General features: G+C 64.4%; 47 protein-coding genes and 1 tRNA gene. 17 read left to right on the forward strand and 31 right to left on the reverse strand.

Going from position 1 to position 56,957, the window contains the following annotated elements; translation table 11 throughout:
• Positions 1-728: 728 nt before the first annotated feature.
• Together ACLV74_RS15975 and ACLV74_RS15980 are read right to left on the reverse strand one after the other, a co-directional pair.
• Positions 729-2,891, reverse strand: a complete 2,163-nt coding sequence (locus ACLV74_RS15975; protein WP_411880384.1) for a response regulator — start codon at positions 2,889-2,891, stop codon at positions 729-731.
• Positions 2,888-8,920: a HAMP domain-containing protein gene (locus ACLV74_RS15980; RefSeq protein WP_411880385.1), complete on the reverse strand. Its 6,033-nt coding sequence runs from the start codon at positions 8,918-8,920 to the stop codon at positions 2,888-2,890. Before ACLV74_RS15980 ends, ACLV74_RS15975 begins: the two co-directional genes overlap by 4 nt.
• A gap of 267 nt (positions 8,921-9,187) precedes the next feature.
• Here ACLV74_RS15980 and ACLV74_RS15985 point away from each other — a divergent pair, with 267 nt between their 5' ends.
• Complete coding sequence (locus ACLV74_RS15985; protein ID WP_411880386.1) at positions 9,188-9,946, forward strand: hypothetical protein; 759 nt, start codon at positions 9,188-9,190, stop codon at positions 9,944-9,946.
• 111 nt (positions 9,947-10,057) lie between these two features.
• Complete coding sequence (locus tag ACLV74_RS15990; protein WP_411880387.1) at positions 10,058-10,969, forward strand: hypothetical protein; 912 nt, start codon at positions 10,058-10,060, stop codon at positions 10,967-10,969.
• Positions 10,970-10,978: 9 nt separating this feature from the next.
• Here the strand turns inward: ACLV74_RS15990 and ACLV74_RS15995 are convergent, their stop codons facing one another.
• Genes ACLV74_RS15995 through ACLV74_RS16005 form a run of 3 tightly spaced genes read right to left on the reverse strand, consistent with a single transcriptional unit; the run spans position 10,979 to position 12,056 of the window.
• A complete protein-coding gene (locus tag ACLV74_RS15995) occupies positions 10,979-11,197 on the reverse strand; it encodes a hypothetical protein (RefSeq protein WP_411880388.1) in 219 nt (72 codons plus the stop codon).
• Between the two features lie 25 nt (positions 11,198-11,222).
• A complete protein-coding gene (locus ACLV74_RS16000) occupies positions 11,223-11,600 on the reverse strand; it encodes a hypothetical protein (RefSeq protein WP_411880389.1) in 378 nt (125 codons plus the stop codon).
• A 24-nt stretch (positions 11,601-11,624) separates the two neighbouring features.
• Complete coding sequence (locus ACLV74_RS16005) at positions 11,625-12,056, reverse strand: response regulator transcription factor (RefSeq protein WP_411880390.1); 432 nt, start codon at positions 12,054-12,056, stop codon at positions 11,625-11,627.
• 373 nt (positions 12,057-12,429) lie between these two features.
• On the opposite strand from ACLV74_RS16005, the gene ACLV74_RS16010 reads away from it, so the two are divergent.
• Positions 12,430-12,699 carry a hypothetical protein gene (locus tag ACLV74_RS16010; RefSeq protein ID WP_411880391.1) on the forward strand — a complete coding sequence of 90 codons (270 nt, stop codon included), beginning with the start codon at positions 12,430-12,432 and terminating at the stop codon, positions 12,697-12,699.
• Positions 12,700-12,807: 108 nt separating this feature from the next.
• The gene (locus ACLV74_RS16015) at positions 12,808-14,982 is read left to right on the forward strand and encodes a catalase (protein ID WP_411880392.1); all 2,175 of its coding nucleotides are present in this window, start codon (positions 12,808-12,810) and stop codon (positions 14,980-14,982) included.
• 17 nt (positions 14,983-14,999) lie between these two features.
• On the opposite strand, the gene ACLV74_RS16020 is transcribed toward ACLV74_RS16015, so the two are convergent.
• From ACLV74_RS16020 to ACLV74_RS16030, 3 genes are all read right to left on the reverse strand, one after another.
• A complete protein-coding gene (locus tag ACLV74_RS16020) occupies positions 15,000-17,513 on the reverse strand; it encodes a penicillin acylase family protein (protein WP_411880393.1) in 2,514 nt (837 codons plus the stop codon).
• Positions 17,514-17,610: 97 nt separating this feature from the next.
• Complete coding sequence (locus ACLV74_RS16025) at positions 17,611-18,543, reverse strand: FHA domain-containing protein (protein ID WP_411880394.1); 933 nt, start codon at positions 18,541-18,543, stop codon at positions 17,611-17,613.
• A gap of 132 nt (positions 18,544-18,675) precedes the next feature.
• On the reverse strand, positions 18,676-20,100 hold the full coding sequence (locus ACLV74_RS16030; protein ID WP_411880467.1) for an aldehyde dehydrogenase family protein: 1,425 nt from the start codon (positions 20,098-20,100) through the stop codon (positions 18,676-18,678).
• Between the two features lie 336 nt (positions 20,101-20,436).
• Here ACLV74_RS16030 and ACLV74_RS16035 point away from each other — a divergent pair, with 336 nt between their 5' ends.
• On the forward strand, positions 20,437-20,778 hold the full coding sequence (locus ACLV74_RS16035; protein ID WP_411880395.1) for a hypothetical protein: 342 nt from the start codon (positions 20,437-20,439) through the stop codon (positions 20,776-20,778).
• A 149-nt stretch (positions 20,779-20,927) separates the two neighbouring features.
• Here ACLV74_RS16035 and ACLV74_RS16040 read toward each other — a convergent pair whose 3' ends face one another.
• Positions 20,928-21,869: an LD-carboxypeptidase gene (locus tag ACLV74_RS16040; RefSeq protein WP_411880396.1), complete on the reverse strand. Its 942-nt coding sequence runs from the start codon at positions 21,867-21,869 to the stop codon at positions 20,928-20,930.
• Positions 21,870-21,936: 67 nt separating this feature from the next.
• Between ACLV74_RS16040 and ACLV74_RS16045 the strand changes: the two genes are divergently transcribed.
• Positions 21,937-22,545, forward strand: a complete 609-nt coding sequence (locus ACLV74_RS16045) for a trimeric intracellular cation channel family protein (protein WP_411880397.1) — start codon at positions 21,937-21,939, stop codon at positions 22,543-22,545.
• Here ACLV74_RS16045 and tadA read toward each other — a convergent pair.
• From tadA to guaB, 6 genes are all read right to left on the reverse strand, one after another.
• Positions 22,529-23,920: a tRNA adenosine(34) deaminase TadA gene (gene tadA, locus ACLV74_RS16050; RefSeq protein WP_411880398.1), complete on the reverse strand. Its 1,392-nt coding sequence runs from the start codon at positions 23,918-23,920 to the stop codon at positions 22,529-22,531. The genes ACLV74_RS16045 and tadA overlap by 17 nt on opposite strands.
• Positions 23,921-23,945: 25 nt before the next feature.
• Positions 23,946-24,173, reverse strand: coding sequence for a hypothetical protein (locus ACLV74_RS16055; protein WP_411880399.1), 228 nt, complete (start codon positions 24,171-24,173; stop codon positions 23,946-23,948).
• A 1-nt stretch (position 24,174) separates the two neighbouring features.
• Positions 24,175-24,810: an FMN-binding negative transcriptional regulator gene (locus ACLV74_RS16060; RefSeq protein ID WP_411880400.1), complete on the reverse strand. Its 636-nt coding sequence runs from the start codon at positions 24,808-24,810 to the stop codon at positions 24,175-24,177.
• A gap of 74 nt (positions 24,811-24,884) precedes the next feature.
• Positions 24,885-25,469, reverse strand: a complete 585-nt coding sequence (locus ACLV74_RS16065; protein ID WP_411880401.1) for a 2'-5' RNA ligase family protein — start codon at positions 25,467-25,469, stop codon at positions 24,885-24,887.
• Between the two features lie 11 nt (positions 25,470-25,480).
• Positions 25,481-27,100 carry a glutamine-hydrolyzing GMP synthase gene (gene guaA / locus ACLV74_RS16070; RefSeq protein WP_411880402.1) on the reverse strand — a complete coding sequence of 540 codons (1,620 nt, stop codon included), beginning with the start codon at positions 27,098-27,100 and terminating at the stop codon, positions 25,481-25,483.
• A gap of 71 nt (positions 27,101-27,171) precedes the next feature.
• On the reverse strand, positions 27,172-28,641 hold the full coding sequence (guaB, locus tag ACLV74_RS16075) for an IMP dehydrogenase (protein ID WP_411880403.1): 1,470 nt from the start codon (positions 28,639-28,641) through the stop codon (positions 27,172-27,174).
• A gap of 188 nt (positions 28,642-28,829) precedes the next feature.
• Between guaB and ACLV74_RS16080 the strand changes: the two genes are divergently transcribed.
• The gene (locus ACLV74_RS16080; RefSeq protein WP_411880404.1) at positions 28,830-29,357 is read left to right on the forward strand and encodes a DUF4124 domain-containing protein; all 528 of its coding nucleotides are present in this window, start codon (positions 28,830-28,832) and stop codon (positions 29,355-29,357) included.
• Between the two features lie 33 nt (positions 29,358-29,390).
• Here the strand turns inward: ACLV74_RS16080 and ACLV74_RS16085 are convergent, their stop codons facing one another.
• Positions 29,391-29,747: an RnfH family protein gene (locus tag ACLV74_RS16085; protein ID WP_411880405.1), complete on the reverse strand. Its 357-nt coding sequence runs from the start codon at positions 29,745-29,747 to the stop codon at positions 29,391-29,393.
• Entirely contained in the window at positions 29,734-30,180 is a 447-nt protein-coding gene (locus ACLV74_RS16090) for a type II toxin-antitoxin system RatA family toxin (RefSeq protein WP_411880406.1), read from the reverse strand. The genes ACLV74_RS16085 and ACLV74_RS16090 overlap by 14 nt, the downstream gene beginning before the upstream one ends.
• A 67-nt stretch (positions 30,181-30,247) precedes the next feature.
• On the opposite strand from ACLV74_RS16090, the gene smpB reads away from it, so the two are divergent.
• The 4 genes from smpB to ACLV74_RS16110 all read left to right on the forward strand — a co-directional run bounded on the left by smpB (position 30,248) and on the right by ACLV74_RS16110 (position 32,777).
• Positions 30,248-30,781: an SsrA-binding protein SmpB gene (gene smpB, locus ACLV74_RS16095; protein ID WP_411880407.1), complete on the forward strand. Its 534-nt coding sequence runs from the start codon at positions 30,248-30,250 to the stop codon at positions 30,779-30,781.
• 127 nt (positions 30,782-30,908) lie between these two features.
• Positions 30,909-31,277 (forward strand): hypothetical protein, encoded by a 369-nt coding sequence (locus ACLV74_RS16100; protein ID WP_411880408.1) that lies wholly within the window; start codon positions 30,909-30,911, stop codon positions 31,275-31,277.
• A 92-nt stretch (positions 31,278-31,369) separates the two neighbouring features.
• Positions 31,370-31,897 (forward strand): RNA polymerase sigma factor, encoded by a 528-nt coding sequence (locus tag ACLV74_RS16105; protein WP_411880409.1) that lies wholly within the window; start codon positions 31,370-31,372, stop codon positions 31,895-31,897.
• Positions 31,898-31,910: 13 nt separating this feature from the next.
• The gene (locus tag ACLV74_RS16110) at positions 31,911-32,777 is read left to right on the forward strand and encodes an anti-sigma factor family protein (RefSeq protein ID WP_411880410.1); all 867 of its coding nucleotides are present in this window, start codon (positions 31,911-31,913) and stop codon (positions 32,775-32,777) included.
• Positions 32,778-32,784: 7 nt separating this feature from the next.
• Here ACLV74_RS16110 and ACLV74_RS16115 read toward each other — a convergent pair whose 3' ends face one another.
• The 12 genes from ACLV74_RS16115 to ACLV74_RS16170 all read right to left on the reverse strand — a co-directional run bounded on the left by ACLV74_RS16115 (position 32,785) and on the right by ACLV74_RS16170 (position 49,630).
• Positions 32,785-33,906: an enoyl-CoA hydratase/isomerase family protein gene (locus tag ACLV74_RS16115; protein WP_411880468.1), complete on the reverse strand. Its 1,122-nt coding sequence runs from the start codon at positions 33,904-33,906 to the stop codon at positions 32,785-32,787.
• Between the two features lie 5 nt (positions 33,907-33,911).
• The gene (locus ACLV74_RS16120; RefSeq protein WP_411880411.1) at positions 33,912-34,787 is read right to left on the reverse strand and encodes a DMT family transporter; all 876 of its coding nucleotides are present in this window, start codon (positions 34,785-34,787) and stop codon (positions 33,912-33,914) included.
• Positions 34,788-34,989: 202 nt separating this feature from the next.
• Positions 34,990-36,813, reverse strand: coding sequence for a translational GTPase TypA (gene typA, locus ACLV74_RS16125; protein WP_411880412.1), 1,824 nt, complete (start codon positions 36,811-36,813; stop codon positions 34,990-34,992).
• Between the two features lie 57 nt (positions 36,814-36,870).
• On the reverse strand, positions 36,871-37,917 hold the full coding sequence (gene truB / locus ACLV74_RS16130; RefSeq protein WP_411880413.1) for a tRNA pseudouridine(55) synthase TruB: 1,047 nt from the start codon (positions 37,915-37,917) through the stop codon (positions 36,871-36,873).
• Positions 37,918-38,007: 90 nt separating this feature from the next.
• Positions 38,008-38,376 (reverse strand): 30S ribosome-binding factor RbfA, encoded by a 369-nt coding sequence (gene rbfA, locus ACLV74_RS16135; RefSeq protein ID WP_411880414.1) that lies wholly within the window; start codon positions 38,374-38,376, stop codon positions 38,008-38,010.
• 66 nt (positions 38,377-38,442) lie between these two features.
• Positions 38,443-41,343 carry a translation initiation factor IF-2 gene (infB, locus tag ACLV74_RS16140; RefSeq protein ID WP_411880415.1) on the reverse strand — a complete coding sequence of 967 codons (2,901 nt, stop codon included), beginning with the start codon at positions 41,341-41,343 and terminating at the stop codon, positions 38,443-38,445.
• A 27-nt stretch (positions 41,344-41,370) separates the two neighbouring features.
• Positions 41,371-42,897, reverse strand: coding sequence for a transcription termination factor NusA (gene nusA / locus ACLV74_RS16145; protein ID WP_411880416.1), 1,527 nt, complete (start codon positions 42,895-42,897; stop codon positions 41,371-41,373).
• A 33-nt stretch (positions 42,898-42,930) separates the two neighbouring features.
• On the reverse strand, positions 42,931-43,518 hold the full coding sequence (gene rimP / locus ACLV74_RS16150) for a ribosome maturation factor RimP (protein ID WP_411880417.1): 588 nt from the start codon (positions 43,516-43,518) through the stop codon (positions 42,931-42,933).
• Positions 43,519-43,878: 360 nt separating this feature from the next.
• A complete protein-coding gene (locus tag ACLV74_RS16155) occupies positions 43,879-45,483 on the reverse strand; it encodes an ABC transporter ATP-binding protein (RefSeq protein ID WP_411880418.1) in 1,605 nt (534 codons plus the stop codon).
• Complete coding sequence (locus tag ACLV74_RS16160; RefSeq protein ID WP_411880419.1) at positions 45,480-46,643, reverse strand: ABC transporter permease; 1,164 nt, start codon at positions 46,641-46,643, stop codon at positions 45,480-45,482. The genes ACLV74_RS16155 and ACLV74_RS16160 overlap by 4 nt, the downstream gene beginning before the upstream one ends.
• On the reverse strand, positions 46,609-47,637 hold the full coding sequence (locus tag ACLV74_RS16165; RefSeq protein WP_411880420.1) for a microcin C ABC transporter permease YejB: 1,029 nt from the start codon (positions 47,635-47,637) through the stop codon (positions 46,609-46,611). The genes ACLV74_RS16160 and ACLV74_RS16165 overlap by 35 nt, the downstream gene beginning before the upstream one ends.
• A gap of 190 nt (positions 47,638-47,827) precedes the next feature.
• On the reverse strand, positions 47,828-49,630 hold the full coding sequence (locus ACLV74_RS16170; RefSeq protein WP_411880421.1) for an extracellular solute-binding protein: 1,803 nt from the start codon (positions 49,628-49,630) through the stop codon (positions 47,828-47,830).
• A gap of 95 nt (positions 49,631-49,725) precedes the next feature.
• Here ACLV74_RS16170 and fabI point away from each other — a divergent pair, with 95 nt between their 5' ends.
• Entirely contained in the window at positions 49,726-50,544 is an 819-nt protein-coding gene (gene fabI / locus ACLV74_RS16175; protein ID WP_411880422.1) for an enoyl-ACP reductase FabI, read from the forward strand.
• Here fabI and ACLV74_RS16180 read toward each other — a convergent pair.
• Positions 50,541-51,326: a GNAT family N-acetyltransferase gene (locus ACLV74_RS16180; RefSeq protein WP_411880423.1), complete on the reverse strand. Its 786-nt coding sequence runs from the start codon at positions 51,324-51,326 to the stop codon at positions 50,541-50,543. The two genes, fabI and ACLV74_RS16180, sit on opposite strands and share 4 nt — an antisense overlap.
• A gap of 125 nt (positions 51,327-51,451) precedes the next feature.
• On the opposite strand from ACLV74_RS16180, the gene ACLV74_RS16185 reads away from it, so the two are divergent.
• A complete protein-coding gene (locus ACLV74_RS16185; protein WP_411880424.1) occupies positions 51,452-52,396 on the forward strand; it encodes a DNA ligase in 945 nt (314 codons plus the stop codon).
• Between the two features lie 54 nt (positions 52,397-52,450).
• On the opposite strand, the gene ACLV74_RS16190 is transcribed toward ACLV74_RS16185, so the two are convergent.
• Positions 52,451-54,748, reverse strand: a complete 2,298-nt coding sequence (locus ACLV74_RS16190; RefSeq protein ID WP_411880425.1) for an Orn/Lys/Arg decarboxylase N-terminal domain-containing protein — start codon at positions 54,746-54,748, stop codon at positions 52,451-52,453.
• A 201-nt stretch (positions 54,749-54,949) separates the two neighbouring features.
• On the opposite strand from ACLV74_RS16190, the gene ACLV74_RS16195 reads away from it, so the two are divergent.
• From ACLV74_RS16195 to ACLV74_RS16210, 4 genes are all read left to right on the forward strand, one after another.
• Positions 54,950-55,375 carry an NfeD family protein gene (locus ACLV74_RS16195; protein ID WP_411880426.1) on the forward strand — a complete coding sequence of 142 codons (426 nt, stop codon included), beginning with the start codon at positions 54,950-54,952 and terminating at the stop codon, positions 55,373-55,375.
• A gap of 11 nt (positions 55,376-55,386) precedes the next feature.
• A complete protein-coding gene (locus ACLV74_RS16200; protein WP_411880427.1) occupies positions 55,387-56,304 on the forward strand; it encodes an SPFH domain-containing protein in 918 nt (305 codons plus the stop codon).
• A gap of 44 nt (positions 56,305-56,348) precedes the next feature.
• Positions 56,349-56,723 (forward strand): DUF2237 family protein, encoded by a 375-nt coding sequence (locus ACLV74_RS16205; protein WP_411880428.1) that lies wholly within the window; start codon positions 56,349-56,351, stop codon positions 56,721-56,723.
• Between the two features lie 62 nt (positions 56,724-56,785).
• Positions 56,786-56,875 (forward strand) — tRNA-Ser (locus ACLV74_RS16210).
• The last annotated feature ends 82 nt before the right edge of the window (positions 56,876-56,957 follow it).

Genomic DNA, 56,957 nt, shown 5'->3' on the forward strand with positions numbered 1-56,957 from the left:
AGGAACGCCATCCTCAACGCTGGTCTGCGCAACTGAGGAACTGGCACCTGGCAGACGCCGTGTATCTCAACCCGGAACGCGAACAAGTGGGAATGAAAAAACTCGCGGCATAAGTTCACGCGAGGCGACAACTACCTTGACACACGCCGTTCGCCAAAAGAAAAGTAAGCAAAAGAAAAGGCGACCCTGGTTGCTGCGTCCCTCCGCTTCGCTGCGGGCAACCTGCGGTGCTCGAGTCAAGCGGGGTCTGGCTAAACTCGCCTTCGGCTCAGACAACGCCAGCCCTGATCCGCTTGTCTCTGCGCTCCTCGGCGCATCCAAAAGGGGTGGGGAAGGAAGACCGAACAGCCAACAGCCGAAGACAAAACCCTGAATACCGAAAACCACAAGGACACGCCGTGGCGTGTCCTTGTTTGTATTTGGCTTCCTGGTATTTCTGTCTTCGTTTCCCGATCCCGCTCCCGATTTGCCCCTTGTGGATGCGCCGAGGAGCGGAGGTCCAGACGGATGAGGGCAAAAACTTGTTTGAGCGAAGCGAGTTGTTTTTGACCCCGGCTGGACCGAGCACCACAGGTTGCCCGCAGCGAAGCGGAGGGACGCAGCAACCAGGGTCGCCTTTTTTTGCTTACTTTTTTTGGCGAAGCAAAAAAAGTGAGTCGCATGCCGGGCGACCCCGGCCAGCAAGCCTATGCAAAAGGCAAGAGCGCGCAAGCCGGCGCAAGCCCCGGCTAACGCCCCTCCCCCGGCGGCTGACTGACGATAGACAGCAGAAAGTCGATATCGGCAGGCTTGACGACATGGTGGTCAAAACCCGCGCGCTGCGACTTCAGGCGGCTCTCCGCCTCGCCGTAGCCGGTCAGGGCGACCAGCACCGCGTTTTTGGATTCGGGGCGGCTGCGCAGCTGGCGAGCCACCTCGAAGCCGTCCATGCCCGGCAGGCCGATGTCGAGAACGACGACGTCGGGCACGAAGGCCTGCGCCAGCGCCAGGGCCGACGCGCCGTCGTGGGCGATGCTGACGACATAACCCTCCAGCTCCAGCAAGACCTTCAAGGTCTCCGCCGACGCGGCCAGGTCGTCCACCACCAGGATCCTGCGGGTGGCCGCCTGCGCGGGCCGGGCGGCCCTGGGCGCATCGGCGGCGGGAAGGGCCGCGCCCTGGGCGGGAAGGCTGGCCGGGAAATAGAGCTGGATGCGGCTTCCCTTGCCGCGCCCTTCGCTGTACGCCTCGACCTTGCCCTGGTGCAGTTCCACCAGGTGCTTGACCAGCGTGAGGCCTATGCCCAGGCCGCCCTGCGCGCGGTCCAGCGCCTGGTCGCCCTGCGCGAACAGGTCAAAAATGTGCGGCAGGAATTCGGCTTCTATGCCCTGCCCGCTGTCGGCCACGGCGATGCGCACGCCCTCGCCGTGCAGCGACGCGCTCAGCGTGATCTTTCCCTGCATGTCGGTGAACTTGGAGGCGTTGTTCAGCAGGTTGGAGAGCACCTGCGACAGGCGCACCAGGTCGCCCTGCAGGACGACCGCCTCGTCCGGGATGTCGACCGTCAACTGTTGCTGGCGCGCCTCCAGCAAGGGGCTGCTGGCCTCGACGGCGCGCTCGCACAGCGTGGAGAGCAGCAAGGGCGCCATGTGGACCATGACCTTGCCGCGCACGATGCGCGAGACGTCCAGCAGGTCGTCGACCATCCTGGACATGTGGTCCACCTGGCGGGCGATCACGTCGCGCGCCCACACCACCGTCGGGTCCGCCACCCTGGCGCCGTGGATGATGTGCACCGCGTTGCGGATGGGCGCCAGCGGGTTGCGCAGCTCGTGCGCCAGCATGGCGAGGAATTCGTTCTTGCGGCGGTCGGCCTCCTGCACCAGGCTGTAGAGCCTGGCGTTTTCCATGGCGATGGAGGCGCGCCCCACCACTTCGCTGACCAGCGCGGCATCGGCCTGCGCAAAGCCGCCGGCCTTGCCGAACAGGATGAGCGCGCCCAGCATCTGCTCGCCGGCGACCAGCGGGCAGACCGCCATCTCATCATGGTCGGCGGGCAGTTCGGGCCACGCCTGTTGCGCGGACGAAACCGCGGGCGCCGCGCACAGCTCGGCCGAAGGCAGGAACTCGATCTTGCGCGCGAGCATGGTGCCGCGCACCACCGCCGCCATGGCCGGGCTCAACTCGCGGTGGCATTCCAGCAATACCGGGCCCTGGGAGGGGTCGGCGCTGCCCGCGATCTTGAGGCAGCGGCAGTGCAGCTCGCCGTGGCCGTCCAGCAGCGCGACGGCCGCCATGGCGCCCAGGCCTGGCACGGCGATGTCCGCCAGCGCATGGGCGGTGGCATCGATGTTGAGCGACATGGACAGGCGCTGGCTGGCGTCCGACAGGTAGGCGGCGCGCCGCGTGGCGTCTTCGGCGGCCGTGCGCGCCGTCTCGGACCGCGCCAGCGCCTCGCGCTCGACGGCCTGCTGCTGCAGCTGCCGGTTCATGCGGTGCAGGTCGACGAAGACCTTGACCTTGGAGCGCAGCACGCCGGGCACGACGGGCGAGGAAATATAGTCCACCGCGCCCAGGGCATAGCCCTTGGCGGCCTGGTCCTCGTCGACATAGGCGGTGATGAAGACGATGGGCGTCTGCGCCGTCTTCTTGTATTGCCGGATCATGCCGGCGGTCTCCAGCCCGTCGATGTCGGGCATGTTGACGTCCAGCAGGATGACGGCGAACTCCATCTGCAGGATCAGGCGCAGGGCTTCGCGGCCCGAACGGGCGCTGACCAGGTTTTGCCCGAGCTCCTCCAGGATGCTGCTCATGACGACGTGCTTTTCGGGCAGGTCGTCGACGATCAGGATGTTGACCCGCTCCAGGCCTTGCATGTTTGCCGGCTCCTGCGGCATGAGAACGGCGCTCACCGCGGAAGCCAGGCGCGCAGCACGGCCAGCAGGTTTTCCGTGTTGACGGGCTTGGACAGGTAATCCCAGGCGCCGGCCTCTATGCATTTCTCGCGGTCGCCCTTCATGGCCTTGGCGGTGACGGCGATCATGGGCAGGCTCTTGCCGGCCGGCAGCTTGCGTATCTCCTGCATGGTGACCAGGCCGTCCATCACCGGCATCATGATGTCCATCAGCACCACGCTGAGCTGCGGGTCGGCGGCGACCTTGGCGATGGCGTCGTGGCCGTTGTCGGCCCAGACGATGTCCATGCCCTCCTCTTCCAGCACGGTGGCCAGGGCGAAGATGTTGCGCATGTCGTCGTCGACGATGAGCACCCTTTTGCCCGCGAGCGATTTGTTGGCGTCGTGCAGGTTCCTCAAGGTGGCGCGCTGGCGTTCCGTCATGCGGGCCTCGTTCAGGTGCAGCGCATGCATGGCCAGGTCCAGCACGCGGGGCATGGACCTGGCCTCGCGGAACTGGTAGCCGTCGCGCGACTGCCAGGCGGGCTGGTTCTGCGCGTCTATGGTCCCTTCGCGCCAGACCACCACCGGCAGCGGCCCGAGCGCCGGGCGCGCCGCCAGGGCGTCGCGCATGCGCTCGAAGCCTTCCGTCAGTGAGGGGTCGTCGGTGACGGCGCATTCAAAGCGGGCGAAGTCCCCGGGCTTGACGTCGGCCAGCGAGGCCACGGACAGGCACTGCACGTGGCTGTGCTGCAGCAGGCCGGCGACCTCGCCGCGCAAGGCCTCGTCCTTCAGGGCGACGAGCACGTGCCGCACCATGCGCGACACATAGCGGTGCAGCTTCTCCAGCATCCCGTCCAGCACTTCCTTGGACGGAATCGGTTTTTCGATGAAGGCCATGGCGCCCGAGCGGTAGGCGCGCTCCTTGGAGTCGTCGGTGGAGATGACGCAGACCGGGATGTGCCTGACGCTGGCGTCCTGCTTGATGCGATCCAACACGCGCCAGCCTTCCATGTCCGGCAGGTGCATGTCCAGCGTGATGGCCGAGGGCTTGAACTCGGCCGCGAGCGTGAGCGCGCGGGCGCCCAGCGAGGTCACCAGGCCCTTGAAGCCCTTGGCGCGGGCGGCGTCGAGCAGGAAGCTGGCAAAGGCCAGGTCGTTCTCCACGATCAGCAGCACGAAGTCGCCGGGCTGTATGGTGTGCCTGTCGTCGCCGGTTTCATCGACGGGCGAATGGGCGTCCAGGGGCGAAGCGGAATCGTCAAAGGCGGTTTCCGGCTTCTCAAAGCCCAGCCGGCTGACGGGCGCGCCCGGCTCGATGCGCTCCGCGGCGCTGCCGCCGGGCTTGCGCGCGCCGCGCTGCGAGGAGTAGGTCAGCGGCAGGTAGAGCACAAAGCTGCTGCCCTCGCCCGGCGCGCTGGACAGGCGGATCTCGCCGCCCAGCAGGCGCGAGAGTTCGCGGCTGATGGCCAGGCCCAGGCCGGTGCCGCCGTATTTGCGGGAGGTGGAGCCGTCGGCCTGCTGGAAGGCTTCAAAGATGATCTGCTGCTTGTCGCTGGAAATGCCGATGCCGGTGTCGGTGACGGAAAACGCCAGTACCTGCTGGGCGCGGTTGAGTTCCTCGTTGTCCGGGCTCCAGCCGGTGAAGACCTCCTCGATGGCCAGCGCCACGTGGCCCTGGTGCGTGAACTTGAAGGCGTTGGACAGCAGGTTCTTGAGGATCTGCTGCAGGCGCTTGACGTCGGTCACCATGGACACCGGCAGCTGCAGCCCGGTGCTGATCAGGAAGTCCACGTTCTTGGCCTCGGCCACGTGGCGGAAGGTGCGCTCCACATACAGCTGCAGGTCGGACAGGCGCAGCTCGTTGACGTCCACCACCACCGTGCCGGACTCGATCTTGGACAGGTCCAGGATGTCGTTGATCAGCATCAACAGGTCGTTGCCCGACGAGTGGATGGTCTTGGAAAATTCCACCTGCTTGCTGGTCAGGTTGCCTTCGGAGTTCTTGCACAGCTGGTCGGACAGGATCAGGAGGCTGTTGAGCGGCGTGCGCAGCTCGTGCGACATATTGGCCAGGAACTCCGACTTGTACTTGGAGGTCAGCGACAGCTGCTTGGCTTTTTCTTCCAGCGCCTGGCGGGCCTGCTCGACCTCCTGGTTCTTGCGTTCCACCTCGTCGTTCTGCTGGACCAGCAGGTGGGCTTTTTCCTGCAGTTCCTCATTGGTCTGCTGCAGTTCTTCCTGCCGGCTCTGCAGCTCCTGCGCCAGGGACTGCGACTGCGTCAACAGGTCTTCGGTGCGCATATTGGCTTCGATCGTGTTGATCACGATGCCGATACTTTCCGTCAGCTGGTCCAGGAAGGCCTGGTGCGTCGGGTTGAAGCGTTCGACCGAGGCGAGCTCGACCACGCCCCGGACCTGGCCTTCAAAAATGATGGGCAGCACCAGGATGTCCATGGGCGCGACTTCGGTGAGGCCCGATGAAATCTTCAGGCCCTGCGGCAGCGAGGACGTCAGCAGGATCTTCTGCTTGTCGAAAGCGCACTGGCCTATCAGGCCCTGGCCCAGGTCGATTTCCTTGCCGTAGGCGCCCTGCCCTTCGGAGGCATAACTGGCCATGAGGCGCAGGCGCGGCCTTTCCTGGGTGTAGCTGAGCACATAGAACTCGGCCTGCTGGGCACCCACCACCGGGGCCAGTTCCGAGAGGATCAGGTGGCCCACGGCCACCAGGTCTTTCTGGCCCTGCAGCATGCGGCTGAACTTGGCCAGGTTGGTCTTGAGCCAGTCCTGCTCGGTGTTGACCTGGGTCGTGTCCTTGAGGTTGCGGATCATTTCATTGATCGTGTCTTTCAGCGCGGCCACCTCGCCCAGCGCTTCCACCGTGATGGAGCGCGTCAAGTCGCCCTGCGTCACGGCCGTCGCCACCTCGGCGATGGCGCGCACCTGGGTCGTCAAATTGGCGGCCAGCTGGTTGACGTTTTCGGTCAGGCCCTTCCAGGTGCCGGCTGCGCCCGGCACCTTGGCCTGGCCGCCCAGCTTGCCTTCCACCCCCACTTCACGCGCCACCGAGGTCACCTGGTCGGCGAAGGTGGCCAGCGTGTCGGTCATGCCGTTGATGGTGTCGGCCAGCGCGGCGATCTCGCCCTTGGCTTCCACGGTCAGTTTGCGCTCCAGGTCGCCGTTGGCCACGGCCGTTACCACGCGCGCAATGCCGCGCACCTGGCTGGTCAAATTGCCGGCCATGAAGTTCACGTTGTCGGTCAAGTCCTTCCAGGTGCCGGCCACGCCCTGCACGTCGGCCTGGCCGCCCAGCTTGCCTTCGGTGCCCACTTCGCGCGCCACCCGCGTCACTTCAGACGCGAACGATCGCAGCTGGTCCACCATGGTGTTGATGGTGGCCTTGAGTTCCAGGATCTCGCCCTTCACGTCCACCGTGATCTTCTTGGAGAGGTCGCCTGCCGCCACGGCCTTGGTCACGTCGGCGATGTTTCGCACCTGGGACGTCAAATTGCCGGCCATGAAGTTCACGTTGTCGGTCAAATCTTTCCACGTGCCGGCCACGCCCTGCACGTCGGCCTGGCCGCCCAGCTTGCCTTCGGTGCCCACTTCGCGGGCCACACGCGTCACTTCCGACGCAAAGGATCGCAGCTGGTCCACCATGGTGTTGATGGTGTTCTTGAGTTCCAGGATTTCGCCCTTCACGTCCACCGTGATCTTCTTGGAGAGGTCACCGGCCGCCACTGCCGTCGTCACCTCGGCAATATTGCGCACCTGTGCCGTCAGGTTGGAACCCATGGAGTTGACCGAGTCGGTCAAGTCCTTCCAGGTCCCTGCCACGCCCTGCACGTCGGCCTGGCCGCCCAGCTTTCCTTCGGTACCCACTTCGCGCGCCACACGCGTCACTTCAGAGGCAAAGGACCGCAGCTGGTCCACCATGGTGTTGATGGTGTTCTTGAGTTCCAGGATTTCGCCCTTCACGTCCACCGTGATCTTTTTGGACAGGTCACCGGCCGCCACGGCCGTCGTCACCTCGGCGATGTTGCGCACCTGCGCCGTCAGGTTGGAGCCCATGGAGTTGACCGAGTCGGTCAAGTCCTTCCAGGTGCCGGCCACGCCCTGCACGTCGGCCTGGCCGCCCAGCTTGCCTTCGGTGCCCACCTCGCGCGCCACGCGCGTCACTTCAGAGGCAAACGATCGCAGCTGGTCCACCATGGTGTTGATGGTGGCCTTGAGTTCCAGGATTTCGCCTTTCACGTCCACCGTGATCTTCTTGGACAAGTCGCCGGCCGCCACGGCCTTGGTCACCTCGGCGATGTTGCGCACCTGGCCGGTCAAATTGGAGCCCATGGAGTTGACCGAGTCGGTCAAGTCCTTCCAGGTGCCGGCCACGCCTTGCACGTCGGCCTGGCCGCCCAGCTTGCCTTCGGTGCCCACTTCGCGCGCCACCCGCGTCACTTCAGAGGCGAAGGAGGAAAGCTGGTCCACCATGGTGTTGATGGTGTTCTTGAGTTCGAGAATCTCGCCCTTCACGTCCACCGTGATTTTCTTGGAGAGGTCACCGGCGGCCACGGCCGTCGTCACCTCGGCGATGTTGCGCACCTGGCCGGTCAGGTTGGAGCCCATGGAGTTGACCGAGTCGGTCAAGTCCTTCCAGGTGCCGGCCACGCCCTGCACGTCGGCCTGGCCGCCCAGCTTGCCCTCGGTGCCCACCTCTCGCGCCACCCGCGTGACTTCAGACGCGAACGAGGAAAGCTGGTCCACCATGGTGTTGATGGTGTTCTTGAGTTCCAGGATTTCGCCCTTCACGTCCACCGTGATCTTCTTGGAGAGGTCGCCCGCCGCGACGGCCTTGGTCACGTCGGCGATGTTGCGCACCTGGGACGTCAAATTACCGGCCATGAAGTTCACGTTGTCGGTCAAGTCCTTCCACGTGCCGGCCACGCCCTGCACGTCGGCCTGGCCGCCCAGCTTTCCTTCGGTACCCACTTCGCGCGCCACGCGCGTCACTTCAGAGGCAAAGGATCGCAACTGGTCCACCATGGTGTTGATGGTGTTTTTCAGTTCCAGGATTTCGCCCTTGACGTCCACCGTGATCTTTTTGGACAGGTCACCGGCCGCCACGGCCGTCGTCACCTCGGCAATGTTTCGCACCTGCGCCGTGAGGTTGGAGCCCATGGAGTTGACCGAATCCGTCAAGTCCTTCCAGGTGCCGGCCACGCCCTGCACGTCGGCCTGGCCGCCCAGCTTGCCTTCGGTGCCCACTTCGCGCGCCACACGCGTCACCTCGGCCGAGAAGGTGCCCAGCTGCTCCACCATCTTGTTGATGATCATGGCCGTGCGCAGGAACTCGCCCTCAAGCGCCTTGCCTTCTGCCTCCAGCGCCATGCTCTTGGACAAATCGCCCTGGGCCACGGCGCCGATCACGCGCGCCACCTCGCTGGTCGGATGCACCAGGTCGGCGATCAGCGAGTTGATGCACTCGGCGGAGTCGCGCCAGAAACCGCTGGCGTCGGGCACAAAGGCGCGCTCCTTGAGCCGGCCTTCCTTCCCGACCACGCGGCTCAGGCGTTCGAGTTCGCGGGCCATGCGGACGTTTTCGGAAACCACGTCGTTGAACGCATCGGCAACCTTGCCGGGCACGCCGGTCCAGTCCTGGGGCAGGGACGCGCGCACGTCGCCTTTTTTGAGGTCGGTCAATGCGGTCAGCACCACTTTGGTATGTTCGGCCGCCGCATCGGCTTCATCGAGTACTGTATTGATGGCAACGGCGTTTTCGAGCCAGAAGCCCGACAGCTTTTCTTCCGGCAGGCGCCGGCCGGCGCGGGCTGAGCCGCGGGACTTCGACGCCAGTCCCTTGCAGCGGTTGCTGGTCGCCGCCGTCATGGCCGAGAGCTGGTTGAATTCGGCGGCAATCTTTCCATAGACGCCTTCCCACTCCGTGGGCAATGTCACCCCGGGCTCACCCCGCCTGAGCGCACTCAAGGATTTGAGAATCGACTTCAGTTCGGTGTCGCGCTCCACCACCGACAGTTTGGCTAATGCCTCCATGTCATGCATCCTGTATTGAAGGTAACTTTTTGTAGAAACGGGTGCCGAGATTACTCGCGAACATTCCGGATGACAACCAATTCACCTACTATTTCCCCAATGAAAATGCCAATGTGCGGCGCGCCCGTCACAGCCGGCAAACTGTAGGTATCGGCTTACAAGAATCGCCTTGCAAAAGCGGTATATTTTTAAGTTACGCCTTGAAAATATCGCAGCAAATATGTGTGCTGGACAAGGCCCTGGTCCTGCAGCCGGCCTGCAGTTTTCATGAAATCTTTCAGCGACAACAGCACCACCATGAGCATTCAATCCAGCAACCCCGCGGAACAGGCAACAGGACTGCAAAGGTGCGAAGCGGAAGCGGCGCACTACGCGCTGCTGCGGCGCCTGGCCCCGGTGATACGCCACAACATGGCGGGGACACTGCAGCCGATTGCCATGGTGGCCGCGATGCTGGAGCGGCGACTGCAAAAAACGGACGCCGACCCGGAAGTGCTGCTGAAAAACGCGCGCGACATCGTGGCGCTGTCCAAAGAGGCCGCCGCTTCCTGTGTCGACCTGCTGGGCTGGCTCGCGCCCAAGGAGAACCGTCCGATCAAGGCCGATGCGGGCATAGCGGAGTGCCTGGGCATGGTGGTGACGCAGCTCTCGTTCAGGGGTTTTTCCGTGACCGACAACACCGGCCACACCGATGCGCAAGTGCCGCAATCGGCGCTGCGCAATGTGCTGACCGCCGCGCTGATCGTGCTGACCGACGAGGCGGCCGTGCCCGGCACCGTGTTGCTGGAGTCCGAATTCGCGCAAGGCGTGCTGTCGCTCCATCTGGAGCTGAAGGCACCCGACGCTCCCGCATCCGCGCGGGCACCCGAAAAACAGGCTTACCGACCGCTGGAGTGGCGCGACCTGCAAGCCCTGGCCGTGCAGGAATCCGCGCGCCTGGCGCGCTCGGGCACCCGGTTGACCCTGCAATTTGAAGCCTCCGCCGGCGCGGATTCACACACGCTCGCGGAGACGGCGCAAGCCTGAACCGGCGCGCTCTTTCAACTGCCCGCTTTGCGCTTCACGCTTGCGGCGATCACATGTAGGACGAGGGAGCATATGCGTCAAAGGCTTCATGGGCGCTGGCACACTGGGGCAATGAGCTCTTTCCCACGTTTCCAACGCCTTGTTTTGATTTGCGGGCTGGCCGTTTGCGCCGCCCCCTTGCCTGCCAGCGCGCAAACACAGCCGACCCCTTCTGCCAGCGCCGAATCCGGAGCGCCGGCCCTGCTGGGAAAACACGCGGCGCTGGCCGGCCAGCTTGCGCAAAATGTTTACCGCAGGCCGCTGTTCCTGGAGTCCACCGACGGCGCCAACGCGGTGACCGGCAGTGCCTACGCCGTGCTGAATTCGCCGTTCGCCACCGTCAGCGAGGCCTTCAAAAGCCCCAACCGCTGGTGCGAGATGCTGATCCTGCACCTCAACACCAAGTACTGCCGCGCAAGCACGAACGAGAGCCCGAGCACGCTGAACATGAACATCGGAAAGAAAACCGAACAGGAACTGGCGGATGCTTTTGCGCTGCAGTTCAAGTACCAGCTGGCGGCGAACTCACCCGATTACCTGGCCGCGAACCTGAGGTCGGACAAGGGCCCGCTGGGCACCAAGGATTACCGTATCGAGCTGCAGGCGGTGCCGCTTCCAGGCGGCAAGACGTTTATGCACCTGCGCTATTCCTACGGGTACGGCGTCGCCAGCCGCCTGGCCATGCAAGGCTACCTGGCCACGGCCGGCAGCGGCAAGGTCGGCTTCACGCGGGTGCAGAGCGGCGCCACGGCCGGCTATGTGGACGGCATGCGCGGCACGGTGGAGCGCAACACCATGCGTTACTACCTGGCCATAGAGGCCTACCTGGCATCACTGGACAAGCCGCCGGCGCAGCAACTGGAGGCGCGCCTGCAGCACTGGTTCGACGCGACCGAGCAGTACGCCCGCCAGCTGCATGAAGTGGATAAGGAAAGCTACCTGACCATGAAGCGTGCCGAATACCAGCGGCAGCAGGGATCCTGAACCGCAGCTTTAGAAATCCGAGGTTCTTGCCGCCCTGGTCAGCACAGCCTGGGGCGGCACATTGGTGGCCGGTTCGCGAATTGGCAGCGTGGGTTCGGGGGGCGGCGGATCAGTGACCTCGGGCGGCGTGCCCGGGCCGGGCGGAACAATCAGCGGTGGCACCTCGTTGGGAATATAGGTGCCGGGTGCGCCTGGACTCGGCTGGGGAACGGGGACATGAAGTTGCATGGATAAGTCCTTGAATACAGGCGGCTCAACGATCAAGGCGCTGGGCCTGCTTCGATCGCAACCACGACGGACGCACGGCCGGCATGCGGCCGCGCAGCTGTGAACGAAGCACGATGGCAGCCAGGGCGCCCGCCGCAGCGGCCAGCAAGGCTGATTGGCATGGCCGGGCCGCGACATGTGACTGGATGGCTTTGGCCAGGGAAAACGGCCGGCGCATCGCAAGCTCCGCTTCGCGGGCTGACATAGGCGGCAAAGTGTCCGCGAAAGGATCAACCTGCCCCTCGGCAAGCACGGCTTCTTCCGCAGTCTGGAACACATCATCCGTCAGCCGCCGGGGCGCGAGATTGACGGGCGGCAGTTCGGTGGCGGCCGGCGTTGCGGGTGAGAGCGTTGGCATGTTCATGGCGTGAGTTCTCCGGTTGTGGCTTCAGGCAGGCTGGCGCATGGAATCGTCATTGGCCGCCGTATCGACCGCCTTTTCGAGCTTGCGGCTCTGGGTGACGCAGTAGGCCAGCAGGCAGTCGATTTCGGTGGATTTGTCAAAGACGGCATCCACACCGAGTTCGGCGCAGCGCGTTCGCATTTCATTTGTGGCGTAGTTGCTGAACACCACGATTTTCTGGCGCGGCTTGCGCTGCCGGCAGGCCTGCAGCACACCCAGGCCGCTGCCTTTTTTGAGAAACAGGTCCACGATGGCCAGGTCCCACTGGGCCGGGTGGTGCGTCAGCCATTCGGCGCTCTCCGCCTCGGTTTCGGCGCTGCCGACAGCCTCCACGGGCGCCAGTTCTTCCAGGGTGCTGATCAGGTTGTCGCGGATGGTCAGGTTGTCTTCCACGACGTAAGTTCGCATTTTTGTCATCGGGAGATACCAATCCGCATTGCAAGCGTGTGAGGTGGGTAGGGGTTGCCGTTCGTCATGCCTCCAATTTAGTCCAGGCGTGCTTGCTCCGGTGCCGGAGGGACCAGCAAGCCCTTGTAGGAGAAGGCCAGCCTGCGGCGCCATTTTGTTACCGCGCTAAACACCGCAACACACCGGTCCATCCGCAGCGGTTCATCGCGGGTCATCAGCACTGGGCGCCGCGGTAAGCGGTGTCTTACGCGAAGAGGAGAAAGGCCTTACGCGGGCCGCAGGCCTAGGGCTACCACTTGCGCGGCGGGCGGACCTTATCGTCTGTTCACCCTTTTGACGATCACCGATCAATTCACCCAACCACAGGACCACGGGGAACACCATGAAGCTGATGGCCGCACTTTTGACCAGCATGGCTGCGGGGCTGCTGACCGCCTGGCGCGTCAACGCAAGCCCGCGGGATCTCGATCTCCTGCATGTGTTCCTGACCGTGCTCGTCTGCGCGGCGGGGCTGTTCCTGGTGTCCATGGCACTGCCGGACCCGATCGCCGTCATGCTGCAGGAATTCATGGCCTGGTGCCTGGCCGGCACGGTCGCCGCGCTGGGCCTGCTGGCTTCCGTCAAGGTGCTGGAAGGCCTGCTCGACAACTGAATCGCCACCCGGCGCCGCCGCGCGTCCTGAGGTTTCACCGCTTACGTTCCGTCTCCGCTTGCAGACCCAGGCCTCAAGCGGAGCCCTTTTTCTACACAAGGATTTTTCATGCCGCTCTCCAAGCGCACCACGGCCAGCCCCAACCGAAGCACGGACGGAGCCAAAGACAAGAAGACGCAGCTGGAGGCCTTTACCGCGGGCGCAGCCCCGGTGCTGACGACGAACCAGGGACTGCAAATCCCGGACAACCACAACTCGCTGAAGGCCGGCGTGCGCGGCCCGACCTTGCTGGAGGATTTCATCCTCCGCGAAAAGATCACCCACTTCGACCACGAACGCATTCCCGAGCGCGCGGTGCACGCGCGGGGCGCGGGCGCGCACGGTTATTTCAAGCCCTACAAGTCCATGGTGCAGTACACCAGCGCCGGCTTTTTGCAGGACCCGGATGTGGAAACGCCGGTCTTTGTGCGCTTTTCCACCGTGGCCGGCTCGCGCGGCTCGGCCGACACGGTGCGCGACGTGCGCGGCTTCGCCGTGAAGTTCTACACCGCCGAAGGCAACTACGACCTGGTGGGCAACAACATCCCCGTGTTCTTCATCCAGGACGCCATCAAGTTCCCGGACCTGATCCACGCGGTCAAGCCCGAACCCCATAACGAAATGCCGCAGGCGGCCAGCGCCCACGACACCTTCTGGGACTTCGCCTCGCTGATGCCCGAGTCCACCCATATGCTGATGTGGGCCATGTCGGACCGCGCCGTGCCGCGCAGCTATCGCATGATGGAAGGATTCGGCGTCCACGCCTTTCGCTTCATCAATGCGCGCGGCGAATCCTTTTTTGTGAAGTTCCACTGGAAGCCCAAGCTGGGCGTGCACGGCCTGGCCTGGGACGAGGCGCAGAAGATCGCCGGCAAGGATGCCGACTTCCACAGGCGCGACCTGTGGGAAGCGATTGAAAGCGGCAACTTCCCGGAATGGGAGCTCGGTGTGCAGATCGTCGACGAGGGCAAGGAAGGCGAGCTGGGCTTTGACATCCTGGACCCGACCAAGCTGATCCCGGAAGAGCAGGTGCCGGTGCAGATCATCGGCAAGATGGTGCTCAACCGCAACCCGGACAACTTCTTCGCCGAGACCGAGCAGGTGGCCTTCCACCCCGGGCACCTGGTGCCGGGCATCGATTTTTCCAACGACCCGCTGCTGCAGGGGCGGCTGTTCTCGTACACCGACACGCAGCTGTCGCGCCTGGGCGGCGCCAACTTCCACGAGATCCCGATCAACCGGGCCGTCTGCCCCATGCACAACTTCCAGCGCGACGGCATGCACCGCCAGACCATCCCCAAGGGCCGCGTCGCCTACGAACCGAACACGCTGGGCAACGGCACCGAGTTCAGGGTGGACGGCGGCGCGCAGGGCTTCCAGTCCTATCCGGAGCAACTGGAGCCGCCGAAAATCCGCCGGCGCAGCCCTTCTTTCGACGACCACTTTTCCCAGGCCGCGCTGTTCTGGAACAGCCAGAGCGTGCCGGAAAAAGACCACATCGTGGCGGCCTTCCGCTTTGAGCTGTCCAAAGTTGATGTGCCGGAAATCCGCCAGCGCATGGTGGACAACCTGGCCCACGTGGACCTGAAACTGGCCGCGCGCGTGGCCGCGCCGCTGGGCATCAAGCCGCCGGATCCCAAGGCCGCGGCCGGCCGGCTGGGTTTTCGCGATTACCGCATCACCAGCAAGGTGGAGGAAGACCCGGCCCTGCGCATGGTGGGCCGCCCCGGCGGCAGCGCCAGGACGCGCAAGGTGGCCATCCTGGTGGCCGACGGCGTGGAAGCCGCCGCGCTCAAGCGCCTGCAGCAGGACCTGACGGACGCAGGCGCACAGTGCAAGCTGGTCGCGCCGCACCTCGGCACGGTGAGCACCTCATCGGGCCGGCAGCTGGCGGTGGACCACACCTTCACCAACGCGCCCTCGGTGATGTTCGACGCGGTGCTGATTCCCGGCGGCAGCGAGAGCGTTGCCACCCTGGGCAGCATGGGCGAGGCGGTCCACTTTGTGCTGGAAGCCTACAAGCATTGCAAGACCATTTGCGCGGTGAACGACGGTGCGCAGTTGCTGAGCACCCTGGGTTTCAGCCTGGGCAAAGACCTGGAACAGGTCGGCGTGCCGACGCCGGGCGTGCTGATTGCCGATGCGCGCAAGGTGACGGACGGGCAGGTGTCGCAGGACTTCCTCGCGGCCATCGCCCTGCACCGCCACTGGGACCGGCTCAACGTCGACGCCATTCCGGCGTAAGACCCGTCAAGCGCCTCTTACGGGCGCAGCGTGAGCTGGTGCGCGAAGGCCGGCGGGTTCATCTGCAAGGGCCGGTATTGCACGGCCGCCCAGCTGTCCCGCATGTCGCGGTAGCGGCCTGAAAACACCAGGCCGCTTTGCCCTGTCTGGTAGATAAAGCGGGAGTTTTCCGGATCGGCCATGTCGTACACCGCGCGCAATGACGCGGCCTGCCGGTTGGCGAAGGGCGTGGCGTCGCCGGTCGCCCAGTACTGGCCCACGTTGATGGTGAAGGTATCGCCGCCCGTGGGCACACGCACGTCGAACCACGGCGCCAGCCAGGACACGTTGCCGAAAGGCTTGTGCGCCGACAGCGCCACGTGCGCCCTGCCCCAGGCCCAGCCGCCCACGTCGGCGCCGTAGTCGGCCTGCAGGCGGTCCAGCGCGCGGACCAGCGCCGCGGCGGATTGCGCTTCGCAGCCGGCCGCGCCGCACCAGTTGGCATCCTGGCGCTCCAGCACGTCTTCCAGCGTGCCCCTGAAATGGCGCTTGCCGTAAAGCGGCCTGAACACCGCCTCGCCGAGCTTGCCGCCCACGATGCCGCGCGTGAGTTCGTCCGCCCAGGCGGCGAACACCAGCGGCGCGGCCTGCTCGGCGCGCATGCTGCCGTCAAACCCGGCCATGGTTTTGCGCACTGCCTCGGCCAGCGGATGGTTCACCGGCTGCGCCAGCGTTTTCTGCAGGAAAGGCAGCAGCTTCACGGTGGCGGGCGACATCTGGTCGGCCTGGATTTTTTGCATGGAGGCCGCGTCGTGTTTGGGCGTGGCGGCCAGCAGTTGCTCGATGCGCTCGTAGCGGTAAGGCACGGTCCAGTCCTGGCCCATGAAGAAAGGGTAAGCGGGCGGCGTGATGCGCTGGTTGGCGGTGGACCACCAGCCCTTGGCCTCGATGGCGGCACGGCCGGCTTCCGGAGTTTGCGCGTAAGGCAGCCAGCCGTCCCAGTCGTAGCGATCTTCCCATCCCGGCGAGGGCGCGATGCCGCGGATGTCGTTGCCGGGCTTGCGCAGCGGCACCTTGCCGACGGCCTTGAAAGCCACACCGCCGTCCACGTCGGCCGTGACGACGTTTTGCATGGGCGAGTGGTAGGCGGCAAAGGCGGCGACCATTTCATCGGCAGACTGGGCCCGGTTGGCGCGCAGCCCGGCCAGCACGGTCTGGTTGTCGGCGTCCAGCGCGCTCCAGCGCAGCGCGATCACGTATTTGCGGGTGTCGATCAGTTCGCCGTGGGATTTCTGGGCGTCGCTGAGCACGGGGCCGTGGCGGCTTTCGCGCACGTCCAGCAGAAAATCCGGCTGGCCCTTGACCCGGATGATTTCCAGGCGGTTGGCGAAGTCGGCCCAGGCCTCGGCCTTGGAAGTATCGGTGGACGGCACCCGGTACTGCCGCGGGTTGGCCGGGTTGATCTGCTCCAGGTACAGGTCCTGCACGTCGGGGGCGGTGTTGGTGAATCCCCAGGCCGCCTTCGCGGTGCGGCCCATGACCACAAACGGCAGGCCGGGCAAGGTCGCACCTATGACGTCGAGCCCGGCTGCGCTGCCGGCAGCGGGGGCCTGCAGGCGCGCGAAGTACCAGATGGCCGGCGCCGACAGCCCAAGGTGCGGGTCGTTGGCCAGCAAGGGCTTGCCGCTGGCGCTGTGCGCGCCCGCGACCACCCAGTTGTTGGAGCCCTTGCCGTCGACCTGGCCGAGCGACGCGGCCCAGTCGTTGATGCCTTCGGCCATGGCGAGGGCCGTGGAGGCGGCGGGCCTGCCGGAGACTTTTTGCGGGGCGCCGGGAAGGTCAGCGCGGTACACGCCGAGCCCGGCATAGAGCTTCGCGAAATCGACGCTTGACGCCGGCTGCTCGCCGGGATACGGCGGAAACAACTGCCAGAGCTCGCCGGTCTTGAGCACCCGCGCGGCGGACAGGCGTGCGAACTCCGTGCCCCAGTTGCCGCCCAGGTCCAGCGCCATCATCAGCGACCATGCCAGGCTGTCGACGGGCGACCAAGCGACACCCGAGGCGCCGCCGGGCCTGGCGCCCACGATATGGAACTCGGGCTGCAGCGCCTGCGGCGAGCCGGCGTAAAAAGCGCTGATGCCCTCGCTGTAGGCCTGCATGGCGTCGCGCCCCTCGGCGGGCAGGGTTAGCCATTGGCGTTCCGCGGCGCGCACCACGCCCAGGGTGCGCAGCAGCTTGTCGGTCTCCAGCGTGGCGGGGCCGAACACTTCGGAGAGTTCGCCGTGCATGACGCGCCGGTTGAATTCGAGCTGCCAGCCGCGCTCCTGCGCATGGACATAGCCGAGGGCGAACCAGGCGTCGCGCGGCGACTGGGCCTTGATGTGGGTGACGTCGGCGGGGTCGCGCGCCACGGTCACGGGGCCCAGCAGGCCCGCAGCCCGCAGTTCACCGTCCAGCGCCGGGCTGGCGCGGTAGATATAGACGCCCCCCGCCGCCGCGGCGATCAGCAGCAACACGGCAAAGCCAAGCAAAACCCGTTTGAACCAGATCAAGATCACGCTCCCAATAGGTGGCCGGACAGATCAACGGCGGAGGGCGAATTACGAGGCGGGCCGCCTGAAATCCTGAAGCAGGAAGGATGGCCGCAGCTTACTTTTTCTGCAAGTGCATTTTGCCGTCGGCAAATTTAAAACTGACGGTGGGCACCGTGAAATCCTCAAAGGGCGCGCCCAGCGCGATTTCGCCTTCGAGCAGCAGCACGCATTCCTGGCGGCGCAGCGCCACCACGGCCGCGCTGTCGGAAAAACGCACCCAGGTGCCATAGCTGCTGACGTCTTCGAGGAAGAACTTGCCGGCCCGCCATTCAATCCTGGCATGCCGGCGCGAAACCCGCGGGTCCTGCACGACAAAATGCGCGTCCTGGTCGCGGCCCAGGAAGATGGGCAATTCGGTCGAGGCGAAGGCAGTGCTGATGTCCAGCCAGCACAGCTCTATCAATGCCAGGGCGGCGGCGGGCTGCGCCGCCGGCGGCGTCAGGGTGGCGGGCACCGTGAAAGACTCCGACATGACTTCGGCTTGCCACTCGATGCGGTGCACCAGGCAGGATTCAACGCGGCCGCGGATTTCGAGCGCGCCCAGGCTCCGCGAGCGCACCAGCGTGTCGGGAGGGAGATGCTGGATCACGGTGTCGGTCGCCAGGATCTGGTCCGGGCCGGACAGGTCGCTCAGGCGCGAGGCCAGGTTGACGGCATCGCCGAAACAGTCGCCGTCCTGCTCGACGATTTCGCCGCGCGCCACGCCCATTTGCAGGCGCATCTTGAGTTGGTCGGGCCAGTTGCGGATGCGGTCGCGGTGAACCCGCTGCAACTCGGTCACGGCATCGACGGCGTCGGCATTGTCGGGAAAAACGACGAGCACGCCGTCGCCAAGGTATTTGATGACGTGGCCCCGGTAGGCCTGGCAGACCTTGCCTATCCACTGGGTCAGGCGCGTGATGGCTTGTGTCGCCTTGGCATTGCCCAGCGATTCAAAAACCCCGGTGCTTCCTGTGAGATCGGCAAAAACGACGGTAACTTCTGCCATAGGGTCGGTGTAACTGCTTGTAGTTCTTGGCGCCATTAAAACATAAGTAGCACACTGCCATATGACACATTCAAGAGGGGCCGACGACGCCTCCTGTCATTCTCCGTCGTGGTGCATTCGCGCAAACTCCGCTCAGGCGCTGGGCTTGAGCTGCATCGCCTTGAACTCCAGGAATTCCTCAAACCCGTAGACGCCGTTTTCCCGGCCGTTGCCCGACTGTTTGTAACCGCCGAACGGCGCCTGGCCGTTGAACGGCCCGCCGTTGATGTCCACCTGGCCGGTGCGCAGGCGGCGCGCGATTTTCATGGCGCGCTCGTCGCTGCCGCCCCACACGGCGCCGCCCAGGCCGTAAATGGTGCTGTTGGCGATCGCCACCGCGTCGTCCTCGTCCTTGTAGGGGATGACCACCAGCACCGGGCCGAAGATTTCCTCCTGGGCCAGGGTGTCCGTCGGCTTGATGCCGAGGATGGTGGGCTGGACAAAATAGCCTTTGGTGATGGCGGGCGCTTCGGCGCCGCCGGCGATCACATCGGCACCCTCTTCGATGCCGGTGCGGATAAAGCCCAGCACGCGGTCGCGCTGCGCGGCGCTGACCAGGGGGCCGAGCTTGCTGCCCTCTTCCAGGCTGGGGCCGACGCTGAATTTGGCGATGGCAGCCTGGGCCAGCGCCTTGACCTCGTCATAACGCCCGGCCGGCACCAGCAGGCGGGTGTGGGCCGAGCAGGTCTGGCCGCTGTTGAGCATGCAGGCCGACACGGTGCCCTTGACGGCCGCTTCGAAGTTGGCGTCGTCGAGCACCACGCTGGCCGATTTGCCGCCCAGCTCCAGCGCCACGCGCTTGACGGACTGGCTGGCCAGTTCGCCCACGCGCTTGCCCGCGCGGGTGGAGCCGGTGAAGCTCACCATGTCCACCTCGGGGTGCGTGGCGAGGACCTCGCCCACCACCGGGCCCATGCCGTTGACCAGGTTGAACACGCCGGGCGGCAGGCCCGCCTCGTGGATGATTTCGGCCAGGATCATGGCGTTGACCGGCGCGATTTCGCTGGGCTTGAGCACCACGGTGCAGCCGGCGACCATGGCCGGCGCGATCTTCAGCGTGATCTGGCTCAGCGGGAAATTCCAGGGCGTGATGCAGCCCACCACGCCGACGGCCTCGCGCACCACCAGGGAGTTGCCGACTTTTTTCTCCCACTCGAACTGGCGCGCCACCTTGGCGAAGTTGCCCCAGTGCCATGCCGGGCCGCCGACCTGGACGATGCGCGCCATCTTCAGCGGCATGCCCACTTCGCGGGCAATCGCAAGGGCGAGTTCCTCGGTACGTGCCTTGACGCCGGCGGCCACCTTGTCGAGGTAGGCGGCGCGCGTCTCGACCGGCAGCGCCGACCAGCCCTCAAAGGCCGCGCGTGCCGCCAGCACGGCGGCTTCGGCCTCTGCCGCGGTGCCGGAGGGCACCGTGGCCATCAACGCTTCGGTGCTGGAGTCATGGACCGGCAGGGTTTCGGCGGACTGGGCCTTGACCCATTGGCCGTTGATGTAGTGCGCGGGGTAAACAGTCATTGCGTTCATGGATGTGCTCGTGTCGGTATGGAGAAGGCCCGAGGAAGTCCCGAAGAGGGCCTGAAATGAGGTAAATAATGCCGAAAAAACCAGGAGATGACTTTCGACTCACAGGCAAAATCCCCCTGTAGGCCTAAAGATTTAAACACTGTTCAATACCAGAATCGACTTGACATCTGGTTACTAACTCCTTGATTCATTTGTTGTTTTGCGTTAACCATTTCACACAAAACACCTTGCAAATGATTAGATGTCGTCTTAATCTAACAGAAGACGACGTTTCATGGGAACGCAGACAAATACCCCCCGATGCCCCGGTAGAAAGTTGTGAAACACATGCGCTGGTTAAAACCAAATCTGAAAAGCAGCTTCATGGCGCTGCTGGGCTCCGGCGAGGTTACGCCTTCCATATTGGAAGACCGCACCGAGGACATCCGCCAGTTCATCCTGGACGAGCTCGGCGACTTCGGCGAGAAACACTATCCCAAGATTACGCGCCGCGTGCGCTACGCCCAGGACGTACAAGGCCTGTGGTACACCCGCGGCGACGTGATGGCGGTGCTGGCGGCCATGCACGGTGAGACCATCGCCCGTGAGAAGGTCAGCCGTATCAGCGACAAGTTCAAGGGTATGCTGCCGCGCGGCTTGAGTTCCCGGTCCAGCCCGCTCACGACTTGAGTTTTTTCTTCGTTCTTTTTCAGTCTCCAGAGTTTTTTCCGAGAGTTTTTCAGAGAGTTCTTCAGTTTCTTCCTGGCCTCCAAGGCAACTTTTTAAACCAGCTTCTAGCTGGTTTATTTTTGTCCGCTCGCAGCCGCTGCCGGTCCGGCTCAGTGGTGGTGATGCTGGTGGTGCAGGTGGCCCCAGAGCACAAAGGCATCGCGGCCCTCCACCGCGAGGGTGGTTTTCAGGCCCACCGGCAGCATCACCTTGGTCGGCACATGGCCGAAAGGCAATCCCGTCAGCACGCGCGCCTTGACCTTGCCTTGCAGCCAGGCAACCACCGACGCCAGCTTGAAGCCCTTGTCATGCGGCACCAGGGAATAGTTGGTGAACTGCCCGAAGATGATGGCTTTCTGCTGCGCCAGCACGCCGGCGTACAGCAGCTGCGTGAGCATGCGTTCCACGCGGTAAGGATGCTCGGCGACGTCCTCGATGAACAAAATCCCGCCCTTGACGGCCGGCAAGTAGGGCGTGCCGGCCAGCGAAGACAGCATGGCCAGGTTCCCGCCCCAGAGCACCGCATCCTTGATCATGAAATCGGCTGACGGCTTGGCGTCCGCGGCGGGTTTGGGCAGTTGCCAGCCCGTGCCTTCGCCCTGCCCCGTGATGAGGTCGTCAAAACAGGCTTCGGTGATGTCATCCGGCGCCTTGGCGCCGAAATCTTCGCCGAGTGCCGGGCCGGCCCAGGTCACGGCGCCGGTCTTGGCCATCACCGCCATCTGGAAGGCCGTGAAATCGCTCAGGCCGACAAAACGGGTGCCGCCCGCGATGGCTTTGGCGACCGCCTTGTACTGGATGCCCGGCAGGATGCGCGACAGGCCATAGCCGCCGCGCGAAATGAGGGCCACGTCGGCGCCGCTGGCGGCCGCACGGTGGATGGCGGACAGCCGGGTGTCGTCGTCGCCGGCAAAACGCTGGTGGCGCGCGAGCGCGTCGGCGTCGACTTCGACCTCATGGCCCAGGGCGGTGAGGCGCTGCACGCCGCGCTTGAAAGCGGCTTTGTCGCGCACGGCGCTGGAGGGGGAGTAGATGTAGATATGTTTTTTCACGGCTGCAAGTATCCCACTGCCGCAGCCCCTGCCCCGCCGGTCTGGCTGCAGGTATAAACGGGCCACCATGTTGCTGTATGTGCTGGACCTCCTGGGCGTTGCCGTTTTTGCCGTGAGCGGCGCGCTGGCGGCCGGGCGCCTGCAGCTGGACCTGCTGGGCGTGCTGGTGCTGGCGGCGTTGACCGCCATAGGCGGCGGCACGCTGCGCGACCTGTTGATGAACCGCCACCCGGTGTTCTGGATGGCCAGGCCGGCCTACCTGCTGGTAATAGTCGCGGCGGCGCTGGGCACGGTACTGTATGTGCAGGTGCTGCCGATCCCGTCGCAGGCGCTGCTGGTGGCCGATGCGCTCGGGCTGGCGCTGTTTGCGCTGTCGGGCGCACAACTGGCCGAAGGCGCGCGGCTGTCGCCCCTCATCGTGGTGGTGATGGGCACCATGACCGGCGTGGCGGGCGGCCTGATGCGCGACGTCTGCAGCAACCAGGTGCCGCTGTTGCTGCGCCAGGACATCTACGCCAGCGCCGCGATCGCCGGGATCGCTCTTTATCTCGCCTTGAAGGCGCTGGGGCTCAGGCCCTCATGGGCCTTTGGGATCGGCCTGGCGGCTGTGGTGGTGCTGCGAATCAGCGCCATCTTTATGGGCTGGCATTTGCCGGTGTTCAAACTGCCGGGCTGAAGAAGCGCGCAGCCTGCCGCGCAACCGGCTCGCCGTGTTCCTGCACAAAATGCCCGGCCTGTTCGAGCACCACGGGCTCACCGCAGCCACGAATCAGCGCCCGCAGTTTGTGCATCACGGGTGGGCCCAGCACCGGGTCCTGCGCGCCGACCACCATTAGGGTGCGGCCTGTCCAGTCGTTTTGCCAGAAGTTGCGTGCCTCGCGGGACACCGCTGCGCCGTCGGCATCAGGCGCATCGGGCACCATGGGCGGGAAGGCGCGTAAGGCAGCGCGGTGGCCCTTGTCCGGAAACGGCGCGTTGTAGGCCGCGCATTCGGCGGCGCTCATCTGCGGGTTGCCGCGCGCGAACAGCCGGGCGACATCGAACTCGGGGTTTTTCGCGCACATCTCGCGCCAGGCCAGAAAGCCGGCAGGCAGCGGTGCGTCGCCCGTGCCCAGCGTGGTGTTCATGACCAGCAGGCCCCGGTAGCGCTGGGGAGCCGCCATGGGCAGCGTCAGGCCGAGCAGGCCGCCCCAATCCTGTACGACGAGCACGACGTTTTGCAGGTTCAGGCGCTCCACGAACTCGAGCAGGATCTGCCGGTGCACGCTGAAACTGTGAAAGCCGTCCTTCTTGGGCTTGTCGCTTTTGCCAAAGCCAATCAGGTCGGGGGCGACCACACGGTGCCCGGCTTCCAGCAGCACCGGAATCATTTTGCGGTAGAGGTAGCTCCAGGCCGGGTTGCCGTGCAGGCACAGGTAAGTGAGGCCGCCCCTGCCGCCTTCCCCTTCATCCAGGTAATGCAAGCGCAGCCCGCCCAGCGCCGGCAGGTCGCTGACATAGCGGGGCTGCCACGGATAGCCCGGGACATCCTCGAAAGCCGCGTCGGGCGTGCGCAGCGCGTCGTCGCGCAACGGGTGCGCCAGCCGCGACTCTTCGCGCTTGTCGGCCCGGCGCCGGCGAAAGAAGGACTGCAGCAGTTCGCCGCACTCCCCTGCCAATACGCCGCCCTGCAAGGCGGTCTGGTGGTTCAGGCGGGATTCGCCGAACAGGTTGAGGACCGAGCCGGCCGCGCCTGTCTTGGGGTCGGCCGCGCCGAACACCACGCGCTTGAGACGGGCATGCAACATGGCGCCGCTGCACATGGCGCAGGGCTCCAGCGTGACGAAGAGCTCGCAATCGTCGAGCCGGTAGTTGCCCAGTGCCTGCGCGGCGGCGCGCAGGGCGACGATTTCTGCGTGGGCCGTCGGGTCATGGCCGTCCACCGGTGCATTGCGGCCGGTGGCGATGACTTCGCCGCGCCGCACCACCACCGCGCCCACGGGCACTTCACCCGCGGCGTCGGCTTGGCGCGCCTCGGCCAGGGCCTGCCGCATGAAAATCTCGTCGCTCATGGCAATGGCAGCGGCTCCGCCGGCCTTATTTCTCTTCCGGCATGGGGCGGGCCTGCTGCAGGGCACCCTCCACGGCCTGCTTGACCTGCTGCTGGGCCTGCTGGCTTTGCACCTGCGGCGGCGCATCGGCGGAGACGGCGGGCATGCCGGGAGCCGACGGAACGGCTATCTGGGTGCCCACTTGCTTTTTGACCAGCAGGCCGACGATGGCCAGCACGACCAGCAAGCCCACGAGGCTGAAAATACCGCGCATATCAAGTCTCCGTTGGGGTGTTGTCTTCGGCCATGCCCAGGCGGGCCATCCAGGCCGCCAGGGCGCGTTCGTCATCATTGCCGGCGGCGTACATGGCTTTCATGGCGGCATGCGACTCGCGCCTGTGCTGGTTGATTTTGATCTTGCACTGCAGCTCGGTCACCTGCAGCTCAAAGCCCACGATGCCGGCCATCATCTTGTGGCCGAATTCCTCGCCCAGGTCGCGCCACTGCTGGGCATACGGCGGCTCGTGGTCGCCTATGAGTTTTTTGAGCAGGGCGTCCTTGGCCGCCGGGTCTTCGATCAGCGTGGCCTGCACGGTGCAGTGCACGGCCACGTAATTCCAGGTCGGCACCCGCGCCAGGTCGGGGTAGACCTTGGGCGACAGGTAGGCATGGGGACCGAGGAAGGTCACCACCGCCTGAGGCCTTGCCTGCAAATAGCGCCAGTGCGGGTTGGGCTTGGCCACATGGCCCAACAGCACCAGTTGCTCGCCGTGCTCTTCCAGATGCAGCGGCAAATGGGTCACATAGGGCAGGCCCGCGTCGTCCACGCTGATCAGGCTGGCGAAGGGGTGTTCGTTGATCAGGGCCGCGGCCTGGGCGCGGTCGCCTTTGAATTGGGGCGGTAGGTACATGGGCTGAAGCATAGGCGAAAACGGCGGCTTGATTCGCCCGAAATTTCCCGGGCTCCGCCACGGAGACCGGAGGCTCAGCGCTGCAGCGGCCAGCGGGCCAGAGGAACGTGCAGCGTCTGGCCGATGAGGCTGTGCACGAGGACAAACTCGCCGGCCGTCCAGGTGATGGGATCCACCGCCTGTTCAGCCACCGCGCGGTCGTCGTAGAGCAAGGTGACGTGCGGCGTATAGGCCGGTTTCGCCCAGCGCCCCAGCCCTGCCTTGGTCAACTCCACCCCCAAGGCCCGCTGGAACACCATCAGTTCAGTGAGGCCGGCATCACCGCGCAACACAAACGGCCGGTTGCGCGGGGAGCTGGAAAAACTCGCGGCCCGGTCAAAGGTGACGGAAAACGGTGCCGCCCTGACCGCCGCGGCGGCCTGGCTCGCCATGGCTATGACGCCCTGGGGCAGGCCCGCATAGTCACCCAGGTGGTGCAGCGTGATGTGAAAGCGCTCGGTTTTCAGCGGCGTGCCGTGCAGGCCGTGCTCCGCGCGCAGTTGCCGGGCACACTGCGAAATGCGCTCCGCAGCGTCCACGTCGGGAAAGAGCGCAAAAAACAGCCTGTCCGTCGGTGCCGGCGCGTCGTCAAAACCGGGTAAGGAGGATTGGCCGGGCATGGCTCAGGCCCTCACTCCCACTCAATCGTGGCCGGCGGCTTGCTGCTGACGTCGTAGGTGACGCGGTTGATGCCGCGCACTTCATTGATGATGCGGCCAGAGACCTTTTTGAGCAGCGCGTAAGGCAGCTCGGCCCAGTCGGCCGTCATGAAGTCACTGGTCTGCACGGCGCGCAAGGCGACCACATAGTCGTAGGTGCGGCCGTCGCCCATCACGCCCACGCTTTTGACCGGCAAGAACACGGTGAAAGCCTGGCTGGTCAGGTCGTACCAGGACTTGCCGGTGGCCGCGTCCTTGAAGTTGCGCAGTTCCTCGATGAAGATCGCGTCGGCGCGGCGCAGCAGGTCGGCGTATTCCTTTTTGACTTCGCCGAGGATGCGCACGCCCAAGCCCGGGCCGGGAAAAGGATGGCGGTAGACCATGTCGTGCGGCAAGCCCAGCGCGACGCCGAGTTCGCGGACTTCGTCCTTGAACAACTCGCGCAGCGGCTCCAGCAGCTTCAGGCCCAGCTGCTCGGGCAGGCCGCCCACGTTGTGGTGGCTCTTGATGGTGACGGCTTTTTTGCTCTTGGCGCCGCCGGATTCGATGACGTCGGGGTAGATCGTGCCCTGGGCCAGCCATTTGGCACCCTTGTGGCCGCCGTCGCCGGCCTTGAGGCGTGCAGCCTCGGCCTTGAACACCTCGACGAACTCGCGGCCGATGATCTTGCGCTTGGCTTCAGGCTCGTTCACGCCGGCCAGATGGCCGAGGAACTGGTCGCTCGCGTCGACGCGAACCACCTTGGCGTGAAGCTTGCCGACAAACATGTCCATCACCATGTCGCCTTCATTCAGGCGCAGCAGGCCGTGGTCGACAAAAACGCAGGTGAGCTGCTCGCCGATGGCGCGGTGGATCAGGGCCGCGGCGACGGAAGAGTCAACACCGCCCGACAGGCCGAGGATGACTTCCTCGTCGCCGACCTGCTGGCGGATTTTTTCGACGGCTTCGCTGATGTAGTCGCCCATGACCCAGTCCTGGCGCGTGCCGCAGATGTCCAGCACAAAGCGCTTGAGGATGGCGTTGCCCTGCTTGGTGTGCGTGACTTCGGGGTGGAACTGCACCGCGTAGAAGCGGCGGTCTTCGTCGGCCATGCCGGCGATGGGGCAGGAATCGGTGGACGCCATGAGCTTGAAGCCCGGCGGCATTTCGGTGACCTTGTCGCCGTGGCTCATCCAGACGTCGAGCATGCCCTGGCCCTCGGGCGTGGTGTAGTCGGCGATGTCCTTGAGCAGCGCCGTGTGGCCGCGGGCGCGCACGTCGGCCGAGCCGAATTCGCGCTTGTGCCCGCCCTCGACCTTGCCGCCCAGCTGGTGCGCCATGGCCTGCATGCCGTAGCAGATGCCCAGCACCGGCAGGCCCAGCTCGAAGACGGCTTGCGGCGCCTTGTCGGTGGTTTCTTCGTAAATGCTGGCATGGCTGCCCGAGAGGATCACGCCCTTGAGCGTGCCGTCCCTGGCGTAGTCGCGAATCCATTCGTCGCTGACGTCGCAGGGGTGGACTTCGCAGAACACGTGGGCGTCACGCACGCGGCGCGCGATCAGCTGGGTGACTTGGGAACCGAAATCAAGAATGAGGATTTTCTGGTGCTGCATGAGGGTGTTACTCCAAGGCAAAAAAAGAAAAAGGCGTCTGGTTCATCAGACGCCTCAGGCCGCTGTGGGGCTCAATCAGCCCGGTAGTTCGGCGCTTCCTTGGTGATCTGCACGTCGTGGACATGGCTCTCGCGTATGCCGGCGGAGGTGATCTCCACGAATTCGGCCTTGTCGCGCATGTCTTCAATCGTGGGGCAACCGCAGTAGCCCATGCTGGCCCGCAGGCCGCCGGCCATCTGGAACACGATGGCGACCATGGAGCCCTTGTAAGGCACCCGGCCTTCGATGCCTTCGGGCACCAGCTTGTCGGCGTTCGGGTTGCCGGTGCTGGATTCCTGGAAGTAGCGGTCGGCGCTGCCCTGTTGCATGGCGCCTATGCTGCCCATGCCGCGATAGCTCTTGTAGCTGCGGCCCTGGAACAGGATGACCTCGCCCGGGGCTTCCTCGGTTCCGGCGAACATGCCGCCCATCATCACGGTGTTGGCGCCGGCCGCGATGGCCTTGGCGATGTCGCCGCTGTAGCGGATGCCGCCGTCGCCGATCAGCGGGACGCCGGTGCCGCGCAGCGCGGTGGCGACGTTGTCGATGGCCATGATCTGCGGCACGCCGACGCCGGCGACGATGCGGGTGGTGCAAATGCTGCCGGGGCCTATGCCGACCTTGACGCCGTCGGCGCCGGCTTCCACCAGCGCCAGCGCCGCGGCGCCGGTGGCGATATTGCCGCCTATGACGTCGACCTGCGGATAGTTCTGCTTGACCCAGCGCACCCGGTCCAGCACGCCCTTGCTGTGGCCGTGGGCGGTGTCCACGACGATGGCGTCGACGCCGGCCTTGACCAGGGCTTCGACGCGCTCTTCGGTGCCCTCACCCACCCCGACGGCGGCGCCCACGCGCAGCTGGCCGCGCGAGTCGCGCGCGGCGTTCGGGAAGGTGGTCTGCTTGGTGATGTCCTTGACGGTGATCAGGCCCTTGAGCTCGAAGTCGTCGTTGACCAGCAGCACGCGCTCCAGGCGGTGTTTGTTCAGCAGCGCCTTGGCGTCCGCCAGCGAAGCGGTTTCGGAGATGGTGATCAGGCGCTCGCGCGGCGTCATGATGGTGCTGACCGGCACGTCCATGCGCGATTCGAAGCGCATGTCGCGCCCGGTCACGATGCCGACGACCCTGCCGCCGTCGATCACCGGGAAGCCGGAGATGCCGAGCTGCTCGCTCAGGGCCATGACCTGGCGCACGGTGTGGGTGGGGGTGATCACGACCGGGTCGCGAAGCACGCCGCTTTCGTAGCGCTTGACCTTGGCGACTTCAGCGGCCTGCTGCTGGGGCGTGAGGTTCTTGTGGACGATGCCTATGCCGCCCTCCTGCGCGATGGCGATGGCCAGCCGGGCTTCGGTGACAGTATCCATGGCGGCCGACACGAGCGGCAGGTTCAGGCGGATGTTTCGGGAGAACTGGGTGGAAAGAGAGGTGTCCTTGGGCAGGACCTGGGAGAACGCTGGCACCAACAATACGTCGTCGAAGGTGAGCGCTTTGCCGAGTAGGCGCATAGGGATGGCTCCAAAAACACGATTGTACCCTTGTCCCAAAGACCCGTCGGTACTAACCCCTAGCCTCCCCGGCGCCCGTTCAGCCACTGTGGCGCCCGGGTTGTAAAAAGGCAGCTTTGCCTCCTCTTTGCGCCCCCTTTGCGTCCGAACAGGCAGAAAAGCGCATCCCACGGCGCTACACTGGTGAAATGGACCTCAAACTCGTTTCAAGAACCCTCATCCTGGCCGTCGCCGGCGGGTCATTTGCGCTCACGGCGTTTGCCCAGTGGCAATGGATCGACAAAGACGGCCGCAAGGTCTACAGCGACCGCTCGCCGCCGTCAGACGTACCGGAAAAAAACATCTTGAAGCAGCCGCGTGGCGCCAAGATGGCTGTGACACCCGTTCCCGATGGAGGTGACCAGGCAACGGCCCCTGCACCAGCGGCAAAGAATAACGCCAGCCTTCCCAAACTGTCCGGCAAGGATCCGCTGCTGGAAGCCAAGAAAAAACAGGCTGAAGACGAAGAAGCCGCCAAGAAAAAAGTGGAAGAAGAAAAAGTTGCCAAAGGCAAGGCCGACAACTGCGAACGGGCCCAAAAAGGCGCGGCATCCTTGCAATCGGGCCAGAGAATTTCGGTCACCAACGCCAAAGGCGAACGCGAATACATGGATGACAACGCCAGAGCCGCGGAAGTAAAACGCCTTCAAGCCATTGTCAATACCGACTGCAAGTAGCTCGCACACGCCGCCCATTTGCGGTGGATGCTTTCAGTAGCCGGCCTTCGCACCAGTCCGAATCCTGGCGAACAGCCCGGCCCGCTTGGCCCCCTGCCTGTTGAATCTCTCCCGGCGCGCCACCTTGGGGTCCACACGCAGGCCACGGTAGATTTCCACGCGGTCATGGTCCAGCAGAACATGCCCCGGCGCGGTCTTGCGGCCCCAGATGCCCAGCACGTGACGGCCGGTCCGCAGTTCCGGAAACTCCTCAAACAGCCCGCTGGCCGCCAGCGCCTGCGCCACTGTGGTCCCGGCGGCGAGTTCCAGCACCCATTCGCGCACCTGCCTGGGCGCGGGAGAATAAACCAGGAATATTTTGAGCGGCCTGGCGCCCTCAACCTTCGCCATAGACGTCCGAGGCCCTTTTGACAAAAGCATCGACCAGGCTGCCGGCGATCTTGTCGAACACGGGCCCGACCAGCGCCGCCAGTGCGGCATTGTCAAAATCGTAGCGCAGGCTGAACTCGACCTTGCAGGCTCGTTCGTTGCCCTTGCCCACGGGCGTGAAATCCCAGTGGCCATCGAGCTTTGAAAAAGGGCCGTCGACCAGCTTCAAACTGACCTTGCGGTCTTTTTCATGGGTGTTGCGCGTGGTGAAGCTTTGCGAGATGCCGGCAAGCGAAAGGCCGATCTTTGCCGTCATGCCGTGCGCGTCTTCCTCCAGCACGGAGGCCTGGTCGCACCAGGGCAAAAACTCGGGATAACGCGCGACGTCGATGACCAGGGCGAACATCTCGGCGGCGCTGTACCAGATTAAAACGGACTTGTGAACGGTTTTCATACAATCGAGGGCTGGGCGCAATTGTATTGGCACTGTACTTTCCGGTTTTCGCCCCTACCTTTTATCCATGGCCACCAAAGAAGCATCCTCCTCCAAAAAAACGGCCGCAACGCCTTCCGCCAACCTTTCCCCCAAGGCTGCGGCTGCCGCCGTGCGCATTGCCGACAACAAAAAAGCGCTTTTCAACTATCACATTGAGGAGCGCTTTGAAGCGGGCATGGTGCTGGAAGGCTGGGAAGTGAAGTCCCTGCGCGAGGGCAAGGTGCAGCTCACCGACGGCTACGTGGTGGTGCGCGGCGGCGAGCTGTTCATCATCGGCTGCCAGATCAACCCGCTGGGCACGGCCTCAACCCACGTGCGGCCGGACTCGGTGCGCACCAAAAAATTGCTGATGCACAAGGAAGAGATCCGCAGGCTGATCGGCAAGGTCGAGCAAAAAGGCTTCACCCTGGTGCCGCTGAACATGCACTGGAAGGCCGGCAAGGTGAAATGCGAGATCGGCCTGGCCAAGGGCAAGGGCGAACACGACAAGCGCGACACCATCAAGGACCGCGAAGGCAAGCGCGAGGTCGAGCGCGCCATGAAGTCCCGCAACCGCTGAGACCGGCTCTCGCCGCCGAGCGGCCCGCGCCGCTGAAAAAATATGTAACGCCATGGAATAAACCACCCGCCCCGGGTGTTTACTCCGGTGCAGGCAGCCTTTGCCTGAAACACAACCGGAGATTTCCATGAAATTGCTACCCATTGCCCTGTTGACCGCCAGCCTGCTCGGTATCTGCGCCTCCGCAAGCGCCCAAAGCCCGGCCAAAGCCGCCGACGGCGTGCTGGTCGGCCCCAACGGCATGACGCTGTACATCTTCGACAAGGACGCGGGCGACAAGTCGGTTTGCAACGGCGGCTGCGCCACCAACTGGCCCCCGCTGATGGCCACCGACGCCGACAAAGCCGCAGGCGACTACACCATCATCACCCGCGACGACGGCAAAAAGCAGTGGGCCCTGAAAGGCAAGCCGCTGTACTACTGGGCCAAGGACACCAAGCCCGGCGACAAGACCGGCGACAACGTGGGAACCGTCTGGCACGTCGTCAAGCCCTGACGGCGCCAAGTCTGCCGCCCGCGCCCCGCCCTGCTTCCCCTGCTTCGCCCAGGGCGGGCTCCGCTACGATGGCAGCAGGCTTTGCCTGACGCATGACCGAATTTCCGCTCACCGACCACATCCCCAGCCTGCGCCGCTATGCGCGCGCGCTGACGGGCGACGCCTGGACGGCGGACGACCTGGTGCAGGACACCCTGGAGCGCGCCTGCTCCAGGTGGCGCCTGTGGGTGGTGGGCAGCGACCTGCGCGCCTGGCTGTTCACGCTGATGCACAACGTCTTCGTCAACCAGGTTCGCCGCTCCATACGGCAGGCGGCGGCGGGCACCACGGTCAACGTCGACGACGTCGAGAACGAGCTGGCCGCGCCGGAGGCGGGCACGGCCCAGTCGCTGGACCTGCAGCGCTGCCTGCTGCGCCTGCCCGAAGACCAGCGGGCCGTGCTGTTGCTGGTCAGCCTGGAAGACCTGACGTATGAAGAGGTCGCAAAGATCACCGGCGTGCCGGTCGGGACGGTCATGTCCCGCCTGTCGCGCGCGCGCAGCCGCCTGCGCGAATTGATGGACGGCACGGCCACGGTGCCGGCCGCCGGCGCACCGGCACAGCTCAGGCGCCTGAAGTAAAGGCAGGACCTCCATGAAAAAGATCCACGACACACCACGCCCCGCACGCGGCGAGCCCCACGGCGAGCTTCTCCACGACAGGATCAACGCCCTCGTCGACGGCCGGTTGCCGCCTGGCCGCCAGGCTGAACTCGGGGCGCAGCTGGGCAACGATGCCGCAGCCCAGGACACCCTGCGGGCCTGGAAGGCCCAGCGCGAGGCCTTGCGCGCCCTGCACCGCCCCTTGCTGGAAGAAGCCATCCCCGACGCGCTACTGGCCGCCGCACGCCGTGGTGAGGCCGGCAGGCGGCAGGTCGGCCAATGGCAGCGCTGGGGTGGCATGGCGGCCGCCGTGATGCTCGCGTTTGGCGTGGGCTGGTTGTCGCACGGGCAACTCGGCAACGCGCCGGCATCACAGCAGCTTGCCGCAGCCCGTTCGGCGCAATCCTTTGTGCACCAGGCCTCGCTGGCGCATGCGGTGTTTTCACCCGAGGTGCGCCACCCCGTCGAAGTCACGGCCGCACAGCAGGATCACCTGGTGCAGTGGCTGTCCAAACGCGTGGGCCGGCCGCTCAAGGTACCGGTGCTGGCGGCCGAGGGCTATGAGCTGGTCGGCGGGCGGCTGCTGTCGGGCGACGGCGGCGCCCGCGCGCAGTTCATGTTCCAGAACCCGGCCGGCCTGCGGTTGACGCTGTACCTGGGCGCTATCGATGCAGCCTTGCCGGGCTCTACCGCCAAAGCAGCGTCCCAGGCCACGCAGGAGACCGCCTTCCGTTACAGCGGCGACGGCCCGGTGCCTTCGTTTTACTGGGTGGACCAGGGTTTCGGCTACGCGCTGAGCGGCGCCGTGTCGCGCGATGAATTGATGAAACTCGCGCAGCTGGTGTACCAGCAGCTTTAAGAACTCGCTATGACTTCAAATCGCGCAACGGATGCGTCTCAGGCGTCCAGGCGCTCGCGAAAAACGCGTCCGCCATCCCGGGTTTGACGTCTTCAATCCGTGCCGGGTTCCACTGCGGTTTGTAGTCCTTGTCGACGGCCAGCGCGCGTATGCCTTCGACGGTCTCGCCGGCCGCGCCTGGGCGCAGGTGAAAGCATTGGTAGACCATGTCGCGTTCCATGCGCAGGTCGTCGGCCAGGCTCATGCCTCGGGCGCGCCGGACCTGCTCCAGCGTGACGTGCAGCATCAGCGGTGAGCGTTTGCGCAAGGTGGCGGCGGTTTTGGCCGCCCACGGATCGCCCGAAGCTTCCAGCCCATCGACGATGTGTTTCACGCGCAGCAGCGAAAAATAGCCGTCGATCCGGCTGTCGGCCTTTGCCGGGCGGGTATGCCCCGCCGTCCACTTCGCCGCGATCCACGCCTCGGCCGCGGAGACCGAATCAAAGGCCTGGCTGCCCAGCGCCTCCCAGAGCCCAGGCAAGCGGGCCGCATCCACCTTGATATCGGCCAGCCCGTAGTCCAGGGCCTCCTCCGCACCAATCACGTCGCCCGTCAGCGCCAGGTATTCGCCGACGTGGCCCGGGCAACGGCCCAGGAAATAACCGCCGCCGACGTCGGGGAACAAACCGATATTGGTTTCCGGCATCGCCATCCTGGTGTGCTCGGTCACGATGCGCACCCTGGCGCCCTGGCTGATTCCCATGCCGCCGCCCATCACCACGCCGTCCATGAAAGCGATGTAGGGCTTGGGATAGGTGTGGATCAGGTGGTTGAGCGCGTATTCCTCGGTGAAGAAGTCTTCGAGCGAGCTATCACCGGCCATCACGGCCTGGTGGAAATAGCGAATGTCGCCGCCTGCGCAGAAACCGCCGAAGAGGCTCTCCGGCGTGCCGGGCTGGCCTTTCTTGTTGGTGCCGCGTATCGCCACGGCGTGGACCTCAGGGTCGTCACGCAAGGCCAGCAAGGCCGCGGACAGGTCCCGGATCATGGGCAGCGACAGCGCATTGAGCGCCTTGGGGCGGTTCAGGGTGATGAAGCCCGCGTTGCCGCGCCGCTCGACCACGACTTCGTTTCTGGTTTCGGTAGTCATATTGCTCATGCGCGTTGTCTCCATCCAATCAGTTCATTGACCACCAGCGCGCCAATCACCAGCGCACCGCCGGTCAGCACGCTCGCGCCGGGTGCCTCGCCCGCGCCGACCCAGGCCAGCAAGATCCCGAAAATCACCTCCAGCAGCGCCAGCAGCGCGACTTCCGGCGCCTTGAGCACGCCGGCGCACATCACCGACAGCACGCAGGGAATCGCCAGTTGCACCAGGCCCAGCAAGGCCAGCAGGCCGACGTCGTGCGCCGTGGCGGAAAACGGCAGCGACAGCGGCAAGGTTGCGAGCGTCGAAATCACCGCGCCCAGCAGCACCGCGGGCACCAGGTCGATGTTTTTGCCGTGGGCGCGGCTGTGCTGCACCACCGTCCAGTTGCTGGCGCTGGCGATCGGCACCATCAGGGCCACCAGGGTTCCGCCTATGTGGCTGGAAAGGTCCATCTGCCCGCCGTACATCCAGGCAATGCCGGCTCCCGCCATGGCAATGGCCAACCAGGTTCGCGCGGGGATTTTGTGGCCGATAAAGACACGGGCCAGCAAAGCCGTAATGAAAGGGCTGACCGCCATGGTCACCAGCACATTGGCCACCGTGGTCAGCGTGAGCGCGACCATAAAGGCCGTGAACATCACGGCCCAGCAGATGCCCGACAGCCAGAACGCGGCCCCGCCGTTGCGTATCTTGGTGAACACCGCCCTGCCCTGGAAAAACGGCAGGATGACCAGCAGCGACACCACCGTGAAAAAGCTGCGCCAGAAGGTGACCTCAAAGCTGCGCGCCGACTCCAGGTGGCGGGTCACGACACCGGCAATCGACCACATCATGGTCACCAGGATCATCAGGAAGACGGCGCGGGAATGCGTGAGTTTCATGGGTGGGCAATCAATCAGGCTGGCATGCGAATATAAAAAAGGCCGCTGGAGCTTGCACACACAGCGGCCTTGTTACCTGGCGCTTCCTCTCCCGTCACCAGCAGGGGCCGCGGACCCGGCTTTGCCGGGCCGCAGGCGCAGCGTCCCCCTCGGGGGTCAGCGCATTACACGGAGCCGAAGGCGAAGTGAAAAGCGTGGGGGCTTACCTTCCAGCGCGCTTGCGGTCGCTTTCTTTCAGGTGGCGCTTGCGCAGGCGGATGGACTTGGGCGTGATTTCGACCAGTTCGTCGTCCTCGATGAATTCCACGCCGTATTCCAGCGTGCATTCAATCGGCGGCGTGATCTTGATCGCGTCTTCCTTGCCGCTGACGCGGAAGTTGGTCAACTGCTTGGTGCGCGTGGCGTTGACCACCAGGTCGTTGTCGCGGCTGTGGATGCCGACGATCATGCCTTCATACACCGGGTCGTTGGCGCGCACGAACATGCGGCCGCGGTCGTCCAGCTTGCCTAGGGCGTAGGTGAAGATTTCACCGTCGTCCATGGAAATCAGCACGCCGTTCTTGCGGCCGCCGATGTCGCCCTTGTGCGGCTCGTAGCCGTCAAAGATGTTGGAAATCAGGCCCGAACCGCGCGTCAGATTCAGGAATTCATTGGTAAAGCCGATCAGACCGCGCGCAGGGATGCGGTACTCAAGGCGCACACGGCCGCGGCCGTCCGGCTCCATGTTCACGAGTTCACCCTTGCGCTCGCCCAGTGCCTGCATCACGCCGCCCTGGTGCTGGTCTTCGATGTCGGCGGTGACCAGCTCGATAGGCTCGTGGCGCACGCCGTCGACGTCCTTGAACACCACGCGCGGCTTGGACACGGCCAGTTCATAGCCTTCACGGCGCATGTTTTCCAGCAGGATGGTCAGGTGCAGTTCGCCGCGGCCCATGACTTCAAAAATGCCTTCTTCGTCGGTTTCCTTGACGCGCAAAGCCACGTTGTGCTGCAGCTCTTTTTGCAGGCGGTCCCAGATCTGGCGGCTGGTGACGAACTTGCCTTCGCGGCCGGCCAGCGGGCTGGTGTTGACGCAGAAATTCATGGTCAGCGTCGGCTCGTCGACCTTGAGCATGGGCAGCGGCGCGGGGTTGGCCGGGTCGGTGATGGTCACGCCGATGCCGATGTCGGTCAGGCCGTTGATCAGCACGATCTCGCCGGGACCGGCTTCGGTGGCTTGCACGCGCTCCAGGCCCTGGAAGGTCAGCACCTGGTTGATACGGCCCTTGACGGCCTTGCCGTCCGGGCCTTCCATCACCACGACGTCCATCATGGGCTTGATGGTGCCCTGGCTGATACGGCCCACGCCGATGCGGCCCACGAAGGTGGAGAAGTCGAGTGCGGAAATCTGCAGTTGCAGCGGTGCTGCAGGGTCACCATTCTGGGACGGGACGTGCTTGAGGATGGTGTTGAACAGGGCCGACATGTCGGGACCCCACTGTTCGTTGGGCGGGCCTTCTTCGAGCGAAGACCAGCCGTTGATGCCGGAGGCGTAGACCACCGGGAAGTCGAGTTGCTCGTCGGTCGCGCCCAGCTTGTCGAACAGGTCGAAAGCGGCGTTGACGACCTTGTCGGGGTTGGCGCCCGGCTTGTCGACCTTGTTGACCACCACGATGGGCTTGAGGCCCAGGGCCAGCGCCTTCTTGGTCACAAAACGCGTCTGGGGCATGGGGCCTTCCTGCGCGTCGATCAGCAGCACCACGCCGTCGACCATGGACAGCGCGCGCTCCACTTCACCGCCGAAGTCGGCGTGGCCCGGGGTGTCGACGATGTTGATGTGCGTGCCTTCCCAGGTCACGGCACAGTTCTTGGCCAGGATGGTGATGCCACGTTCTTTTTCGATGGCGTTGTTGTCCATCACGGTATCGACCACTTTTTCGTGCTCGGCGAAGGTGCCGGACTGGCGCAGCAGCTGGTCGACCATGGTGGTTTTGCCATGGTCAACGTGGGCGATGATGGCGATATTGCGGATCTGTTTGTGGCTCATGGTTGGCTTTCTGGGAACTTTAAAACGTCAAAACTGGCAAAAAAACTGTCAAAACTGTTAATGGTGAACAAGGGCCGCCGCACCCGTGGGCACGGCGTGGCCGGAACTCTGCGCGGCTGCCAGGATGTCCTGGATCTCGATCGGGCTCAGCAGGCGCTGCGGTATCAATTCGTCGGCCGTGATGTGGGCCGAGCCCAGGAAGGCCGGCGCATCGCCGCCCTGCCCTGCATTCGCCGCGGGGCCGTAAACCTGCACCAGCGGTGCATCGGCGCCCCACTGGCCGGGTTGGCCGCGGCGGCGCAGGCCGCTTAAAAACCGCCCTGCATTGTCGGCGTCCAATGTGACAGACGGGTACGCGGACACCAGCGTCTGGGGGGCCAGCAGGCAGGCCTCGCGCTCAGGCTCGGTCATGGCTTCCAGCGCCGGCAGGCTCACGCATTGCCGCGCCGTGAAGCCGCCGGTTTCGAGGCGCCTGAGCGAACCCAGGTGCGCGCCGCAGCCTATGGCCTCGCCGATGTCTTCGCCCAATGTGCGGATGTAGGTGCCCTTGCTGCAGCTCACGGTGATCTTGATGGCGGCCGGCGCGCGTTCGTCGCGGACCACGGCCATCTCGAGTTTGAAGATGGTGATGTGGCGGGCTTCGCGCTCCACTTCCTGGCCCTTGCGGGCGTATTCGTACAGCGCCTTGCCGTCTTTCTTGAGCGCGGAGTACATGGGCGGAACCTGCGCCAGCGGGCCGGTAAAACGCGCCGTCAGGTCCTGCAACAGGGCCGGCGTGATCTCAGGCACGGGCCGGGTTTCGATCACGTCGCCTTCGGCGTCCGCCGTGCTGGTCTTCTGGCCCAGCAACAGGACGGCTTCATAGGTCTTGTCGGCATCGAGCTGGATCTGGCTGAACTTGGTGGCGGCGCCGAAACACAGCGGCAGCACGCCGGTGGCCAGCGGATCCAGCGTGCCGGTGTGGCCGGCCTTGTCGGCGCGCAGCAGCCATTTGGCCTTCTGCAAGGCCTGGTTGCTCGACAGGCCCAGCGGCTTGTCGAGCAGCAACACGCCGTGCACGGGACGTCGCTGGATTTTCTGGCGATGAGAAGATGTTTGCGTCATAAATTCCGACAGGTTCGGCGCACGGGACAACCCGGGCGCTTCGTTGGCACCGTTGTCCCTGAACCTGTCATCAAGGGGAACGGCGCGAACTCAGTCGTCGTGCGCGCGGGAAGAGACCGCCTTGGCAATCAAGGCGTTCATGTCGGCCGCGCGTTCGGTCGTGCGGTCGAAATGGAAATGCAGGGTCGGCACCGTGTGCGTCATCAGCCGCTTGAACAGGCCGTTGCGCAGGAAACCGGCGGCCTGGTTGAGCGCTTCCTCGCACTCTTTCGGGTCGCCGATCAGCACGCTGAAAAACACCTTGGCGTGCGCGTAGTCGGCCGTCACCTCGACGGCCTGGATGGTCACCATCCCGACCCGCGGGTCTTTCAGCTCGCGCGCGATCAGCTCCGTCAGATCGCGCTGGATCTGGTCAGCAACGCGAAAACCGCGGTTGGGGGTGGTGGATTTTTTGCGCATGTCAAAAAGTGTTGAGGCCTTTGGCGTGAAGCCCGGCAGCCTGGGCTGCGGGCGGGCTCACGTTGTTCAGGCTTCCAGCGTTCTGGCCACTTCCCTGATTTCAAAGAACTCCAGGATGTCGCCAACCTGGATATCGTTGTAGTTCTTGATGTTCAAGCCGCACTCGAAGCCTTCCTTGACTTCCTTGGCGTCGTCCTTGAAACGCTTGAGCGAGTCGAGTTCACCCGTGAAGATGACCACGTTTTCGCGCAGCAAGCGCAGGCGCGCCGTGCGGCGAACCACACCGGCGGTGACCATACAGCCGGCGATCGAGCCGATCTTGCTGACCTTGAACACCTGGCGAATCTCGGCATTGCCGATGACTTCTTCCTTCTTGTCCGGCGTCAGCATGCCCGACATCGCGGCGCGCAGTTCGTCCACAGCGTCATAAATGATGTTGTAGTAACGAATGTCCACGCCGTTGTTCTCGGCCTGCTTGCGGGCCTGGGCGTCGGCGCGGGTGTTGAACCCGATCACCACGGCCTTGGAGGCGATGGCCAGGTTGACGTCCGACTCGGAAATACCGCCGACACCGGAGTACACCAGCTGGACCTTGACCTCGTCGGTCGAGAGCTTGAGCAGCGACTGGGACAGCGCTTCCTGGGAACCCTGCACGTCGGCCTTGATGATGATGGGCAGCATCTTGACTTCGCCGGCGCCTATGTCGGAGAACATGTTCTCCAGCTTGGCGGCCTGTTGCTTGGCCAGCTTGGTATTGCGGAACTTGCCGGCGCGGTAGGTGGAGATTTCACGGGCTCGGCGCTCATCGAGCATGACCATGAATTCATCGCCGGCCTGCGGCACTTCCGTCAGGCCCTGGATTTCCACCGGAATGGACGGACCCGCCGTTTTGATCGGCTTGCCGTTTTCGTCCAGCATGGCGCGCACGCGGCCGTAGGTCGAACCGGCCAGCACCACGTCGCCGGCCTTGAGCGTGCCGGCCTGGATCAGGACGGTCGCCACGGGGCCGCGGCCCTTGTCGAGGCGGGCTTCGATCACCAGGCCCTTGGCCAGCGCATCCACCGGTGCCTTGAGTTCAAGCACTTCGGCCTGCAGCAGCACCTGCTCGAGCAGGGCATCGACACCGGCGCCGGTATGGGCCGAAACGCCGACAAAGGGAACGTCGCCGCCGAACTCTTCGGGAATCACTTCTTCGGTGACCAGTTCGCCCTTGACCCGTTCCAGGTTGATGCCCGGTTTGTCGATCTTGTTGATGGCCACGACGATGGGAACGCCGGCTGCCTTGGCATGCTTGATGGCTTCCTTGGTCTGCGGCATGACGCCGTCGTCGGCCGCCACCACCAGGATGACGATGTCGGTCGCCTGGGCGCCGCGGGCACGCATGGCGGTGAACGCCTCGTGGCCCGGGGTATCCAGGAAGGACACCATGCCGCGCGGGGTTTCCACGTGGTAGGCGCCGATGTGCTGGGTAATGCCGCCGGCTTCACCGGAGGCCACCTTGGCGCGGCGGATGTAATCGAGCAGCGAGGTCTTGCCGTGGTCGACGTGGCCCATGACGGTCACGACAGGCGCGCGCGGCAGCAGTTCGGCCTGCTGGCCTTGCACATCTTCGTCGGCAAAGGCTTCCGGATCGTCCAGCGAAGCCGTCACCGCCTTGTGGCCCATTTCTTCCACCACGATCATGGCGGTGTCCTGGTCCAGCGGCTGGTTGATGGTGACCATCTGGCCGAGCTTCATCAGGTGCTTGATCACCTCGGAAGACTTGACGCTCATCTTGTGCGCCAGTTCCGCCACGGTGATGGTTTCGGGCACATGCACTTCAATGACCTTGAACTCGGTCGGCGCCACGAAGTTGGACTCCGGGCGTGCCTCGCGGTCGTTGCTGCGTCGGCCGCGCGGGCCGCTGCGGAAATTGCCGCGTCCGGGCACGACAGGCGCGCCACGGCTTGGAATGCCCTTTTTCTTGGCGGCGTCGTCCTTCCAGGTCGAAGACAGGTTCTCCGACTTGACTTCCTTCTTGCCGGCTGCGCCCGGTGCGCCCGCGACGGCGGGAGCGCCCGGCTTGGCGGCCGCGCCCGGCACGGCGGCCGGTTTGTGCAGCGTGCCCTTGATGGCGGCCTTGGGGTCGACATGCGGCACCAGCACGCGCTTGGGCGCGGACATCATGGCGCGAATGCCCGCGGCTTCGGCTTCGGCCTTGCGGCGGCGTTCCTGCAGTTCCTGCGCCTTGGCGGCGTCGGCCTGGAATTCAGCGGTGGCCTTGGCCTTGGCGGCGGCGGCTGCTGCTGCTGCGTCAGCCGCTTTGGTGACCTGCTCGGCGGCGGCGGTTTCGGCGGCCTTGGCGGCAGCGGCCGTAGGCGCGGCGGGTTCCTTGGCCTTGCCGGCGGCCGGCTTGGCCTTCTTCGCGGCATCGGCGGCGGCAGCTTCCGCCTGGGCGGTCTGCTCGGCGGCCAGGCGTTCCTGTTCGCGGGCGGCATCTTTCGCATCCTGCTCTTCGCGCAGGCGGCGTTTTTCGGCGAGTTCCTGCTCCTGGCGGCGCAGCAGCTCGGCGTGGCGGCTGGCTTCTTCCTCGCGGCGGATCAGCTCGGCGTCGTCGACGACGGGCGCCGGCGGCGGTGCGGCGACTTCAGGCTGCACTTCTTCGGCGGGCAGGTCCGAGCCGTCGTCGCGTTTGACGAAGGTGCGTTTTTTGCGGACTTCCACCTGGATGGTGCGTGCCTTGCCGGTGGCGTCGGCCTGCTTGATTTCACTGGTGGATTTCTTCACCAGCGTGATTTTCTTGCGCTCGGCCGTGACGGTGCCATGGCTGGCCTGCAAATAGCCCAGGAGCTTTTGCTTGTCCGCCTCGGACAGGGGGTCGCTGGCTTGCGCCTTGGCGACACCCGCGCTGGTCAATTGCTCGATCAGCGTGGCGGGGGATTTATTGAGTTCAGCTGCGAATTCAGCGACGGTAGTGGTACTGGACATATGTTGTTTTCCTGCTGGCCTCCATGATCATTGCTCTTGGGCCGCTGCGGGTGCAGGGGTGTCAGCGGCAGCGGGCTCATCGGTAAACCAATGCGCGCGAGCGGTCATGATCAGGGCTTTGGCTTCGTCCGCAGACTGGCCGGTGATATCGGTGAGTTCGTCCACAGCCAGGTCGGCCAGGTCGTCGCGGGTGGTAATGCCCGCTTCGGTCAGTTTGGCGATCAGCTCTGGCGTGAGGCCTTCGACGTCGCGCAGGTTCTGCGAAACGCCTTCGGCATTTTCTTCCTTGGCGATTTCCATCGTGAGGAGTGCGTCTTTGGCGCGGGTGCGCAGTTCGGTGACGGTGTCCTCGTCGAAGGACTCGATTTCGAGCATTTCCTGCAGCGGCACATAGGCCACCTCTTCCAGGCTGGTGAAGCCTTCGGAGATCAGGATGTCGGCGATTTCCTCGTCCACGTCGAGCTTTTCCATGAACAACTTGCGGCTGGTGTCGGTTTCGCTGGCCTGCTTCTGGGCGGACTCGTCGGCCGTCATGATATTGATCTTCCAGCCGGTCAGCTCGGCGGCAAGGCGCACGTTCTGGCCGCCGCGGCCGATCGAAATCGCCAGGTTTTCCTCATCGACGACGACGTCCATGGCGTGGCGCTCTTCATCAACCACGATGGAGGACACGTTGGCCGGGGCCAGCGCGCCGATGACGAACTGGGCCGGGTCTTCGCTCCAGAGCACGATGTCGACGCGTTCGCCGGCGAGCTCATTGGTCACGCCGTTGACGCGGGTACCGCGCACGCCGACGCAGGTGCCGATCGGGTCGACGCGCTTGTCGTGCGACAGCACGGCGATCTTGGCGCGCGAACCGGGGTCACGGGCGCAGGATTTGATCTCCAGCAGGCCCTGCTCGATTTCAGGCACTTCCTGGCGGAACAGCTCGATCATGTACTCGGGCGCGGTGCGCGAGAGGATGATGGGGGCGCCGCGCAGGGTCGTGTCCACTTCCATGATCATGGCGCGCACGCGGTCGCCGGAGCGCAGGTTTTCCTTGGGGATCATGTCGCTGCGGCGCAGGCGCCCTTCGACGCGGCCCGATTCGACGATGATGTCGCCCTTGTCCATGCGCTTGACGGTGCCGACAAAAATCTTGTCGCCGCGCGACATGAAGTCGTTGAGCAGCATTTCACGCTCGGCATCACGGATTTTCTGCAGGATGACCTGCTTGGCGGCTTGCGCGCCGATACGGCCGATAGGCAGGCTTTCAACCGGCTTTTCGATGTAGTCGCCTTCTTCGATGTCGGCGATTTCGTCGCGCGCATCGCTGACCAGTTCTTCGGCTTCAGGGTTTTGCAGGCCGGCTTCGTCGGGAACCACCAGCCAGCGGCGGAAGGTCTCGTAATTGCCGCTGTCACGGTCGACGGCCACGCGGATGTCCACTTCGCCTTCGTACACCTTTTTGGTGGCCGAGGCGAGCGCGAGCTCGACGGCGCCGAAAACGACGTCGCGTTCCACATTTTTTTCACGCGAGATGGCATCAACCAACATCAACAGTTCGCGATTCATTTCACAAGCCTGCCTTTCTTCATTTCTTGAAATTTAATTCTCTGTGGAGGGACCGGCACCGGGGGCTGCCTTGGGTTTACGCCCCTTGAAGTCCACCACGGGCGCCAGACGCGCCTGGTGAATCTCGTCGAGCGTGAAACCCAGCGCCTGCAGCGGTGCGGGTATCTTCTTCTTGCTGACCTTCTGGCCGGGTTTGACGGCGGGCTCGTCGCTCCAGACGATCTGCCAGCCGGCCTCGGCGCGCTCCAGCGTGCCGCGGAATTTCTTGCGGCTGGCCGCCACGGTGGAGCCGGCGCTGGCCGTCACGCCGATCGGCGCCTTCAGCGTGATGTCGACCAGTTCGCCGGCAAAACGCTCAAAATCCTTTTCATTGCGCAGGGGCCTGTCGATGCCGGGGGATGAGACCTCCAGCCGGGCGTACTCGGCGCCCTCGACTTCCAGCACGAACTGCAGCTGGCGGGTGACTTTTTCGCAGTCTTCGGCATTGATGAACTGCTCGGCGCCCTGGACATAAGGCATGTCGATCGTGACACGCAGCAAACCGCCGCCGGTCCGCTCGATCTCGACCAGCTCATAGCCCAGTCCCGTCACAGTTTGCTCAATCGTCTCTTGCAATGCCATTCAGTCTCTAAAACCCGCTTTAAAAATCGATATTCAAAAACAAACGCCCAAAAAAAATGGGCGGTGAAAACCCGCCCATTTGGTCGTGAAGCGCTTATTGTAACGCGCTGCGCCCCTCGATGCAAACAATTTCCGTGCCTGAAACGAGAGACGGTGTTGGAAACCCGCTGAGGGCCGCCGCTATAGCCCCATTCTCATCACGCCGCCGCAGCCTGGACAGCCAAGCCGCATATGGATTTACAGGTAGAGAACAAAGATGGGCGTGGCGTGCTGATTTTCAATATTCGAATCCAATTGGACGGAAAATTCCTTTAAATTCATAATCATTTTTACTGAATTTAAAGTAATTTCTTAAATCCCTCAAGCAGCCGTTACCAGGATTTTGGTGTACGGATGCCGCGGCGAATCGAGCACCTCGCTGAGCGATCCGGACTCCAGGACGTCGCCGTCCTTCATCACCATGACCTCATGGGCCATGGCGCGGATCACGTCCACGTCGTGCGTGATCAGCAGATAACTGAGGCCGCGCTCGCGCTGCAATCTTTGCAGCAGGCCCAGCACCTGCTTCTGGATGGTGACGTCCAGCGCGCTGGTCGGCTCGTCCAGCACCAGCAGGCTCGGGTTGACGATGAGCGCCCGGGCAATCGCCAGGCGCTGGCGCTGGCCGCCGGAAAACTCATGCGGGTAGCGCTGCAGCAGGCCCGGAAACTGGGCCTCGGTCATGCCAACGTCGGCCAGCGCCTGCAGGGCGCGCTCCCGCCGGCCGGCGGAAGCCAGGGTGGGCTCGTGCACGCGCAAGCCCTCCTCCACGATGGCTTCGACGGTCATGCGCGGCGACAGCGAGGAAAACGGGTCCTGGAACACCACCTGGACCGCGCGGCGAATCGCCTTGTTGCGCGCCGCTTCCCGGCCCCAGGCCTGGCCGGCGGCCTGCAGTTGCCCCGAAAAAGGCAGCAAGCCCAGGCTGGCCAGCGCCAGGGTGGACTTGCCCGAACCCGACTCACCAATCACGCCCAGCGTCCGGCCGGCGGGGATCTGGAAACCAGCGTTTTTCACCGCCACAAATTCAGCGTGCCGGAACCAGCCCCGGATACCGGGAATGGGCACCGGATAGGCCACGCGCAGCCCGTCCGCTTTCATCGTGACCGCCGCATCCGCCATGGCATCTGCCACCGCCAGCCCGTCGCGCTGCGGCTTGCTGTCGATCAGTTTGCGGGTGTAGGGGTGCTGGGGCCGGGCAAACACCTCCGCCACGCTGCCCTGCTCCACGATGCGGCCGTTTTCCATCACCGCCACCCGGTCGGCGAACTTGCGCACCAGGTTGAGGTCGTGGGTGATCAGCAGCACGGCCATGCCGTTGCGCCGTTGCAACTCGCCCAGCAAGTCCAGCATCTGGCCGCGCAGGGTGACGTCCAGTGCCGTGGTGGGCTCGTCGGCCAGCAGCAGCCGGGGCTGGCAGGCCAGCGCCATCGCGATCATGGCGCGCTGCCGCTGCCCGCCCGAAAGCTGGTGGGGGAAGGCCTTGGCGCGGCGTTCGGGTTCGGGGATGCCGGTGTCGGCCAGCAGCTGGATGGCGCCCTGCATGGCCTCCTCGCGGGTCTGTCCTTTGTGCAGTTCCAGCACCTCGGCGATCTGGTCGCCGACGCTGTAGAGCGGATTGAGCGCCGTCATGGGCTCCTGGAAGATCATGGCGATCTCTTCGCCGCGAATGCCACGCAGCTGCTGCTCAGTCAAAGCCAACAAATCAACAGTGCCCCGGCTTCCGGAAAAATCCGCCGCCCCGGCTACCCGCGCGTTCTGCGCCAGGCCCAGCAAACTCAGGGCGGTGACGGTCTTGCCCGAGCCGGACTCGCCGACCAGGGCGAGCTTTTCGCCGGGCGCAATGGAAAAATCGACACCGTGAACGACCGCCTTGCCGCCGAAGGAGACGCGCAGGCCTTTCACGTCCAGAAGGTTTTTCGTCATAGATCGGCCTTCCGCGGGTCCATCGCATCGCGCAGGGCGTCGCCCATGAAAGTCAGCAACAGCAAGGTCATCACCAGCACCGCAAAAGTCGACAGGGAAATCCACCAGGCATCGATGCTGTTCTTGCCTTGGGACAGCAGCTCTCCCAGCGAAGGCGTGCCGGGCGGCACGCCCAGGCCCAAAAAGTCGAGCGAGGTGAGCGCGAGAATGGCGCCGCTCATGCGGAAAGGCAAAAAGGTCACCACCGGGGTCAGGCTGTTGGGCAGGATGTGCCGCCACATGATCTGCAGATTGCTGACGCCCAGGGCCCTGGCCGCCCGCACGTAATCCATCTGCCGGTTTCGCAGGAATTCGGCCCGCACATAGTCCGACAGCCCCATCCAGCCGAACAGGCTCAGCAGGATCAGTAGCAAGGCTACGCTGGGCGCAAAGATGGCGCTGAAGATGATCAATAAATAGAGCTCGGGCATGGAGCCCCAGATTTCGATGAAGCGCTGGAACAGCAAATCGGTCTTGCCGCCGAAAAAGCCCTGGACGGCGCCCGTCAACATGCCCAGCAGGACGCCGGTCACCGTCAGCGCCAGCGCGAACAGCACGCTGACCCGGAATCCGTAAATCAGCTGGGCCAGCAGGTCGCGACCGCGGTCGTCGGTGCCCAGCAGGTTGTCGCGGGTCGGTTTTGAGGGATTGGGTTCCTTCGCAAAGTAATTGAGCGTATTGGGCCCATAAGGATTGAGCGTGTAGAACGCGAAATTGCCGCCGCGCGCCAGCCGCTCCCGGATGTAGGGGTCCAGGTAGTCGGTGGTCGTGTCGAAATCGCCACCAAAGGTTTTTTCGCTGTAGTCCTTGACCATGGGGAAGTAATAGCTGCCCTCATAGCGCACCAGTAGCGGCCTGTCGTTCGAGACCAGCTCGGCGCACAGGCTGAGCACCACCAGCGTGCAAAACAACACCAGGCTGTAGAAGCCGAGCTTGTTGCGCCGGAACCGCCTCCAGGCCCGGCGGCTTGGGCTGAGGCTGACAGCAACGGGCGGGTTTTCGCCAGTGCCGTCGCGGATCGGGCTTTGCCCGTCCGCAGGCGGCGCCCCCCTGGGGGGGAGGCGGCTGGAGGCCGCTTCGGGGGGGTTAGTCGAACTTGACACGCGGATCCACCCAGACATAAGACAAATCGGAAATCAGCTTGGTCACCAGGCCGATCAAGGTAAACAGGTACAAGGTGCCCAACACCACCGGGTAGTCGCGCCGGATGATGCTTTCGTAGCCGAGCAGGCCCAGGCCGTCGAGCGAAAACAGCGTTTCAATGAGCAACGAGCCGGTGAAAAACGCGCCGATAAAGGCCGCCGGAAAGCCGGTGATGATGGGAATCAGCGCATTGCGAAAAACATGCTTCCAGAGCACCTGGCGCTCGCCCAGGCCTTTGGCGCGTGCCGTCAGCACGTACTGCTTGCGGATTTCCTCCAGGAAGGCGTTTTTTGTGAGCATGGACGTCACGGCAAAACTGCCCAGCACCATGGCCGTGACCGGCAAGGTGATGTGCCAGAGATAGTCGGTGATACGGGCGCCCCAGCTCAGGGTCTCCCAGTTGGACGAGGTCAACCCGCGTAGCGGGAACCATTGCAGCTGGCCGCCGAAAATCACCAGCAGCGCAACGCCCAGCACAAAACCGGGAATCGCATAGCCGGCCAGCACCAGCAGCGTCGTGACGAAATCGAACCGAGAGCCGGCGCGCACCGCCTTGGCAACGCCCAGCGGCACGGCCACGCCGTAGCTGATGAAAAAAGTCCACAGCCCCAGGCTGATGGAGACAGGCAGCTTTTCCTTGATCAGTTGCCAGACGTCCTTGTTCTGGAAAAAGCTCTTGCCCAGGTCAAAGGTCAAAAACTGCTTGAGCATCAGGTAGAAGCGCTCGGGCGCCGGCTTGTCGAAACCGTAAAGCGCCTTGATCTGCTCGACGCGTTTCGGGTCCACGCCCTGCCCGCCCCGGTAGCTCAGGCCGCCGCCCTCCGCGCCGCGGCCGGCGCCGGCCTTGGCTTCGGCCAGGTACTGCTCGACCGGGCCGCCCGGCACGAACTGCGTCACCACAAAGGTGATCAGCAACACGCCGAGCAGGGTCGGGATCATCAAAAGGCAGCGTTTGAGGATGTAGGAAAACATAGTCAATTGGAGAAGCGTAAACCCAGCAGGCGCCGCGGAACTGGCTTTGCCAGGCCGCAGGCGCCGCCCCCTGCAAGGGGCTGAGGAACGCGGCTCCGAGCCTGCCAGTGCAGGCTTGGACGTTCCGAAGAGGAAGGCCTCTGGCCGCACCACGGAAGTCTTACGCGAAGCGAGCATCCGACGGGGGTGTTCATTGTTTCTTCCACCAGGTATTGATGATCCAGGTCTCGCCGGGCGCATAGGGCGGCATCTGGCCCGGCATGGCCAGCCGGCGCGCGTTGTAGACCACGCGGTGGGTGCCGGCCGTCCACTCCGGCAACAAATAATGGCTGTGCGCCACGATGCGCTCCAGCGCATGGCAGGCCGGCAGCAGTTCGGCCTTGGTTTTGGCGCTGGTCATCTTTGTGATCATGGCATCAATGGCGGGATTGGCGGCGCCGCTGAAATTGCCCGAGCTCTCCGTCTCCGCGGCCTTGCTGCCGAACAGGTCGGTGAACTCCTGGCCCGGGTTGTTGGTGCCGCCATAGGCGATGGAGACGATGTCGAACTCGAACTTGTCCAGGCGCTGCTGGTAGAGCGCGAAATCCACCTGGCGGAAATTGAGCTGGATGCCGAGCTTTTCGAGGGCGCGCATCCAGGGCGATATCGTGCGCACGCCGCCCTCGTTGCTGTCCAGGTATTCCAGCACCATGGCTTCGCCCTTGGCATTGCGCAGCTTGCCGTCACGGACCTCCCAGCCGGCTTCCTTGAGCAGGGCCTGGGCGCGCCGCAGGTTGGCGCGCAGCGAGGAATTGCCGTCGGTGCGCGCCGGCACGTACATCGGGCCGAAGGCCGCCGCGGGAATCTGCTTGCGCCACGGCTCCATCAGGGCCAGTTCCGCGGGCGCCGGCAGGCCGGTGGCCTGGCAATCGGTGTTGCCGAAAAGGCCGGTCACGCGCTGGTAGGCGTTGTAGAACAGCTGGCGGTTCATCCATTCATAGTCGATCGCCAGGCCCAGCGCCTCGCGCACGCGCGGGTCCTTGAGTTTTTCGCGCCGGGTATTGAGCACATAGCTCTGGAAACCCGTGGGCAGGCTGTGCTTGAACTCGCCCTTGACCAGTTCGCCGCTGTCAAAGCGCTTGCCGGTCAGGCGCCGGGCCCAGTCGCCGGCCGAGAAGAAACGCATGATGTCGAATTCGCCGGCCTTGAGCGCCTCCAGCCGGGCCGTGTTGTCCTTGTAGATCTTGACCGTGACGCTGTCGAAATTCTCGGTGCCGACCCGGACATTGAGCTTTTCGCCCCAATAAGCCTTGTCGCGCACATAGGTGATGTCCCGGCCGAAGATCACCGGGCCTATGCGGTAGGGCCCGCTGCCTATCGGTATGTCCGTCACGACCTCGTTGAAAGGCTTGGCCTTCCCGGCGGCGTCCATGCCCCACTTGCGGCTGAACACGGGCAGGCCGCCCACGGTCAGCGGCAGTTCGCGGTTGGGCTTCTTGAACCGAAAGCGCACCGTGCGCTCATCGAGAACCTCGCAGGCTGCGACGTCTTCGAGCAGGCTCTTGTAGGCCGGCGAGGTGTGCGGGCCCATCAGGATGTCGAAGCTGTGCTTGACGTCGGCCGCCAGCACCGGGTCGCCGTTGTGAAAACGCGCTTCCTTGCGCAGGCGGAAGGTGGCTGCCAGCCCGTCGGGGGTGACATCCACGTCCTCGGCCAGCAGGCCGTAGCCCGAAGCGGTTTCGTCCATGGCCCCCGCCAGCAGCGACTCGAACATGAACTCCGACAGGTAGGCCGGCGCCGAGCCCTTGATGGTGAAGGGGTTGTATTTGTCGAAAGTCGAATACCGCAGGTTGCTGACCAGGCGCAATTCCCCGCCCTTGGGCGCCGCCGCGTTGACGTAATCGAAATGGGCAAACCCCGCCGGGTATTTGAGGTCGCCCCACAGCGCGTAGCCGTGCGCGGCCCATGACGGCAATGAAACGCCCAGCAGGGCCCAGACCAGCAAACTTCGCATGCGACAATTCTGCACTACTTGAGTCGGCAAAATTTCCGGCGCGCAGATGCCGCGCCATTGCCGGCAACCCTCAGCACATTCACTGGAGCACCTGCATGGCGACACACACCGGATTCCTCACTGGCAAAAAACTGTTGATCACGGGCGTGCTGTCCAACCGCTCCATCGCTTACGGCATCGCCAAGGCCTGCCATGCGCAGGGCGCCGAGCTGGCCTTCGGCTACGTGGGCGAGCGCTTCAAGGAACGCATCACGGAATTCGCCGCCGACTTCGGCTCGACGCTGATTTTTGACTGCGACGTGGGCGATGACGCCCAGATCGAAAAAATGTTCACCGACCTTTCCAAGACCTGGCCGACCTTTGACGGCTTTGTGCACAGCATCGGCTACGCGCCGCGCGAGGCGATTGCCGGCGACTTCCTCGAAGGCCTGTCGCGCGAAGGCTTCAAGATCGCCCACGACATCAGCGCCTACAGCTTCCCGGCCATGGCCAAGGCCGCCCTGCCCTACCTGAACAAAAAATCCGCCCTGCTGACCCTGACCTACCTGGGCGCGGTGCGCACCGTGCCCAACTACAACACCATGGGCCTGGCCAAAGCCAGCCTGGAAGCCTCGGTGCGTTACCTGGCCGAGTCGCTGGGCCCCAAAGGCATGCGCGTCAACGGCATCAGCGCCGGCCCCATCAAGACCCTGGCCGCCAGCGGCATCAAGGGCTTCGGCAAGATCCTGAGCGTGGTGGCCGAGGCCTCGCCGATTCGCCGCAACGTGACGATTGAGGACGTCGGCAACGTCGCCGCCTTCCTGCTGAGCGACCTGGCCGGCGGCGTGAGCGCCGAGATCACCTATGTCGATGGCGGCTTCAGCCACGTCGTGGGCGGCATCGCCGAGCCGGCTGAAGCCGGCGCCGCAGCTTAAGCCTTGCGCCAGTAGTCGTAACTCCAGGCGGTCTCAAAACCGGCGCGGCGGTACAGCGCCAGCGCCGGGGCGTTGACGTCTTCGACCTGCAAAAATACCCGGTCGATGCCGCGCCGCAGCGCGACCTCAGCAATCCCCGCCAGCACACGCCCGGCCAGCCCCCTGCCCCGGAAGGCCTGGTCGGTGCGCATGCCGTGCACGCTGGCCCAGCCATGGCTGAAGGCGCCGGCGCCCGCCGCCACGGTCTTGCCGTTTTCGCGCACGCTGGCATAAACCGATCCCTGGGCGCGGCTCAGGGCCTTGACCCGGCTGGCGCCGTCCACGGGGTCGAAGCCTTCAGCCAGAAACAAGGCCGCCCACGCCGCATCGGGCGTATCAGCGGTTTGCGCGGGTGTCAGGGTTGAGGTTTCACGCATGGCCTTGGCAGTCGCCACCTGGACCAGCACCGGTTTGCCGGCCTGGTAACCGCGCCCCGCCAGTTCCTGGCGCAAGCCGTCAAAGCAGGCTTCGTTGGCCAGCCGGAACACCGCGCGCAGGCCGCGCCCCTGGTAGCGCGCCTCGATCCGGTCGACCATGACGGCGTCAAATGGCGCGTGGCGCAAGGGCACGGCACTGTGGGCGCGGCTGACGGTGCCGCCGTCAAAAGGTAAAAGCCAGCCCTGGAATTCTTCAACGGCTTCGGGAGACACTGCGGCCAGGGTGGAGCGCTCTATGGATTCGATATCGCTGGGGGTCATGAATGCATTCATCAGGATGGAGAAGCCATGGCGCACGGCTTGCATGTGGGGGTATAGGGTGTTGCAGATTATTCAATATTCTCCAGGGACGACTCGCCAACCCTTGCGCCACCCGACAGAGGACTTTAGACTGTACATTTATACAGTCAAAATCAGATCAAAAACAAACCATGACAAGCCGGCCCATCCACCGTACCAACCCTTCCAGGGTCTCAGCACCCGCCACATGCTTTCGCCTGAAGGCGCTTCATCTGCTGCTCGTCTTCGCCGGCCTCTTGACGCCCGCCCTGCCCGCGTCGGCCCTGGCGGTATCGGCCGCCCCGCAGGCGCCGCAATTGATGCTCGCCAAGGTCTATCACCCGGGCGTCGCCGTGCGCGACTACTGGGTCAGCGAAAAATACGACGGCGTACGCGGCTATTGGGACGGTGAAAAGCTGCTGACCCGCAACGGGGAACGCATCGCCGCGCCGGCCTGGTTCACGGCGGGCTGGCCCAAGGTGCCCATGGATGGCGAACTCTGGGCGGGCCACGGCCAGTTTGCGCGGGCAGTATCCACCGTGCGCCAGCAAAGCCCGGACGCGGCAGCCTGGCGGGCCATGCGTTTTATGGTGTTCGACCTGCCCGCCCAGGGCGGCATCTTCAGCGAACGGATTCCGGCGCTCAACGGGCTGGTCAGCCGCATCGACCAGCCCTGGGTGCAGGCGGTGGCGCAGTCCAAAGTGCCGAGCCATGGCGCCTTGCAGGCCTTGATGGCTGCCACCGTCAAACAGGGCGGCGAAGGCCTGATGCTGCACCGCGGGGCCTCCCTTTACAAAGGCCAGCGCAGCGACGACCTGCTCAAGGCCAAGCCGCATGAAGACAACGAAGCCCGCGTGGTGGCGCACATTCCCGGCCAGGGGAAATACGCGGGCATGGTGGGCGCGCTGCTGGTGGAAATTCCGGGCACGGCCGGCAAGGCCGGGCAGCGCTTCAAGCTGGGCAGCGGCCTCAGCGACGAACTGCGGCAAAACCCGCCGCCCGTGGGCAGCACCGTCACTTACCGCTTTCGCGGGCTGAACGACAGCGGCATTCCGCGCTTTGCCACCTTCATGCGGGTGCGGGACGACACGCTTTAACGCGTTTAACGCAGCTTGCCCGGCACGCCGGCCCGGGCGCCCGCGCTGCTGCGCCTAAGCGACCTGTTTCTTGACGCAGTCGGCGTAGTAGCGGGTTTTGCCCTTGGCATCGACTTCTTCCACCAGGCCGTGGATGTCGGTTTCAAAACCCGGGCACTGCGCGTTGAACTCGCGCGAGAATTTCAGGTAGTCCACGATGCGCTTGTTGAACACTTCGCCCGGGATCAGCAGCGGGATGCCCGGCGGGTATGGCGTGACCAGGCCCACGGTGATGCGGCCTTCCAGGTGGTCAATCTCGACCCGTTCCGTCGTGCGGTGGGCGATGTGGGCATAGGCGTCGCTGGGCTTCATGGCAGGCGCCAGGTCGCTCAGGTAGACCTCGGTCGTCAGCCGCGCGATGTCGTACTTGGCATACAGCGTGTGGATGTGCTGGCACAGGTCGGCCAGGCCCATGCGCTCGTACTTGGGGTACTTCTGGCAGAACTCGGGCAGGATGCGCCACATCGGCTGGTTCTTGTCGTAGTCGTCCTTGAACTGCTGCAGCGCCGTCAGCAGCGTGTTCCAGCGGCCCTTGGTGATGCCGATGGTGAACATGATGAAGAAGCTGTAGAGGCCGGTTTTCTCGACGATCACACCGTGCTCGGCCAAAAACTTGGTCACGATGCTGGCCGGGATGCCGGTCTTCGCGAACTTGCCGTTCAGGTCGAGGCCTGGGGTGACGATGGTGGACTTGATCGGGTCCAGCATGTTGAAGCCGGTGGCCATCTGGCCGAAGCCGTGCCAGTTGTTGGCGCCGTTTTTCGCCGTCTTGGCGCTGCGCGACTCGCCCTTGATGATCCAGTCCTGCGACTCGCCTATGCCCTCTTCGACCAGCTTGTCCGGCCCCCAGACCTTGAACCACCAGTCGGCGCCGTATTCCTGGTCGATTTTGCGCATGGCGCGGCGGAAATCCAGCGCTTCGGCGATGCTTTCCTCGACCAGCGCCGTGCCGCCGGGCGGCTCCATCATGGCGGCGGCCACGTCGCAGCTGGCGATGATGCTGTACTGCGGCGAGGTGGAGGTGTGCATCAGGTAGGCCTCGTTGAAGAGGTGCCTGTCGAGCTTGGTGTTCTGCGAGTCCTGCACCAGCACGTGGCTGGCCTGGCTGATGCCGGCCAGCAGCTTGTGGATGGACTGCGTGGCGTAGACCACGGCGTTTTTCGGCCTGATGCGGCTCTTGCCCATGGCGTGGTAGCTGCCGTAGAACGGGTGGAAGGCCGCGTGCGGCAGCCAGGCCTCGTCAAAGTGCAGGTTGTCGACGTAGCCGTCGAGCATGCCCTTGATGGTTTCGGTGTTGTAGAGCACGCCGTCGTAGGTCGACTGCGTGAGCGTCAGCACGCGCGGCTTGACGGTGTCCGCGTCGACGCCTTCGAGCAGCGGGTTGGCGCGTATCTTGGCCTTGATGGCCTCGGGCTCGAACTCGCTTTGCGGAATCGGGCCGATGATGCCGAAGTGGTTGCGTGTGGGCTTCAGGAACACCGGGATCGCCCCCGTCATGATGATGGCGTGCAGGATGGACTTGTGGCAGTTGCGGTCGACCACCACCACGTCGCCGGGCGCCACCGTGTGGTGCCACACGATTTTGTTGCTGGTGGAGGTGCCATTGGTCACGAAGAAGCAGTGGTCGGCATTGAAGATGCGCGCGGCGTTGCGCTCGCTGGCGCCGATCGCGCCATCGTGGTCCAGCAGCTGGCCAAGCTCTTCCACGGCGTTGCAGACGTCGGCGCGCAGCATGTTTTCGCCGAAAAATTGGTGGAACATCTGGCCGACCGGGCTTTTGAGGAAGGCGACGCCACCCGAATGGCCGGGGCAGTGCCAGGAATAGGAGCCGTCCTCGGCGTAGTCCAGCAGGGCCTTGAAGAACGGCGGCTGCACGCCTTCGAGGTAGCTCTTGGCCTCGCGAAGGATGTGGCGCGCCACGAACTCGGGCGTGTCCTCGAACATGTGGATGAAGCCGTGCAGTTCGCGCAGGATGTCGTTCGGGATGTGGCGCGAGGTTTTGGTCTCGCCGTAGACGTAGATCGGCACGTCCAGGTTCTTGCGGCGCACTTCTTCAATGAAGTTGCGCAGGTTCAGCACCGCCGGGTCCAGGTCCGGGCCCGGTGTGAACTCTTCGTCGTCGATCGACAGGATGAAGGCGCTGGCCCGGCTTTGCTGTTGGGCGAACTGCGAGAGGTCGCCGTAGCTGGTGACGCCCAATACCTCGAAGCCTTCGCTTTCGATGGCTTGCGCCAGCGCGCGTATGCCCAGCCCGGAGGTATTTTCGGAACGGAAGTCTTCGTCAATGATGACGATGGGAAAGCGGAATTTCATGGCGTGGGCAGCAGTTGGTGGGGGTGCCCTGAACCTGTCGGAGGGCATGGCAAACGCTCAAAGGGCATAGACAGGTTGAGCCCGAGCGGTGATAGGAAGCTTTTTCCAAGCAGCGAAGTGTAAGGACATATTGTTGCGCTACGCTTGTCCTGGGGTCTAATTGCCCCAAAATGTAGCGGATGACCGACAAAAGGAGGACGCATGAGTGAATCGACGATCTGGTGGCTGCTGGCCGGCGCGGCCGTCGCGGTGGAACTGGTAACCGGCACCTTTTACCTGCTGATGATTGCAGTGGGCCTGGCGGCCGCCGCAATTTCCGCCCATTTGGGCGCATCAACGGCCATGCAACTCGTTACGGCGGCCATCGTGGGTTCGGCTACCGTGGGCCTTACTCATCTCATCCGGGGCCGGCGGCCCGAAGCCCTGCCGGCGGGAACCAACCCGGACGTCAACATGGACGTCGGCGAAACGGTACAGGTCGACGACTGGCAGGCGGACGGCACGGCGCTTGTGCGCTACCGTGGCGCGCAATGGGCGGTTGTGCAGGCGGCCGGCGGAACGCCTTCCGCAGGCGCCCACCGGATCAGGGAAGTCATTGGCAGTAAATTGGTCGTGGAAAAAATCTGAGGGAAATCAGCATGTCGTCTTATGTAGCACTTATCGTTTTTATCGTCGCGATGATCTTCGTCATCCGCGCCATCAAGGTCGTACCCCAGCAGAACGCCTGGGTCAAGGAACGCCTGGGCAAATATGCGGGAACCCTGACGCCCGGCCTGAACTGGCTGATTCCTTTTGTGGACCGCGTCGCCTACAAACACAGCCTCAAGGAAATCCCGCTGGACGTGCCCAGCCAGGTTTGCATCACGCGCGACAACACCCAGTTGCAGGTGGACGGCATCCTGTATTTCCAGGTGACCGACCCGATGCGCGCCAGCTACGGCTCGTCCAACTACATCGTGGCCGTCACGCAGCTGGCCCAGACCTCGCTGCGCTCCGTCATCGGCAAACTGGAGCTCGACAAGACCTTTGAAGAGCGCGACATCATCAACGCACAGGTCGTCGCCGCCATCGACGAGGCGGCCCTGAACTGGGGCGTGAAGGTGTTGCGCTATGAAATCAAGGATTTGACGCCTCCCAAAGAAATCCTGCACGCCATGCAGTCGCAGATCACCGCCGAACGCGAAAAACGCGCACTGATCGCGGCCTCGGAAGGCCGCCGCCAGGAACAGATCAACATCGCCACCGGTGAGCGCGAGGCCTTCATCGCCCGCTCGGAAGGCGAAAAGCTGGCCGCCATCAACAACGCCCAGGGCGAAGCGGCCGCCATCATGGCCGTCGCCGACGCCAATGCCAAAGCCATCGAGCTGGTGGCCGCCGCCATCCGCCAGCCCGGCGGCGAGCAGGCCGTGCAGCTCAAGGTCGCCCAGCAAGCGGTGGACGCCTACTCCAAGGTGGCCAAGGACGCCAAGACCACCCTGATCGTGCCCAGCAACATGACGGAGGTCGGCTCCCTCATCAGCTCGGCCATGAAAATGGTGCAGGCCAACAAGGTGTAATGCGGAATGCGGATTTGCCGTCTGTATAGGCCCAAAATAAAGCCATGACTGCCAAGAACGTCCTGGGCACCGACCTGGTGCCCTGCTCCTATGACCCGCTCACCGGCTATTTCCGCGACGGCTGCTGCAACACCGATGCCTCGGACCTCGGCTCCCACCTGGTCTGCGTGCGGGTAACCGCGGAATTTCTGGCGTTTTCCGCCTTGCACGGCAATGACCTGAGCACACCCCGCCCCGCCCACCGCTTTGCGGGGCTCAAGCCGGGCAACCGCTGGTGCCTGTGCGCCAACCGCTGGCGGGAAGCGCTGGAAGCCGGCTTCGCGCCGCCCGTGATCCTGGAATCGACGCACAGCAAGGCTCTGGAATTCGTTACGCTGGCTCAACTGGAAAAGCACCGCTTCCTGGGCGCCCTGCATTAGCAGCGTATTTGCCACAAGCCCGGCCGCACAGGCCGAGGCACTGCTATAATCAAAGGCTTCGCGGAAGGGTGGATGAGCGGTTTAAGTCACACGCCTGGAAAGCGTGCGTAGGGTTAAACCTACCGCGGGTTCGAATCCCGCCTCTTCCGCCAAATAGTCAAGTTGCCGTGAGTTTCCACACGGTGGCAAAAACTCCTGAAAGCCCAGCCAGTCTGGGCTTTTTTGTGCCCGCTC

The organism is Polaromonas sp. YR568 (assembly GCF_943369415.1).
Taxonomy (GTDB): Bacteria; Pseudomonadota; Gammaproteobacteria; order Burkholderiales; family Burkholderiaceae_C; genus Polaromonas.

Excerpts from the sequence above, each read along its gene's own strand:
- ACLV74_RS16000 (WP_411880389.1), bottom strand. The coding sequence starts at position 11,600 with ATGAACATGCCAACGCTCTCACCCGCAACGCCGGCCGCCACCGAACTG.
- ACLV74_RS16055 (WP_411880399.1), bottom strand. The coding sequence starts at position 24,173 with ATGCGCGGTATTTTCAGCCTCGTGGGCTTGCTGGTCGTGCTGGCCATC.
- ACLV74_RS16160 (WP_411880419.1), bottom strand. The coding sequence starts at position 46,643 with ATGTCTGGGTGGATCCGCGTGTCAAGTTCGACTAACCCCCCCGAAGCG.
- ACLV74_RS15985 (WP_411880386.1), top strand. The coding sequence starts at position 9,188 with ATGAAATCTTTCAGCGACAACAGCACCACCATGAGCATTCAATCCAGC.
- rimP (WP_411880417.1), bottom strand. The coding sequence starts at position 43,518 with ATGGCATTGCAAGAGACGATTGAGCAAACTGTGACGGGACTGGGCTAT.
- ACLV74_RS16045 (WP_411880397.1), top strand. The coding sequence starts at position 21,937 with ATGTTGCTGTATGTGCTGGACCTCCTGGGCGTTGCCGTTTTTGCCGTG.
- ACLV74_RS15990 (WP_411880387.1), top strand. The coding sequence starts at position 10,058 with ATGAGCTCTTTCCCACGTTTCCAACGCCTTGTTTTGATTTGCGGGCTG.
- guaA (WP_411880402.1), bottom strand. The coding sequence starts at position 27,100 with ATGCAGCACCAGAAAATCCTCATTCTTGATTTCGGTTCCCAAGTCACC.
- ACLV74_RS16115 (WP_411880468.1), bottom strand. The coding sequence starts at position 33,906 with ATGACTACCGAAACCAGAAACGAAGTCGTGGTCGAGCGGCGCGGCAAC.
- ACLV74_RS16180 (WP_411880423.1), bottom strand. The coding sequence starts at position 51,326 with ATGCAAGCCGTGCGCCATGGCTTCTCCATCCTGATGAATGCATTCATG.
- ACLV74_RS16100 (WP_411880408.1), top strand. The coding sequence starts at position 30,909 with ATGAAATTGCTACCCATTGCCCTGTTGACCGCCAGCCTGCTCGGTATC.
- ACLV74_RS16120 (WP_411880411.1), bottom strand. The coding sequence starts at position 34,787 with ATGAAACTCACGCATTCCCGCGCCGTCTTCCTGATGATCCTGGTGACC.
- ACLV74_RS16030 (WP_411880467.1), bottom strand. The coding sequence starts at position 20,100 with ATGACTGTTTACCCCGCGCACTACATCAACGGCCAATGGGTCAAGGCC.
- ACLV74_RS16155 (WP_411880418.1), bottom strand. The coding sequence starts at position 45,483 with ATGACGAAAAACCTTCTGGACGTGAAAGGCCTGCGCGTCTCCTTCGGC.
- ACLV74_RS15995 (WP_411880388.1), bottom strand. The coding sequence starts at position 11,197 with ATGCAACTTCATGTCCCCGTTCCCCAGCCGAGTCCAGGCGCACCCGGC.
- ACLV74_RS16205 (WP_411880428.1), top strand. The coding sequence starts at position 56,349 with ATGACTGCCAAGAACGTCCTGGGCACCGACCTGGTGCCCTGCTCCTAT.
- ACLV74_RS16015 (WP_411880392.1), top strand. The coding sequence starts at position 12,808 with ATGCCGCTCTCCAAGCGCACCACGGCCAGCCCCAACCGAAGCACGGAC.
- ACLV74_RS15980 (WP_411880385.1), bottom strand. The coding sequence starts at position 8,920 with ATGGAGGCATTAGCCAAACTGTCGGTGGTGGAGCGCGACACCGAACTG.
- ACLV74_RS16080 (WP_411880404.1), top strand. The coding sequence starts at position 28,830 with ATGGACCTCAAACTCGTTTCAAGAACCCTCATCCTGGCCGTCGCCGGC.
- ACLV74_RS16195 (WP_411880426.1), top strand. The coding sequence starts at position 54,950 with ATGAGTGAATCGACGATCTGGTGGCTGCTGGCCGGCGCGGCCGTCGCG.
- ACLV74_RS16200 (WP_411880427.1), top strand. The coding sequence starts at position 55,387 with ATGTCGTCTTATGTAGCACTTATCGTTTTTATCGTCGCGATGATCTTC.
- ACLV74_RS16105 (WP_411880409.1), top strand. The coding sequence starts at position 31,370 with ATGACCGAATTTCCGCTCACCGACCACATCCCCAGCCTGCGCCGCTAT.
- infB (WP_411880415.1), bottom strand. The coding sequence starts at position 41,343 with ATGTCCAGTACCACTACCGTCGCTGAATTCGCAGCTGAACTCAATAAA.
- ACLV74_RS16190 (WP_411880425.1), bottom strand. The coding sequence starts at position 54,748 with ATGAAATTCCGCTTTCCCATCGTCATCATTGACGAAGACTTCCGTTCC.
- ACLV74_RS16025 (WP_411880394.1), bottom strand. The coding sequence starts at position 18,543 with ATGGCAGAAGTTACCGTCGTTTTTGCCGATCTCACAGGAAGCACCGGG.
- guaB (WP_411880403.1), bottom strand. The coding sequence starts at position 28,641 with ATGCGCCTACTCGGCAAAGCGCTCACCTTCGACGACGTATTGTTGGTG.
- ACLV74_RS16035 (WP_411880395.1), top strand. The coding sequence starts at position 20,437 with ATGCGCTGGTTAAAACCAAATCTGAAAAGCAGCTTCATGGCGCTGCTG.
- truB (WP_411880413.1), bottom strand. The coding sequence starts at position 37,917 with ATGACGCAAACATCTTCTCATCGCCAGAAAATCCAGCGACGTCCCGTG.
- tadA (WP_411880398.1), bottom strand. The coding sequence starts at position 23,920 with ATGAGCGACGAGATTTTCATGCGGCAGGCCCTGGCCGAGGCGCGCCAA.
- rbfA (WP_411880414.1), bottom strand. The coding sequence starts at position 38,376 with ATGCGCAAAAAATCCACCACCCCCAACCGCGGTTTTCGCGTTGCTGAC.
- ACLV74_RS16010 (WP_411880391.1), top strand. The coding sequence starts at position 12,430 with ATGAAGCTGATGGCCGCACTTTTGACCAGCATGGCTGCGGGGCTGCTG.
- ACLV74_RS16090 (WP_411880406.1), bottom strand. The coding sequence starts at position 30,180 with ATGAAAACCGTTCACAAGTCCGTTTTAATCTGGTACAGCGCCGCCGAG.
- ACLV74_RS16165 (WP_411880420.1), bottom strand. The coding sequence starts at position 47,637 with ATGTTTTCCTACATCCTCAAACGCTGCCTTTTGATGATCCCGACCCTG.
- ACLV74_RS16085 (WP_411880405.1), bottom strand. The coding sequence starts at position 29,747 with ATGGCGAAGGTTGAGGGCGCCAGGCCGCTCAAAATATTCCTGGTTTAT.
- typA (WP_411880412.1), bottom strand. The coding sequence starts at position 36,813 with ATGAGCCACAAACAGATCCGCAATATCGCCATCATCGCCCACGTTGAC.
- ACLV74_RS16060 (WP_411880400.1), bottom strand. The coding sequence starts at position 24,810 with ATGTACCTACCGCCCCAATTCAAAGGCGACCGCGCCCAGGCCGCGGCC.
- fabI (WP_411880422.1), top strand. The coding sequence starts at position 49,726 with ATGGCGACACACACCGGATTCCTCACTGGCAAAAAACTGTTGATCACG.
- ACLV74_RS16110 (WP_411880410.1), top strand. The coding sequence starts at position 31,911 with ATGAAAAAGATCCACGACACACCACGCCCCGCACGCGGCGAGCCCCAC.
- ACLV74_RS16185 (WP_411880424.1), top strand. The coding sequence starts at position 51,452 with ATGACAAGCCGGCCCATCCACCGTACCAACCCTTCCAGGGTCTCAGCA.
- nusA (WP_411880416.1), bottom strand. The coding sequence starts at position 42,897 with ATGAATCGCGAACTGTTGATGTTGGTTGATGCCATCTCGCGTGAAAAA.
- ACLV74_RS16065 (WP_411880401.1), bottom strand. The coding sequence starts at position 25,469 with ATGCCCGGCCAATCCTCCTTACCCGGTTTTGACGACGCGCCGGCACCG.
- ACLV74_RS16170 (WP_411880421.1), bottom strand. The coding sequence starts at position 49,630 with ATGCGAAGTTTGCTGGTCTGGGCCCTGCTGGGCGTTTCATTGCCGTCA.
- ACLV74_RS16005 (WP_411880390.1), bottom strand. The coding sequence starts at position 12,056 with ATGACAAAAATGCGAACTTACGTCGTGGAAGACAACCTGACCATCCGC.
- smpB (WP_411880407.1), top strand. The coding sequence starts at position 30,248 with ATGGCCACCAAAGAAGCATCCTCCTCCAAAAAAACGGCCGCAACGCCT.